Consider the following 57,083-nt stretch of genomic DNA (forward strand, 5'->3'; position numbering starts at 1 on the left):
AAGCTGACCCACATGGGCGGCGCTGCAGGCCGAATCCAGGGCGCCGACTACTCGCTGGTGGACTACAACCGTTCGGGTGTTCCGCTGGTTGAGATCGTCACCAAGCCAATCGAGGGGGCCGGGAGCCGTGCGCCTGAGCTGGCCAAGGCTTACGTCGCGGCTGTCCGCGAGATCGTGAAGAATCTCGGCGTTTCCGATGCCAAGATGGAGCGCGGCAACGTCCGTTGCGACGCCAACGTTTCCTTGCGCCCGCACGGCCGGGAGCGGTTCGGCATCCGTTCAGAGACCAAGAACGTGAACTCGCTGCGCGCCGTCGAACATGCCGTCCGCTACGAGATCCAGCGCCACGCCGCCGTTCTGGACTCCGGCGAGCCGGTCATCCAGGAGACGCGCCACTGGCACGAGGACACGCGTTCGACGACGTCGGGTCGCCCCAAGTCCGACGCCGACGATTACCGCTACTTCCCGGAGCCGGACCTGGTTCCCGTCGTCGCCTCCCGTGAGTGGGTGGAGGAACTCCGCGCGACCCTTCCAGAGCCGCCGGCAGAGCGCCGCAAGCGCCTCAAGGAAGCCTGGGGCTACTCGGACCTGGAATTCCGCGACGTCGTTAACGCCGGTGTCATGGATTCCATCGAGGAGACCATCGCAGCAGGTGCGTCCGCAGATGTCGCCCGTAAGTGGTGGATGGGCGAGATCGTCGGTCGCGCCAAGGTAGCTGACGTCGATCCTTCCGAGCTTGGTGTCACACCGCAGGTGATCGTTGAGCTGAACAAGCTCGTCGAAGACGGCAAGATCAACAACAAGATGGCCACACAGGTCCTGGACGGCGTCCTTGCCGGCGAAGGTACCCCTGCGGAAATCGTCGAGAAGCGCGGCCTCGCGGTCGTGTCCGACGACGGTCCGCTCCTGGAAGCCATCGACGCCGCACTGGCCGCACAGCCGGATGTCGCGGAGAAGATCCGTGGCGGCAAGGTCCAGGCCATTGGCGCGATTGTTGGCGGTGTCATGAAGGCTACCCGTGGCCAGGCAGATGCCGGCCGCGTCCGCGAACTGATCCTGGAGAAGCTCGGCGTAGAAGGCTAAGGACTCCGGGTCCAAGCCCAAGTAGCTCGCAGTTGTGGTTGTTTTGAGAGCTCGGAACAACCACAACTGCGAGCTACTTTTTTGTGGGACGGGCGCACAATGGATGCATGGGCACCATGACTCCAGGCCTTCGCAGGGCCCTTCTCGCCGGCGGGATCGCCGTCGCACTGACCGCGGGAGGGACCGCCGTCGTGTGGGCAGGCACCCAACCCGGCCCGTCGCCGTCGAGCGCCTCGGCGTCGCCCGGACCATCGGCATCCGCCAACGCCCAGTCCACGGAAGGCCGCGGGCATGCCATCCATGGCGAACATGTCGTGAGGCAGCAGGACGGGACCTACCGGACCGTTGTCACCCAGGCCGGAACCATCGACGCGATCAGTGGCTCCGAAGTAACCGTGAAGAGCGAAGACGGCTTCACGCAGCGGTACGCGATCACTGCGGAAACCAGCATCGCGAAGGTCCCCGCAAACGTGTCCGAGCTGAGGAACGGCAGGGGCAAGCCCACGCTGCCCTCGGCCGCCGCTGTTGACCTCGCCGCCGGAGACACGGTGCGCCTCAGCGGCACGAAAGACGGCGATACCGTGACCGCCATAAGGATTGTGGCCGGGGAACTGCCCGCCGGAGTTAAGGGCGGCCACGGGCACAGGGGCCACAGGCCCAAGTAAGCTACAGCGCCACAGTCCTGAAGCCCAGGTTGGCACTGGCCGAATCCGGTGTGTTGGAGCTCCGCGCGGCCAGGCGGTAACGGTTGCAGTAGGAATCGTGGCAGAGGTATGAGCCGCCCCGCATCACCCTGCCACGGCCGATGGTGGGACCTTGCGGGTCCTCGACCGTGCCTTGCGCGAGGCACGTCTTGTAATACTTGGGCAGGAACCAGTCGCTGCACCACTCCCAGACATTTCCGCTGGTCTGGTACAGGCCGTAGCCGTTGGGAGCGAAGGAACGGACGGGTGCCGTGGTGAGGTAGCCGTCGTCGAGGTCGTTGCGTACCGGGAAGTCACCTTGCCAGATGTTGCAATGGTGGGCTGCCGTGCCGGCGGCGTCGTTGAGCAGTTCATTGCCCCAGGGGTAGCGCTGCCCGGACAGCCCGCCACGGGCCGCATACTCCCATTCGGCCTCGGTGGGGAGCCTGCGGCCGGCCCATGCGCAGTATGCCAGGGCATCGTTGTGCGACACATGCGTCACTGGATGGTCTGCTGCGTCGCTCCAGTGGGAGAGCGGTCCCGCAGGGTGCGCCCAGTCCGCTCCCCGAACGTTCAACCACCACGGGACGTTGTTGACCCGGTTGAGGATGTCCTTGTGATCGGCTGTGACGGCCAGGTGGAACACCGCCGACGTCCCGAAGACCTCCGACTCGGTGCGGTGACCGGTGGCGTCGATGAACTCCGCGAATTCCTGGTTGGTCACGGTGGTGGCACTGATCCGGAAGGGGGAAACCCTTACTTGGTGCACTGGCGACTCGCCGTCGGCGTCGTAGCCTTCATCGAAGGGGTCGCCCATGGTGAAGACTCCACCCGGAACCTGGACGTCGTTGGGCTGGGCCGCGCGGACTGAACGGTCCGCCGACGGCGTCCCGCCCAAGGAAACCTCGACGGCGGTGGTCGCGTCCGCGCGCCGTTCCACCTCGGCCAGGGGGAGGGGCAGCCGTGGCAGCGAATGCTCCTCGGCGCCTGCGCCTGGACTACAGCATCCAGCCATAGCAACCCTCCTTCCGATGATGTCCAGTGCCCAATTCTACCGTGCAGATCACCGGCTGAAATGATGAAAGCTGATTTCTGCGAGCAGTTTCGATCATGATCTTGCAAAAAGAGATGGCCGTCACTTATGGTTTGTTAAACGGTTAACGAGCGTGGCCTGAATCACATTGGGTTTTCGCTCAACACTTGAGGAGACAGCATGAACTCGACGACGGAACAGGCTCCGGCATTGCCAGAAGCTCGCCGAGTCCCGGCACCGGCGGGTGGGAAATCCCCGGGATCCGGTCCTGGGAAGCGGAAGAGGAACAAGGTCCCGCAGCAAAGTTTCCGGTCCCGTCTGCGCCGCGATAAGCAGATGCTGCTCATGATGGTGCCGGGTGTGGCCTTCCTGCTGCTCTTCTTCTACATTCCCATCCTGGGCAACGTCATCGCGTTCCAGGATTACCAGCCCTACCTGGGCATCGGGGACAGCCTGTGGGTTGGCTGGCAGAACTTCGTGGACCTGTTCGGCAACCCGGACTTCATCCACGCGTTCTGGAACACCCTCTACCTGGCCGCGTGGCAGTTGGTCTTCCTGTTCCCGGTGCCTTTGGTCCTGGCGCTGATTGTGGACTCACTGATCAGCACCCGGGTCCGCAGGATCTTCCAGAGCATCGCATACCTGCCGCACTTCCTGTCCTGGGTGCTGGTGATCGCGTTCTTCCAGCAGATGCTGGGTGGTGCGGGCTTCGTCAACAACCTGCTGCGGGACTGGGGCATGGATCCGATTCCGTTCATGACCAATCCGGAGACCTTCCCGGTGATGGTGGTGGTCCAGATGATCTGGAAGGACGCCGGCTGGGCAATGATCATCTTCCTGGCAGCCCTCGCCAGCATTGATGCCTCGCTCTATGAAGCTGCAGCAGCCGACGGGGCCGGGCGTTGGCGCAGGATGTGGCACATCACCCTTCCCGGGCTGCGCCCCGTGATCGTCCTGCTCCTGATCCTGCGCATCGGCGACATCCTCTCCGTCGGCTTCGAACAGTTCATCCTGCAGCGGGACGCCGTGGGCGCCGGGGCCGCGGAAGTGCTGGACACCTTCACCTACTACACAGGCGTAGTGGGAGGCGGCTGGAGTTCCGGCGCAGCAGCCGGTCTCGCGAAGGGCGTGGTCAGCGCCCTGTTGATCTACGGCGCGAACAAACTTGCCCACCGCTTCGGCGAAGACGGAATTTTTGCGAAACAAGCGCGCTAAAAGCCCGCGCTGCTGCCGCACAAGGAGAACCCCATGGCAACAACACTTTTCACCAAGAAACCCCGGGAACTGAGCTACAACCCCAAACGCCCGGTGTGGAAGGAAAAGCCTTCCGCGCTGTACCAAACGGTCAAAGCAGTGGTCTTGATCGTGTTCAGCTTGTCCATCCTGACGCCCATCCTCCTGGTGGTCTCAACCTCACTGGCGGACACCGAACAACTCGTGAAGGCCGGAGGCTTCGTCCTGTGGCCTGAACGCCCCACACTGGAGGCCTACGCCACCATCTTCAAAGGCCCCATGGTCCTGCAGTCACTCGGCGTGAGCATGTTGGTCACCGCAGTAGGCACCATCCTGGCGCTGTTCGTGACCATCACCATGGCCTACGCCACCAGCCGCTCGGTCCTCTTCGGCCGGCCGGTCATCCTGGCAGTCTTGTTCACGCTCCTGTTCGCACCCGGCCTCATCCCGTCCTTCCTCATGATCCGCCAGCTCGGCCTGCTGGACTCCCTGTGGTCGCTGATCCTTCCCGGCATCTTCGGGGCCTTCAACTTCGTGGTGATGCGCTCGTTCTTCATGAACATCCCGGGTGAACTGATCGAAAGCGCCAGGATCGACGGCGCCAACGACTGGCAAATCCTGTGGCGCATCGTGATGCCGCTCTCCAAAGCCGTGATCGCCGTCGTCGGCCTCTTTTACGCGGTGGGCTTCTGGAACTCGTTCTTCAACGCCCTCCTCTACATCAACGACCACAGCAAATGGCCCATCCAGCTGTTGCTCCGCAACTTCGTGGTCCAGGGCAGCGGCGCGGCAGACCAGCTCGGAATCACCACCACTCCACCGCCCCAGTCCATTCAGATGGCCGTGGTCGTGGTGGCCCTGGTCCCCATCCTGATGGTCTACCCATTCCTCCAGAAGCACTTTGCCAAGGGCGTCATCACCGGCGCCGTCAAGGGCTAGCCGCACCCGCGGACCCCGAAAAGAACTGAAACCCCACACCCCATGAAGCAAGTAACCAGAAAGGGTTATGCCATGACGAGCACTACCTCACAGGCTGGATTCAGCCGCCGCGGTTTCCTTGGCCTCGCAGGCTTGGCCGTGACCGCCGCCGGCCTGTCCGCCTGCGGTGGTGGCGGAGCCGCAAGTAACGGAGGCGCCGCTGCCTCTGCTTCGGTCAAACTGCCCACGTACAAGGAATTCACCGGCGTTACCCCGGACATCGCGGGCAACGCCAAGGGCCTCCAGGCCGGCTACTTCAAGCTGCCCACCGCTGTGCAGTCCGTGAAGACGCCACCGCTCAAGGGCAAAGTCACGGGCCTGACCGAAACCTTCGACACCATGAGCCCGGGCCTGAAGGACAATCCTTTCTGGCAGCGGCTCAACGCCAAGCTCGGCGGAGACCTGGAACTGCAGATCGCCGAAGACATCGGAGACGGCTACCCTGCGAAGTTTGCTACCGTCCTGGCAAGCAACGACCTCCCGGACATGATGTGGGTTCCGCCGAACCAGGGCATTCCCAACGTCGGCCCCATGCTTGAAGCCAAGTTCCAGGACCTGACGCCGTACCTCTCCGGTGACGCCGTCCTTGAGTACCCCAACTTGGCCGCGCTGAAGCCCGATTCCTGGAAGACCGCCGTCGTGAACGGCAAGATCTGGGGAGCTCCCATCCCCAGCACGCCATTCGGCCAGGTGTACGTGGGCAACCACGATGTCTGGGCTCAGGTAGGGGGCTTTGAGGCCGGCAGCGCTGACGAATTCCTGGAGAAGGCCAAGGAACTGACCCGCCCGGGCGACCAGAAGTACGCACTGGAGCCGGCCTACATCAACGCCCTCCACATGGTCACCGAATGGTTTGGCGCCCCGAACAGTTGGGCGGTCAACAAGGACCGCACCCTCACGCACCTTTATGAGACAGATGAGTACATGGCCGGCGTGGAGTTCACCGCCAAGATGTTCGCAGCTGGCGTCTTCTACCCGGACTCCAAGGCCACTGACATCCGGTCCCGGGTGGCCAACGGCAGTGTGGCCGCGCAGGTAGTGGTGGGTCCGCACGATATCCGCAGCTACCGTGCCCTGAACAAGGATGCGCAGTTCGATGTGCTGATCCCGTTCAGCGCCGACGGCAAGGTCAGGCCCGTGTACGACATGGGCTACGGCACGGTGGGTTTCACCCCGTTCAAGAAGGCCGAGGAGGGCAAGATCCGCGAACTGCTGGCCCTGATCAACTACCTGTCGGCACCCTTCGGCACTGTGGAGTACATGCAGAAGAACTTCGGCGAACTCGGCCAGGACTACACCGTGGACGCCTCGGGCAACCCGGCACGAACCGAGACGGGTACCACCAATGCGCCCGGCCTGGTATCGGCGCTGAACATCATGTCCAGTCCGGAGAACGTCATCTTCAACCCCGGTTTCGACGACGACACCCGCTACGTCAGCCAGCAGGAGGAGAAACTCCTCGAGTTCGCCTGGCGCAATCCCACCAACGGTTCCTACTCGGACACCAACGCCAAGGTGGGTGCCAAGATCACCAAGCAGTTGCGGGACAAGGTGGTGGATATCATCACCGGCCGCGCCAAGATCGACGAGCTCAAGGATGCGGTCAAGCGCTGGAAGAGCGAAGGCGGCGACAAGATGCGCGATGAGTACCAGGCCGCGTTGGACCCCAACGTGCCGGTATTCAGGAGCTAGCCTCAAACCAATACCGAACCGACGCGCAAACAAAGAACACCAGCAGGGGGAATCATGGCAAAAGCGAGCAGCACCGGAGTACGTCCCACCATCCGAATGGTGGCCGAACTGGCCGGCGTCTCCACCGCCACTGTTTCCTACGTGTTGTCGGGGCGGCGGGGCGATGGCGGACCGGGCGTTTCGGATCCGACGGCGGAGAAGGTGAAGGCAGCTGCGGAGCGGCTTGGCTACCGCCCCAACCAGGCGGCGCGTGCCATCAGGACGGGACGCACCAACACAGTGATCCTCTCGCTAACCATGCTGTCCGATCCGTGGTCCCTGTCCGTCATCGAGGCTGTGCAAAGGGCGGCGGTCCCGCTGGGGATCACACCGATGATCCTCGGCGACGCCGACTGGGTGAAAGTGCTCGGCACACACAACGCAGATGCCGTGTTCGTCGATGCCGTCCGGCCTGAGCAGCGGGACGCGCTGCGTAAGTTGGCCGAACATGGAACCACGCTGGTGGTCTTTGATGAGGAGGTGGAAGCGGAGGGCTTCGATGTCATCCGTTCCATCGCCGGGCCGGGCTGCCGCATGGCCGTGGAGCACCTGCTCCACGGCCACCGGCAGGTCGCTTGCCTGACGCCGGCAACAGCTGCAGGCACCTCCGGTGGGACTCGTTACCGGGCTTACTCCGACGCCTTGGCCAACGCCGGCATTCCGGAGCGGGACGATTACGTGGGGCTGTTCGACGGCACCAGCGCCGGGGCCTACGCGGCTGCCACCCGGCTGCTCAGCATGCAGGACCGGCCCACCGCCATATATGCCACCACGGATTACGCCGCGGTCAGTGCCATCAACGCCGCTCAACGGCTGGGGCTTGCTGTTGGCACCGACGTGGACATCATCGGTGTGGGCAACACCGTGGAAGGTGAGCGGATGTCACCTTCCCTCAGCACCGTGGGTCCCGTGGACTTCTTCGACAAGCTCTCCCGGTTGCTCCTGCGGCGGGCAACCGCCCAGTCCACCCCGGACTCGGCAACCGGCCCCACCGTCCTCGACTTCCCGTGGCACTTGTTCGTGCGCGAATCGGCGCCCCACCGCAGCGCCGCAACCAGACTTTACTAAGAATCAGCAGAAGGAAATTGCACATCATGGAAAAGGATTTGAAGGTCGGCATCGTGGGATTCGGCCTGCGGTCGGGTTTGTGGAGACACGCCCACAAGCCGGGCCAGGGCTCGGAGGTCGCGATCGTCTGTGACCTGAGTGAACGCGGCCGGGCCGACGCCGCCGAACGTATCCCATCGGCCCGGATTACGGACAATATCGAGGAACTGCTCGCCAGCGGCCTCGACGCCGTACTGGTCCTGACCCCCGACAACCAGCACGCCGCCGTCGCGGTCCAGACGCTCAAGGCGGGGATCCCCACCTTCTGCGAAAAGCCGCTCGACATCACGGTGGAAGCTGCAGATCTGATCCTGAAGACCGCCTACGAAACCGGCACGCGCTTGTACGTGGGCCACAACATGCGTCACATGCCGGTGGTGGTGCAGATGCGCCAACTCATCGAGGAAGGCCGGATCGGTGAGGTCAAGGCGGTCTGGTGCCGCCACTTCGTGGGCCACGGCGGTGACTACTACTTCAAGGACTGGCACGCGCAGCGCGCCAATGTCACCTCCCTGCTCCTCCAAAAAGGTGCGCACGACATCGACGTGATCCACTGGCTCGCCGGTGGTTACACCAAGCGGGTTGCCGCCGTCGGCGATCTTGCGGTCTACGGTGACGTCGCCAACCGCGCTGATAACACGGGCAAGCGCATGGGGGACTGGTTCTCGCTGGACAATTGGCCGCCAACCGAGCAGAAGGACCTGGCCGAGGTAATCGACGTTGAGGACATCTCCATGATGAACATGGTCCTGGACAACGGTGTACTGGCCTCCTATCAGCAGTGCCACTTCACGCCGGACTACTGGCGGAATTACACCGTCATCGGCACCAGGGGCCGGATCGAGAACCTGGGCGACGGCCCCGGGGAGACCATCAATGTGTGGACCAGCCGGACGTCGGGATATGCCGCGCCGGACGAGGTCATCACCATCCAGGACGGCGAAGGCGGCCACGGCGGTGCCGACCCGCGCCTGATCGAGGAATTCCTCCGCTTCGCGTCGGAGGGCGGCCCAACGCAGACCAGTCCCATAGCTGCACGGCAGGCAGTGGTGGCAGGCATCCTCGCGGCTGAATCGCTGCGCGGCGACGGCTCAGCGCGAGAGGTCCCGGAGCTTCCGGCCGAGCTGGTGGCCTACTTCGACGCCGGCCAGCCCGCCTTGGTTCGCGACTGACCTAGTGGGGTGAGGAAAGCCCGGTCATGACGGTGTGAAGTGACTCGCACACCGTCATGACCGATTTTCGTTTCAGCGTTTCCGGGCGGGCCAGGATGTCGATCTTGCGCACGGAGTTCACTCCTGACAGCGGACGCAGCACCACGCCCGCGTCCAGCACCCTGCGCGCCGTGAAGCGCGGGAGGAGGCCGATCGCGCCGCCCGCCGAGACGAGTGCGGCAACCGTTGAGTAGTCGTTGATCCGGTGCAGCACTTCCGCCGGTCGCCCGCTCACAGCCACGACGGCGGCCAGGACGTCCGCGGGGGAGTAGCCGTCACGGCTGGTCACCCAGGGTTCATCCACGACGTCGGACGGCTCCAGTTCGCGGCGGGCTGCGAGCGGGTGATCCGCCGGCAAGGCGATGTCCAGCGGCTCGTCGGCCAGCGGAATCACCGCAACCTTGTCTTCCGGCCATTGTGGGCTATTGTCCATGCGGTGCGCCAGCACCAGGTCGTACCGAGCCGCCAACCCCGGGAAATCCTCCTGGGCCACATCCTCGTCGGACAGGCGCAGGCGAGGCGACCTCCCGCCGTCGGACGCCAGCAACGCTGCCAGCGGCGCGAACAGCGCCTGCCCGGCACTGTGGAAGGCGCTCACGCTGACCGGCGCGTCGGGAGCATCGTGATACGCGCCGATCGCTGCCCGAGCATCTGCCATGGCATTCACGACGGCGGCGCCCGCCTCGGCCAGCACGCGGCCCGCGTCGGTCAGCACCAAGGAACGGCCCTCCTTGCGCGTCAGGGGCACATCCACGGACTTCTGCAGCAGGGCGAGCTGTTGCGAAACGGCCGACGGCGTCACCATCAAGGTCTCGGCGACCGCCTTGACGCTGCCCAGGTCACCGAGTTCCCGGAGCATCTGCAGCTGATGAATTTCCATTAGCAAATCCTAAATCGTTGATTGAGAAGAATCTAGTTGTGCTAAATCGTTGCCGGGGCTTCAATGGACTCAGCAGCAGTGAAGCAGCCCCAGCAGTGAGGAATCCCATGAAGGCTCTCTACAAATCCGGACCGCACGCAGGGTTCGAACTCGTTGACCGTCCCGAGCCCGAAGCCGGCGCCAGCGACGTCAAGATCCGTGTGATGACCACAGGCATTTGCGGTACCGATCTCCACATCCAGAGCTGGGACGCCTGGGCGCAAAGCATCATCGAAACGCCTTTGATCGCAGGCCACGAGTTCTACGGTGAAGTGGTGGAAATCGGCGAGGACGTCCGAGACGTCAAAGTGGGGGACCGCGTCTCCGGCGAGGGCCACGTGGTGTGCGGGATCTGCCGCAACTGCCGGGCCGGACGCCGCCAGATGTGCATCCACACTGTCTCTGTTGGCGTGCAGCGCGATGGCGCGTTCGCCGAATACGTCGTGATCCCGGAGACGAACGTCTGGGTCCACCACGATGAATCGGTCACCCCTGAGCTCGGCGCCATCTTCGACCCCTTTGGCAACGCCGTCCACACCGCCCTGAGCTTCCCGCTGGTCGGCGAAGACGTTCTCATCACAGGAGCTGGCCCCATCGGGCTGATGGCCATCGCTGTGGCCCGACACGCCGGTGCACGCAAAATCGCCATCACCGACGTCTCCGCGCCCCGGCTGGAACTCGCCCGCCGGATGGGCGTGGACCTCGCCGTCGACGTTTCCAAGATGCGCGTCCGCGAGGCACAGCAGGAACTCGGGATGCGCGAAGGCTTTGATATCGGTCTTGAAATGTCGGGACACCCCACGGCACTGCCTGAGATGATCGACAACATGAACCACGGTGGACGCATCGCCATGCTCGGCCTTCCCAGCCAGTCCATCGACATCGATTGGGGCAAGGTAGTCACCCACATGCTCACGCTCAAGGGCATCTACGGCCGCGAGATGTTCGAGACCTGGTACGCCATGAGCGCCATGCTGTCCTCCAACCCCGTGCTCCACCGCAGCATTTCCGCCGTCGTGACCGACAAGCTGTCCGCAGCTGACTGGGAAAAGGGCTTCGAGATTGCCCGCAACGGCACCGGCGGCAAAGTGGTCCTGGACTGGACCGAACTGTAACTGGACACCCGAAAACTTTAGGAGCACCCATGTACTCAGCCATCAAAGACCAACTGCAGGGCGAACTGGACGAGATCCGCACCGCCGGCCTCTTCAAGACCGAACGCCACATCGATTCCCCGCAGGCAAGCCACATCGCCGCAGGACAACTCGGCCAGCCGGCCAACAAGGTCCTGAACTTCTGCGCCAACAACTACCTTGGCCTGGCCGACCACCCGGACATCATCGCCGCCGCCAAGTCCGCCATGGACGAGCGCGGCTTCGGCATGGCCTCTGTGCGCTTCATCTGCGGCACGCAGGATCTCCACCTGGAGCTCGAAGCCCGCGTCTCGAAGTTCCTCGGCACGGAGGACACCATCCTGTTCTCCAGCTGCTTCGACGCCAACGGCGGTGTCTTCGAGTCCCTGTTCGGCCCCGAGGACGCCATCATCTCGGACTCGCTGAACCATGCGTCCATCATCGACGGCATCCGCCTGAGCAAGGCCAAGCGGTTCCGCTACGCCAACCAGGACATGGCAGACCTTGAAGCCAAGCTCGTTGAAGCCCAGGGTTCACGCCGCAAGATCATCGTCACCGATGGCGTGTTCTCCATGGACGGCTACCTTGCACCGCTTGAGGCCATCTGCGACCTCGCCGAGAAGCACGACGCCTTGGTCATGGTGGACGACTCCCACGCCGTTGGTTTCATGGGGCCCACCGGTGCCGGCACGCCCGAGCACGCCGGTGTCTCCGAGCGTGTCGACATCTACACGGGAACCTTCGGCAAGGCCCTCGGCGGGGCTTCGGGCGGATACGTTTCCGGCCGCGGCGAAATCGTCGCCATGCTGCGCCAAAAAGCCCGCCCGTACCTGTTCTCCAACTCCCTCGCCCCGGCCATCGTTGCGGCCACCATCAAGGCGATCGAGCTGGTTCAGGAGTCGGGCGAACTCCGCACGCGTCTCTTCGAGAACGCTGCGCTGTTCCGCCGCCGCATGAGCGAGGAAGGCTTTGAACTCCTCGATGGCGAACACGCCATCATCCCTGTCATGTTCGGCGACGCCGTGGTGGCCGCCAAGGTGGCCGACGAAATGCTCAACAACGGCGTCTTCGTAACCGCGTTCAGCTTCCCCGTAGTGCCGAAGGGCGTGGCCCGGATCCGCGTGCAGCTTTCCGCCGCGCACAGCGCTGACGACGTCGAAGCGTGCGTTCAGGCGTTCGTCAAGAGTCGCGCCGCCGTCGCCTGACGCTCTCTCACTTCCCGCGGGTTTCCGGCCGATGCTCTCTCACTTCCCGCGGGTTTCCGGCCGATGCTCTCTCACTTTCTTCACGAAAGCGAGAGCATCGGCCTATAGGTACCGAACGTACCTTTCCGGGGAGTCCAGGAATGATCGCCAGTTGGTGATCAGATCCAGTTCGGCCCATTGCCTGGGACGTAGGCCCCACTCTCCGACTTCAAGTATTTGGGCGCCCGGAAGTGCGGCAAGAAGTGGCGAGTGAGTGGACATGATGACTTGGGACTTGCCTCCAACCAGCAACTCCTTGAGGACAGACAGCAGGCTGAGGCAGCCGTTGAAGGACAAGGCCGATTCCGGCTCATCCAAGACCCATAGCCCGGGTCCACGGAACCGGTCGACGGCGAGTTCAAGGAACGATTCGCCATGTGACATGTCGTGGAAGGGCAGGTCGCCGTACCTGCTGGGGTTCTTCTCCAAATAGGTGAAGAAGCCATGCATCGTCTCGGCGCGGAGGAAGTAGCCTCGCCGGCTGCTGCCCGCGTTGCGGATCAGTTGCAGATGGCTGCCCAATTCGGATTCAGTGGACCTTGTGGTGTGCCGGGCCCCTGTTGATCCGCCCTCAGGAGACAAACCGTAGGCCAAGGCGATGGCTTCAACCACTGTGGACTTACCCGGAGCCGTTTTCGCCCACGAGGATGGTTGCAGGCGTCAGATCCAGGCCGTGTTCCAGGAGTTGCGTGACGGGGGGAAGGTTGGCCGGCCATTGGGTACGGTCCAGCGCGTTGGTGGGACCTTCTGCCACTCGTCGGATCGGATGGTTGAGGTGCATGCCGTCATTGTTGCAGCCCCGGCCGACGTTGACCCTGCCCGGACCAGCACACCTCGCGACGGTGGGATGTGAGAGAGGGAGTGGGTTTAAGGGATGGGATGTGAGAGAGGGAGTGGGTTTAAGGGGTGGGATGTGAGAGAGGGTGTGGGTTTGGGGGGCGGGGTGGAAGCCTGTCCACGTTCGGCCGGCTTCTGACAGGATGGAGCCATGGCTTCGAATTATGACGTGGTAATCGTTGGCGGCGGTATCGGCGGATTGTCGTTAGCGGCGGCACTGGCGGGCAAGTGCAGCGTCGCGCTCGTTGAGGCCGAGCAGTCCCTGGCTTTCCATACTTCCTCCCGCTCGGCGCGGCAGTTGATCCCCAGCTACGGTCCGGACGTGGTCCAGGAACTGACTGTTCGGACACTGGAAATGCTGGCGGAAAGGGACGCCGACGCAGCTGAGCCAATCCTGACCCCCCGCGGCTTCATGCTGGTGGGGGACGAAGAGACCGTGCATGCCGAGGCCAGCGGCACCATGCATCCCATTACCCATGACGAAGCCATGCGTCTCTGCCCGGCCCTCAACCCAGGATCCTTTACGTCAGCAGGGCTGGATAACGGCTCCTTCGGCTGCAACGCCCCTTTGCTCCTCGAGGAACACCGGCAGACTGCGGAAGCTGCGGGAGTGGACATCATCACCGGCGCCAAGGTGCACTCGGCCCAGCGGCTGGGGAGTGGCTGGCAGGTGGGCGCCGGCACGGAAGGTTTCCAGTCCGGCGTCGTGGTTAATGCGGCCGGTGCGTGGGCCGATGAGCTGGCCGTTATCAGCGGCGTTGAAAAGCTGGGCCTGCAACCGTACCGTCGGACAGCGGCAATCGTGAACGTGGAGAACCCGCTGACGCCGGAAACACCCATGGTATGTGCCGCTGACTATTCGTTTTACTTCCGCCCCGAGGGCAACCAGGTTTTGATCTCGCCGTCGGAAACTGTTCCGAGTGGAGCGGAGGATGCCAAGCCCTACCCGGGGGATGTAGAGAAGCTGATCCGCAACCTCAATGAGGTGACAACCATGGGCATCCGTTCTGTTGACCGCGCCTGGACTGGATTGAGAACCGAAGCTGCTGACGGCATCCCCGTGGTGGGCTTCGACGCCGAAGCGCCGGGCTTCTTTTGGCTGGCCGGTCAAGGTGGCTATGGATTCCAGACGTCATCAGCCATCGCGGAACTGGCCGCGTCGCTGATCCTCGGCCACGTCACGGCGGACAGTCCGGAATCCCGGACAGCGGAGCAGCTCGCAGCCGTGCGCTGGTCCATCCGGCGCTGAACAATAGGGTCATGAGCGCAACCAATCCAACCACCACCCTCATCACCAATATCGGCGAGCTGATGACCCAGGACCTGGAACACCGGGTCCTCAAGGACGCGGCGATCGTGGTCGAAGGAGAGCGCATCGCATGGATGGGGTCCAGTAAGGACGCCCCCGCGGCTGACGAAAAGATCGACGCCGAAGGCCGCGCCGTCCTGCCCGGTTGGGTTGATTCGCACTCGCACCTGGTGTTTGCCGGTGACCGCACCGCGGAGTTCGAAGCCCGCATGGCCGGCGAAAGTTACAGTGCCGGCGGCATCGCAGTCACCACGGGAGCGACGCGCAGCGTCAGCGATGCCGAGCTCACCCGCCTGGTGCGGGACCGAGTGGCCGAGGCAGTCTCCCAGGGCACCACCTACCTGGAGAGCAAGACCGGCTATGGGCTGGACGTTGAGAACGAAGCGCGCAGTGCCCGCATCGCTGCGGCCGAAGTGGATGAGGTCACCTACCTCGGCGCGCACTTGGTACCCGCCGGTTCGGACCCCGAGGAATACACGGACCTGGTGTGCGGGGACATGCTCGACGCCGTCCTGCCGCACGTCCGCTGGGCCGATGTCTTCTGCGAACGCGGCGCATTCACCGAGGACCAGTCCCGCCGCGTCCTCACCGCGGCCCGCAGCGCCGGCCTCGGGCTGCGTGTGCACGGCAACCAGCTGGGTGTTGGACCGGGCGTGGCACTGGCCGTGGAGTTCGCCGCTGCGAGTGTGGACCACGTGAACTACCTTTCGGACAAGGACATCGCGGCGCTCGCGGAAACCTGGGCCGGTTGGGATCCTGCCACAGGCCAGGGAGCACGGGGCACGGTTGCCACCTGCCTTCCGGCTTGCGATCTCTCCACCCGCCAGCCTTTGGCGCCTGGGCGTGAATTGATCGACGCCGGCGTGCAGATCGCGCTGGCGGCCAACTGCAACCCTGGAACGTCGTACACCACGTCCATGGCTTTCTGCGTCACCACAGCGGTTCTCCAGATGCACTTGAGCGTCCACGAGGCCGTCCGCGCGGCGACGTACGGCGGCGCCTTGGCGTTGGGCCGGGAGTCCGGGAACGACGTCGACGGCGATCGCGCGGTGGGTTCGCTCGTCGTCGGCCATCGGGCTGACCTGCACATGTTGAAGGCCCCGTCGGCAACGCATCTGGCATACCGTCCCGGGATCCCGCTGACGCACTCGGTGTGGCGGGCGGGCATACGGGCGGTCTAGGGCGACGCGGCACGAACAACAGAGAAGGGCGGTGTTCCGGTGGGAACACCGCCCTTCTTTACTGAGGTGTGGAGTCTTTACTGAGGTGTGGAGTCTTTACTGGGGCGTGGAGCGACTATGCGCAGCTGAACTTCGCGTCTGCCCAATCACCCCAGTCGTCGCCGGCATCATCGCCGTTCTTGTCGGCGATCAGCTCGACGTTCCGGACTCCGGTGATGTCCACGTTCAGGGGCAGTGCTGCTGAGTCGGCGCTGAGGACGGGGGTGCGGAGAAGTTCCCGCCCGTCGCCCTTCACGATGAACACCACTGATCCGTGCAGGCCCTTGTTCAGCTTGGCGTCGTCCACTCCCACCACGGCGGTGAAGGCGTTGCACTTGGCTTCCGTGGAGATGCTGATCTTCGAGTCGGCGTGGACGCCGACGCCCTTGGGGTAGACGACGCCGTCGAGCCGCAGTGCGGGCCCGTCGCCGGCGTTCTGCTCACCGTTGGCCCGGTCCCGTTCCGCCGGTCCCCAGCCGTTGGTGCTGCCGATCCAGGGCAGGTCGGAGGCAAAAACGGTGCCTTGCAGGACGGGTGCCGGCGGTTCCTGGGACGTGGAGGAGCAGGTGAACTTGGCGTCGGCCCAGTCCGCGTGGTCGTTGCCATTGGAGTCGCCGGCATCGTTGGCTGTCAGCTCCACGTACTGGGCGCCGGTGACGTCCACGGTGAGCGGCAGGGGAGCGCTGGACGCGCCCAACACCGGGGTGGTGACCTTGGTGGTCCCATCAGCCACTACGGAGAACTTCACGCTGCCCCGCGTCGGCTGGGCGTCATCGATGCCTACCGTTGCGGTAAAGGCAGTGCAGTAGCCGCCGAGGTAGTAGCGGACAGTGCCGTTGGCGTGGGCTCCGAGTCCCTTCGCGTAGACGGTGCCGTTCAGGGTGAGCGGCGTCCCGTCGCCGGCTCCGGTCCCGCCGTTGGACTGGTCCTTCTCCACCGGCCCCCAGCCGTTGGTGGCGCTGACCCAGGGGTGGTCGCTGGCGAACACTGTGGCCTGCGGCGGTTTGGGCAGTGTCCGGACCGTGGTGGTGGTGCTGATGGTCCGCCCGCCTGCAGGTTCTGTTGTGGTGGTGTAGCTGGCCTTGGCAGTGATGGGGTAGTCGCCGTCAGCCGATGCCGGGGCGGTGATTTTCCATGTGGTGGTGAGGTTGCCGCCAGCAGGGAGGGTTGCGGCAGTCGCAGGCGTCGAAGGGGTTGCCGTCCAGCCCTCAGGCAGCTCAAGCGCCACGGACAGTTCGGCGACAGCAGCCGGTTCGTCAGAGACAAACGTGGTGACGAAGTCCTGGGCTTTGCCCTGCTGGACTACATCGCCTTGAAGTTCGGCCGAAAGCTGTGCGCAGGCCGGGACGGCGTCCGAAGCGCCGAGGTCCTCCACCAGGAAGTTGTCCAGCGTGAAGTCCGAACCGTTGGAGCTGCCCGTGCGCTGCAGCCCTACGAAGTAGTCCCCGCAGAAGCCGGTATCCAGGATCTGTTCGAACCGGGTGGTGGAGGTTTTCGCGTCGATTGGTTGGCTGCCCGTGACTGCGGGCCCTGCCTGCGAGTCGTAGCCGGACACCCAGGCGTACTGCCCTGCCTTGGAATTCTGGTAGTCGAAGGACACCTTGTACTTGTGGCCGGCCTGGAACGGAATGCTCGCCTCGGTGGTGCGGTACACCATGCCCGGTCCGCCATTGGGAGCGCGGTTCTCGTCGTGGGCGATCAATGACCAGGTGCCGTCCAGTACTTCGTCGATCACATTGGTGTGCCAGCCCTTCTGCGTGAAGGGTTCATTGCGTTCGGTGATGTGGGTGCGCGGGTCCGTGGAGCCGCCGGCGTCGCCCTTCACAAAGAGTCCCCAACCCTGGTCCACGTTTTCGAAATCTTCGCTGAGCACGCCGGTGGTGGCCACCTTGGTGGTCTTCACCGCCCGGAAGTCATCGACGCGCACTGTGGCGTCGCCGTCGGCGGCTTTGACGGAAACAGTGGCCTTCGTGTTGTTCCGCGGCACATCCACCAGCACCCGTACACGCTGGAACGAGGTACCGTGCTTCTCGTCGCCAGCGACGAAGTTTTCGGCATTGGATGAGTCGATGGTGACGCTTTCGGATGTGCCGTTGATGTCGACGGAGAGCGTGGTGGGACGGGCCTTGCCGGGCTGGATTTCAATCCATGCGCTGACGGATTGGGTTCCGGCATCCAGCTTGACTTCCTGGCTGATGGACGACGGCGTTGCCCCCAGCTCCGCGAAGCGGCGGCCTTTGTCGTCGCGCACCTGGGTGACGTTGCCCGTGGGGTTCCAGGGGGAGAGGTCGGCGCCGTTGAAGCCGGGATCGTTGAAGGCGGTGCCTTCGCCGAACTCGGCCTTCTTGGGAAGATCGGCCTTGTTGTTCCTGGGAGCAAGGACGTACGGCTGTTTGGAGTCGGCGGTGACGGTGACCTGTCCGTTGACCACGGGGACATCCGCCACCTTCACGCGTCCGTTGTCAGTCAGTTTGAACAGTTCAAGCGAGGTGGACTTGGCGAACTCCTTGGTGAGCGTCCAGGTGCTGGCACCCCCGGCCGGGTTGTAGTGGTAGAGCTTGTCGGTCTTGCCATTCTCCTTGGAGGACCACGGGAGGAGGTAGGTGCCACCTTGGAGGACGGATGCCCCGCCCACGGTGATGTTGCGTTCATCGGCGGTGTTTCCGGTGACGGCCACACCATCAGCGAGGTCGATCCGCTCGGCCGTCCACTTGGTGATGGGGTGGTGCTGCAGGAACTTCGCCGGGAGGTTGGCTGTCCAGACGTTCTCACTGAAGGCGTTGAAGTCGTTCTGACCGGTCCAGCCTTCGAACTCCACAATGTGGCTCACGCCGAGCTTGGGGTCCGGGTTCCACACGTCTGATTGGGTGTTGTTGATGAAGCGCAGGATCTGCGAGTTGACGCCCTTGTTGGTGGAGCCACCGTATTTTTCATCGTTGGCCCAGTGCGACCACGTGTTGTTCCGGGACAGGTGGTCAGCCCACTCGGAGCCAACCCGGAAGCCGTTCTTGACCAGTTCCTGCTGGAGGCGCTCGGCCAGCCATCCGAATTCGTAGTAGACGTCCACGTATACGAAGTCCAGGTTCTTGTCCGTAGCCTCGCGCAGTTCCTTGATGCGCTGAGCGAGCTTGCCGGAGTTGATGTCCTGGCGTTGGTTCATGTAGTAGGACTGGTCCAGCCAGTTCCACCCCAGGCCCTTGTCGGCCCGCAGGAGGTCTTCGCTGAAGGACTTGGCCTCCGGGTAGATCTCAGTGGCGTTGATGTGGACGCCGAAGCTGGCATTCCAGTCCTTGCCTTCCTTGACCAGCGTGTTGAGGTCTTCCAGGCCGCCTGCGCGGGTGTTGAAGTTGTTGCCGTAGTCCGTGTTGGCGGAGTCGTGGCCTTCGCTGGTGTAGCCCTTGAGCATGGCCACCTGGCCCAGCCCGTCCGTTGCCAAGGAGATGCGCTTGACGTCATCCAGGGTCCGCAGGAAGGGGTGGGTTGCCTGGGAGGCAAAGTTGAACGGGATGTGGGTGATCACGTTATCGGGGGTTTGTTCACCCTTGTGGGGGCTGACCTGGATGGTCCTCATGGCGATGGCGGCGTCCTGCCAGTCCACACCGCCGTCGGCGTTGGCGTCAGGGGTGATGGCGACGCGTGTCCAGGGTAGTTCTTCGGTGGTGGCAGAGCCTTCAGCACGGTAGAGCCATTGGCCGCTGGCGAGACCCATGGAGACGCCACCTGCACCGTCACTGACCGCCTGCCGCCAGAAGCGGCCCCGGTCCTTGGCTCCGGGCCCGGAGGAAGTGTCGTAAAGGGCGTTGGACTCGACGGCGGCGCCCAGGGCAGCGGTGTTGGCCAGTGCGTAGGCCGAACTCTTGGCGGCGGCGTCCAAGGGAGTCGACGCGGTGATCGGCGTGAATTCGTCTCCCGTCACGCCGCGATCCACGGATAGGTTGGCCGTGGACACCTGTGCCCCGGGCTGGTTGGAGCCCACGGTGACCAGGTTCAGCCGGGGGAGTTGCAGGGTCTTCACGAGGTGGTCCGCGGAGTCCTTGATCTCCGTGACGTTGAAGGAGACCACGTTTTTCTTCACCGAGAGCCGCGCCTTGATCACGGTGTTGCCAAAGTCGGGCACGGTGAGGACGTAATCCCTTGCGTCCTTTCCGGAGGCGGTGGACGTTCCGGTGACCGCGTATTCCAGTCCGTTCAGGGTGATGGTGTTCAACCGCACTGCGGTGCCATCGAGGCGGGCCTTGGTGGCGGTGTCGGTGTAGCCAAGGACTTGGGGGAAGGTGGTGGCAACATCCACGCGGAGGTCGCCGGAGGTGAGGGTGGCAGTATCTGCGGCGCTGACGATGTCTGCCGGTTGGGTAGCCGGGGCTGCAGTTGCGGGCTGAAGGGACAGCAGTCCCAGCGAGGAGGAGGCGACGACACAGGCCAAACTCAATGAGGCGAGGCGTCTGGGGGATGACAAGCCGGGCATAATGCTCCTTCTTGATTTTTCCGAGCTAGTTACAGTCATGTTCTTGCGGACTCGTCTAAGACTGCTCTATGGGACAGAAGTTGACAAGAGTTAACAGGCAGTTAACTTAACTGCACATCTCGGCACACGCTTTCCGCCCTATGGCCGCTGTAATTGTCGCGGGTCCTTAATGACGCTGAATGATCCTTGTTAGATCGAAAATGATCGTTTAGTGTTTCTATAGATCAGAAAACGTCATTAAGATGAGCGGGAGCGGAACACACGATGAGCGAGAACACACTGGGCGCCTTCATGGAGGAAGAGCTGGTTTCCCAGCCCGACGTCTGGCAGCGGGCCGTCGAGCAGGCACGTACGGAGCGTTTGCTTCCCGCGGACGGCAAGCGCATCGCCGTCATTGGCTGTGGCACCTCCTGGTTCATGGCCCAGAGCTACGCCGCCGCACGTGAATCCGCCGGGAAGGGCGTGACGGATGCGTTCGCCGCTTCCGAGGCTTTCCTGAACAGCAACAGCGCCGACCGCCAGTACGACGCCGTTGTGGCCATTACGCGTTCGGGCACCACCACTGAGGTGCTGGAGATTCTGGCTGAGTTGAAGGGCATCGTCCCCACCGTCGCGATCATTGGCGACACCACCTCGCCGATCATTGAACTGGCAGATGCGGTGGTCGGCCTCCAGTACGCCGATGAGCGTTCGGTGGTGCAGACCCGTTTCGCCACCACGGCATTGGTGTACATGCTCACGAGCCTTGGTATCGATGTGCAGCAGGCCATCGCGGATGCACGCGATGCCGTCACCGCTCCCGTTTCCCAGGAACTCCTGGACGCTGAGCAGTTCACTTTCCTGGGCACCGGTTGGACTGTTGGCCTGGCCCACGAAGCCGGGTTGAAAATGCGCGAAGCGGTCCAGGGCTGGACGGAGTCCTACCCCGCCATGGAGTACCGCCACGGCCCCATTTCCATCGCTGCCCCGGGCCGTGTCACATGGTTGTTCGGGACCCAGCCCGAGGGTTTGGACAACGACATGGCCGTCACCGGCGCCCTCTACATTCACACGGACAAGCACCCGCTGGCTGAACTGGCACGCGTCCACAAGGTAACGCTGGAACGTGCTCGTGTCCGTGGACTGAATCCGGACCTGCCTCGCAACCTGACGCGCTCCGTCATTCTCGACGCTTCCGCCTAGGCACCCGTCATGGTTCTCGGAGCCGCAGAATCGCCGGTCCTCTCCTTTGATGTTGGCGGGACCGATATCAAGGCCGGTTTGGTTGACGCCCGGGGGGCCGTTTTGGGCATGCGCCGCGTTCCCACGCCGCTGGACCCTGCCCGACCCGGCGAAGCCGTCCTGGACCGGCTCGCTGAGCTTGCCGCCGAGCTGGCTGCCGAATTCCCGGGAGTTCCGGCCAGGGCTGCCGGCATCATCGTTCCCGGCATCGTGGACTCGGTGGCCGGGGTGGGCGTGTACTCCGCCAACCTCGGATGGCGTGACTTTCCCTTCACGGCCGAAGCCGAGAAGCGGCTCGGCATTCCTGTGGCGTTCGATCATGATGTGCGTTCCGCCGCAGCGGTGGAACACAGCTTTGGTGGGTCCAAGGAGTTCAACGATGTTGTGGTGATGGTGGTGGGCACCGGCATCGCGGCAGCCGTTTTCTCGGGCGGCAAGGCTGTGACCGCGGGAGGTTTCGCCGGCGAACTCGGCCATGCCCAGGTCCCGGATCCCGATGCCGCCCCGGGCACCACAGGTTCCACCATCCTGGAAGCCGTGGGTTCCGCCGGTGCCATCGCCAAGCGCTACCACCGGGCTTCCGGAAACAGGGTAAATGGTGCTCGCGACGTGTTGCTCAAGGCAAGCGAGGGTGACCAAGCAGCGGCCCGGGTCTGGGCCGACGCAGTGGATGCCCTCGCCTTCACCATCTGCCAATGCGTCAACATCATTGGCACTGAAGCTGTGGTGATCGGCGGCGGCCTTGCCGAAGCCGGGGATGAACTCCTTGATCCTCTCCGCACCCGTGTTAACCAGATCCTGGATTTCCAACGGCGACCCCACCTGATCCGCGCCCAGCTGGGACAGGACGCAGGCCTCCTGGGAGCTGCCCTCAATGCACGTGGCCTGTTGGGAGCCGGACAATGAAGCGAGCCAACGTGAACCGCATCATCACAGTGACGGCCAACCCGGCCATCGACATGACCTACACCGTGCAGGGGATCACCGAAGGGGCCAGCCATCGTGTGCCGACCCCGTTGAGCCGCGCCGGCGGCAAAGGGATCAACGTAGCCCGCGTCACCCACCAGCTCGGATACCCCGTCCTCGCCATCGCGCCCACGGGCGGAGCCGCCGGACAGACCTTGGCCGCCGAACTCTGGACCAGCGGCGTGCCACACACCCTGGTGGGAGTTGCTGCCGAAACCCGTCGCAGCATCGCGCTCGTGGACACGGTGGCAGGCGAAACATCCATCTTCAACGAAGAAGGCCAAGCGCTCCTTCCGGATGATTGGCGTTCCCTCCGGATCGCGGTAGTGGAGGCCGTGAGCGGCAACCGCAACCTGCCCGCCTCCGTCCTGGTCGGTTCCGGCAGCCTCCCGCCTGGCGCCCCCGCGGATTTCTACCCGGAGCTGGTGCGCCTGGCCCACGACGCCGGCATCCCGTGCATCATCGACACCTCCGGTCCCGGAATCATCGCCGCAGCCAAGGCAGGCGCAGACATCCTCAAGCCAAACCACCACGAACTTGCAGAGGCCACGGGCGAGTCCAGCTTCGAAGCGGCAGCTCTCTCGCTGATAGGCATGGGTGCCCGCGCCGTGCTGGTGAGCGCCGGCGCCGACGGCATGCTCGCCTTTGACCATGCCGCTCCGGGCGGCTACTGGAGCGCGCGCCTACCGGAATCGCTCAGTGGCAACCCCACAGGGGCGGGCGACGCCGGTGTGGCAGCTGCCGCCGTCGCGCTCGCCGAAGGCATCACAGAGCCCCGCGAGATTCTTCGCCGGGCTACCGCCTGGTCCGCCGCCGCCGTGCTCATGCCCGCAGCGGGCGAGATCTCGCCCCGGTACCAGGAGCTGCAGGACCAACTGATCGTTACATGGAAGGAGACCCGGTGACCCTGGTCAACACGCGGGAACTGATGGACAAGGCCGCGGCCGCAGGAACGGGCCAAGGCGCGTTCAACATCATCCACATCGAAACAGCCGAAGGGCTGGTGGCAGGAGCCGAGGCCGCCGGTGTTCCGCTGATCCTGCAGATCTCCGAGAACTGCGCCAAGTACCATGGCGGCCTGGAACCCATCGCGTCTGCAGCCCTGGCGATCGCCCGTTCCGCCTCCGTGCCCGTGGCCCTCCATCTGGACCATGCCGAGTCCGAAGACCTCGCGCTCGCCGCCGTAGACCTCGGTTTCGGTTCCGTCATGTACGACGGCGCGCACCTGCCTTACGAGTGGAACGTTGAAGTAACCGAACGGGTGGCTGCGTATGCGCACGAACGAGGGGTCTACGTGGAGGCCGAACTGGGCAAGGTGGGTGGCAAGGACGGGGCCCACGCGCCCGGTGTCCGGACCGACCCCGCCGAGGCGCAGGCATTCGTTGAGGCCACCGGCGTGGACGCACTCGCCGTGGCCGTGGGGTCGTCCCATGCCATGACGGAGCGCAGTGCCGCACTGGACCTTCACTTGATCACGCGGCTGAAGTCCGCGGTGGGAAAACCGTTGGTTCTCCATGGCTCTTCCGGTGTCACAGATGAGATGCTCGTAGCCGCTATCGGCGCAGGTATGACTAAGATCAACGTATCCACACATTTGAACGGGTTCTTTACCCGCGCCGTCCGTGAGTACCTCGATGCCAACCCTGCAGTGGTGGATTCCCGGAAGTACATCAAGGCCGGCCGGGATGCCCTGGTGTTGGAGTCCGCACGTATGCTGACGCTGTTCGCCAAAGCGAAATAGCTCCGAACCCGCGAAAGGCTTGTCATGACCCGCACCGATCGGCTGACCGCCATCCTCGATCTCCTGGCCGAGTCCGGCCATGTGGAAGTCGAGGACATCGTGACGCGTCTAGGCGTGTCACCTGCCACGGCCCGTCGGGATCTCGACAGCCTTGCCAAGCAGCGGTTGCTCAGCCGTACCCGGGGTGGTGCCACCACCGGGTCGGTGGCCTATGACCTCCCCGGCCGCTACAACCGGGACGACCACGCTGAGGCCAAGCAGGAGATCGCACTGGCAGCGTCGTCGTTGATCCGGCCGGGGGCCGTCATCGGCCTGAGCGGTGGAACCACCAACACAGCGCTGGCGCAACTCCTGTCCACCCGTGAGGACCTCAACGCGCCGTCCAACCGGCCCACCCTCACCGTGGTAACCAACGCCATCAACATCGCCTCGCAGTTGGCGGTTCGTCCCAACATCAAAATCATGGTCACCGGGGGCATCCTCAACCCGCGCTCGTACGAACTCGTGGGTCCGTACACGGACGTCATTATGCAGAAGGTCGCTTTGGACATCGCGTTCATCGGCGTCAACGGCGTTGACCCGGACCTTGGACCCACCATTACGGACGAAGGCGAAGCCATGGTCAACACTGTGATGGCACGCCGGGCCACGGAATCCTACGTGGTGGCCGACTCCTCCAAGGTGGGTCGCCGCTCCTTCGCCGCCATGGCTGGCTACGACTTCCGGCACCTGATCACGGATTCCGGGATCAGCGCGGAGGACAAAGCTGCGTTCGAAGCCAAGGGCACGGAAGTCATCGTCGCCCCTGCCGGCTAGAAGCGCATCCTGGGTGCGTGCAGCACGGAGTCGTCCACATCCCTGGGCACCCACTGGCTGAACGGTAAATCCAAACTGTACTGATCGCCGTCGTTCTTGATCAGCGTGCGCAACTCGGCGTTGTCCGGGTTGTTGAGCGACTCGAAGTATTCCACCGTCCAGTGGAACCACCGCATGCAGAAAAGCCGCATGGTCAATCCGTGCGTCACCAAGAGCGTGTTGGGAGCATAAGTGGGCTTCTGCCAGTGCCGGTAAAGAGTCTCCATGAACGAGGACACGCGGTCGTACACGTCCGAACCCGACTCGCCCTCGCGGAACCGGTAGAAGAAATGGCCGTAGAGGTTGCGCAGTTCCTTTTGGTCCTCGATGTCCCCGGAGATCTGGAAATTGGCCCAGTCCTGCTCACGCAGCCTCGGCTCCTCGATGACGCGCTCGACCAACGGTCCGAGGTTCATGGCCTCCAGCGTCTGGTAGGCCCGCAAATAGGGCGAGACGTAAACGCAGACCTGCTCTCCATCGAGCTTTCGTCGAAGGTCCTCACCGGCGATCCGTGCTTGCTCCAGCCCGGCTTCGGTCAACGGGATCCGATAATCCGGCACGCGGTTGTAGATGGACGTGTCGGCATTCGCGGCGGACTGGCCGTGCCGGATCATGAAGATTCTCTCTGGGGCACCCATCCCACCAAGCATAGGGTGGCCATTCCCGGCAAAGAGGCAGGAACTGCGGGCAAGATAGGTACATGTTCCTTGCTTCCCGCCGCCGGCTGCGCGCCGAAGTACTTATTGTGCTGGGCCTCTCCCTGGGCCAGTCGGCCGTTTACTCCGTGGTGCAACTGCTCGACAAGATGACGCGGGCGCCGTTGGCAGACGCAACGTCTACCCTGAACAGGTCCCAGAGCACCCGGGAGTACTTCGACCTCACGTACCAGCTGTTGGACATCGTGTTCGCCCTGGTGCCAGTTGCCTTGGTGTTTTATTTCCTGTCCACGCATGTCCAGGCAAACCGGAACGGCGACAGCGGTTCAGCATTCGCCCGGCTCGGCTTCAACTTTGCCCGGCCCGGCAAGGACCTGCTCCAGGGCCTGGGCCTGGCGGCGCTCATCGGCATACCGTCCCTTGGCCTCTATGCGGCGGGCAGGGCGCTCGGGATCACCACTGCGATTGTCCCCAGCGGCCTGGACGCCTACTGGTGGACCGTGCCGGTGCTGATTCTCTCCGCCATGCGCCACGCGATCGTGGAAGAAGTGATCGTGGTGGGGTATCTCATGGACCGGTTCGGGAAGTTCGGATGGAGCATGCCCGTGGCCATTGTGGTCAGTGCGGTCCTGCGGGGGAGCTACCACCTGTACCAAGGGTTCGGGCCGTTCATTGGCAATGTGGTGATGGGCTTGGTGTTCGCCTGGATCTACACCAAGACGAAACGCGTGATGCCGCTGGTGATTGCCCACGCGTTGCTGGACATTGTGGCGTTCGTCGGATTCAGCCTGTTCGGCAAGGCGATGGGCCTGGGATAACGGCGGAAGGACTGCCGTTAAAAGTATCCGGCCGCCATCGGTGGGTGACGTCATTGGCACCCGCTGATGGCGGCCGAAGCTTTACCCGGGCACGGTTGTCCAGGGCCGGGACGAGCCCGGATCAAAGGAGTGGTCAGATGGTGACAGCTCCGGAGGCGGTTTCGAACGTGACTGCCAGGATGCCCGGGGTGCCGTGCGGAGCCATCCACTGGACCGCAACGTCCTCGAGCGGCTTCTCCACCGGTTCGCCCAACCATTCGGTCACGCGTTCAGCGGAGCCCGCGATGGTGAGGCTGGACATCTTGACGTCGCTCTCGTAGACCTTGGACGGGTGCAGTGAGGGGTCACCTTCCCATTTGAGAAGGTACGGCACCTGGGGATCGGCGATCAGGCCGAGAATGCCAATCTGCTGCCACACCAACTCACGGCCGTCAGGGAATTTGCGGTTGCCGGGGACCGCGGCGCGGCCGAGGCGATCCTCAAACGGAGCGAGGTCGTCAACTGCCACGCACCAGCCCATCCAACCGCCGCCGGCGGCCGAGCGTGCCCGGACGGCCTGGCCAAAGGGTGCTTTGTCGGAAGCGGGGTGGTCCAGGACCTCCACGACTTCCAGGTATTTGTTATCCGCAAGGGGAATGATCATGTTCCGGGTACCGAAGCGCGGGTGCACTCCGCCCCGGACAGCGTCCACTCCCAATGCCGCGGAAATTCGTTCGGTAGTGGCCAAAAGGCCATCTCGTTCACAGGCGTAAGAGACGTGATCCATGCGCATGGCTTCATCTTGGCACTTTGTGATCGGGGTCTCAGCTAAGTCAAGCCTAACTAAGGTGGGATGTTGCGCGACGCGTCATGGAGGGACGCGAAAAGACCGAAAGATTCCGACGACGTCACAAAGCTGTCTTAGCGTCCGGACACTTCCTAGACTGGCCGCAGCTCACGTCTCACTAAAACCCGCCGATCATATGCGCCACGAACAGGAGAACTCCATGTCCCAAGGATGGTCTTTCGAAACCCGCCAGATCCACGCAGGCCAGGAACCGGACGCTGCCACGGGAGCGCGGTCACTGCCGATCTACCAAACCACGTCCTTTGTGTTCCCGAGCGCGGAGAGCGCCGCCAACCGGTTCGCACTCGCTGAGCTCGCGCCGATCTACACGCGGATCGGCAACCCGACGCAGGATGCAGTGGAGCAGCGCGTGGCCAGCCTCGAAGGTGGTCTGGGCGCCCTCCTGCTCAGTTCGGGACAGGCTGCGGAGACGTTCGCCATCCTGAACATCGCGGAGGCCGGGGACCACATCGTGGCCAGCCCCAGCCTCTACGGCGGAACGTACAACCTGCTGGCGCACACCCTCAAGAAGTTCGGGATCGCCGTCACCTTCGTGGAGGACCCGGACAACCTGGACCAGTGGCGTGACGCCGTCCAGCCCAACACCAAGCTGTTCTTCGGCGAGGTCGTCTCCAACCCGCGCCAGGACGTGCTGGACATTGAGGGCATCGCCCGCGTCGCACACGAGTCCGGAGTTCCCCTCATTGTCGACAACACACTGTCCACTCCGTATCTGATTCGTCCCATCGAGTGGGGTGCCGACATTGTGGTCCACTCCGCCACCAAGTACCTCGGCGGCCACGGTTCGGCGATCGCGGGCGTGATTGTGGATTCCGGCAACTTCGATTTCGGCAAGGACCCGGAGCGGTTCCCCGGCTTCAACACCCCGGACCCCAGCTACAACGGGCTCGTTTACGCCCGCGACCTGGGCAAGGACGGCGCGCTCGGTGCCAACCTTTCCTACATCCTGAAGGCCCGCGTCCAGTTGCTCCGGGACCTTGGCTCGGCGGTGTCTCCGTTCAATGCCTTCCTCATCGCCCAGGGCCTGGAGACCTTGAGCCTGCGCGTGGAACGTCACGTTGCCAACGCCACCAAGGTGGCGGAGTGGCTTGAAGCCCACCACGACGTCGAATCGGTCGCCTATGCGGGCCTGCCGTCGAGCCCCTGGTACGACCGTGGCCGGAAGTATGGTCCCAACGGCACCGGCGCCATCGTTGCGTTCAACATCAAGGGCGGAGTGGAGGCCGGCAAGCGCTTCGTTGACGGACTGGAGTTGCACTCCCATGTTGCCAACATCGGCGATGTCCGCTCCCTGGTCATCCACCCGGCGTCCACTACGCACAGCCAGCTCACGGTCGAGCAGCAGATCGCCGCAGGGGTGAATCCTGGCCTGGTGCGTTTGTCCGTGGGCATCGAGCACGTCGATGACATCATCGCTGACCTCGAAGCAGGGTTCCGGGCGGCCAAGGGCGCCTGACACCACGTTTCGGGCCTGGCCTGACAGCTTCCGTGGGCTGCCGTCCGCGCCGACGAATATTCGCCGGGCGGCAGTCCAAGGTGCATGTTGGTGAACGAAGTAGCCCCAAATCGTCACACTGTTGTCATATTCTTCGCCAGAACCGCCCTGTTTTTCCTAGACTCTTCGTATTAGGTCATGAGTGCCAGCACACAGCCCCGGCTTGCTGGCCGGCAACCCTCCTCCGCGGCGGGGTGCCCCGGGTGAAGACCTGGCCTGTTCGCACGCAAGGCGACAGGCAAGCGCGAGGATAGGTGTCAAAGGAATGACCATTACTGCCACAGCCATTTCCACTTCGGAAGAACACGACGGAACGGTCAAGTACGCCGGCATAGGGCCGCTGGAACTTGAAGCAGGGGGCTTCCTGCCGAATGTCGTGCTGGGTTATGAAACGTGGGGCCGACTGAACGCGGATGCTTCCAATGCAGTGCTGATCCAGCATGCGCTGACCGGCAGCACGCATGTTGCCCGTGGAGCCACAGACGAAGAAGGCTGGTGGGAGCAGCTCGTTGGACCGGGTGCCACTATCGACACAGACCGGTTCTTCGTAGTCTCCATCAACATCGTGGGCGGCTGCTACGGAAGCACCGGCCCGTCCTCCGAGGCGCCGGACGGCAAGCCCTGGGGTTCCCGGTTCCCGCTGATCACCCTGCGCGACAGCACTGAGGCTGAAGCGCGGCTCGCCGATGCCTTGGGCATCGACGCCTGGCACGCTGTGCTGGGCGGTTCCATGGGCGGAGCCAGGGCCCTTGAGTGGGCTGTGACGTTCCCCGAACGGGTGAAGCGCTGCGCCGTCATTTCCGTGGGCGCCTACAGCACTGCCGAGCAGATTGCTTTCGCCCAGGCCCAGACCCTGGCCATCCGGCAGGATCCGCACTTCAACAACGGTGATTACTACGGTGGCACTGCCCCCGAGCACGGGCTGGCTTTGGCCCGACGGATCGCCCATATCACCTACCGCTCGGCGCTGGAATTGGACTTCCGTTTCGGCAGGGAAGCCCAGCACCAGGAGACACCGCTCGCCGCTGCCGTTCTGGGGGAGCGCGGCCGATACCAAGTGGAAAGCTACCTGGACCACCAGGGAACCAAGCTGGTGCGACGCTTCGACGCCAACAGCTACATCGCCATCACCGAGGCCCTGATGTCGCACGACGTCACCCGTGGCCGTGGCTCGCTCCATGAGTCACTGTCCCGGGCCACAGCGGAATTCTTCGTGGCGGCCGTGGACAGCGACAGGCTCTACTTCCCGGCCCAGTCGCGGGAGCTGGCTGCTGCGCTGCCGGGGGACGTCCCGGTCCACGTCATTGAGGCCCCGATTGGACACGACGGCTTCCTCACGGAAATCGGGCAGCTCTCGGCACAGCTTCGACAGGCTTTTTTCGCCTAGGCCTCAGCCGTTCATGATCTCGCCGCGCTGCTTCATGTAATCCTCCATGGCGATCTCGCCGTTGCTGAATTTGGCATCAAGCTCGGCCAGTCGCTTTGCCCGATACCCTTGCGGCTCGTTGCTGGGGAACGGCGCGGGGGAGGAGGGGGCCGACGGCGGTCCGGCCTGGGGCGTCACATCCGCAGGTCGGATGACGGTTGGCTCGGATGGGTACCCGGGGTGGTTTTGCCCAGGATAGTTCGGATCAGGGTAGCCCTGGGGCGGGTAGGCCGGGCCAGGCAAATTCTGCTGCGGGTATCCATGGCCGCGGAAGTTCCCATCCTGGAGCCGACGCGCCTTGGACCGGTTGTACATGCGGATCCCCAAGGGAATCAGCCACGAGCAGACGATGATCCAGAAGATCAGATTGTTCACAGTGCAGGCCTCCTAGGTCTTCTCCCAGCTTAGCCCTGCATCTGGAATCAACCCCGGCACCTGAAATCAACCCTGGCACCTGAAATCAACCCCGGCATCTGAAATCAACCCTGCGCCGTCACACCAGCTTGGTATCCATGTCCAGGAATCGTCCGTAGCGGTCCCCCTCGGCCTCCACGGCAAGCTGCTCTTCCGGCGTTGCCGGACGGTTCATGCGGACATCGAGTTCGCACACGCCACCGGAGAATCCATGGCGCCACCAACCAGCCAGCCTGCCGTCCAGCAGGACCACGTGCATGGGTCCGTTGTCCTCTGGGAAGTAGGGCGCTGTTCCGCCAAGGTAGTGCCGGGACTGGGAATAGCCCATGACGTATTCGTCATAGCACTGGATGAGGTCCACCCGGGGGAGCTCTGAACCTTCGGCCGGCTCAGCTGCCTTGCCCAGTTCCTCCAGTTCCTCCAGCTCCCCAGCAGCCAGTTGGAAGTCCAGGCCATCAAGATGTGCGGACTCCAAAGCTCCGGGTGACAGTTCACCGGCCACGTGGATGCCGAGTTTCACATCCTTCATGGTGAGGCCGGACCACGCTGCGCAGTCCTTGACCGTGGCGGGACCGCGGCTGCTGAAATAGCGGAGCGCCAACTGACCCAGCGCGTGTTCGCGGTCCCCGCCGGTGAGGGGCCCCGCAGTGTAATGGGGAACGCGCTCCTCGAACAATGCATACGTTTGTTTCAAAGCCCCACCGGCCGAACGGACGGGGGAGCCACTCACAATGATCCGGCTGATTTCCGCGTGCATAAGGTGGTAGATGAAGCCAAGTCCCTTGCTGGGAAAACCGGCCTGGCCCAAAACCTCGGCCAGTTCCTCGCGCGTTTTATGGGCGCCGCCGGCCACGGCCTCGGCAAGCAGGCCACCACTGCGTGCGGCTGCTTCCGCGTCGATGCCGGTCTGGCGGTACATGCCTTTGTTTCCCTGGTGGAGTCGTTCCCCGGACAACCCCATCAGCCAGCCAAGATCGTCCTGGTGCACAAAGTGCCAGGTGGGCCTGAGGATATGGGTGCGCAGGATGGTTCCGTCGGCTACGGCTTGCTCAACTTCTGCGGACGTGCTGTCCACGGTCCTTTGTGCCAGGGTCCAACGCGCATAGGGAAACTCCTGTGATTGGACCGCCAGAAGATTCCGGACCACGTCCCCCGCGCTGCCGGCCAAGGGAGCCCGTAATTGCTGCCGCCTCAGGCGGAGTCGTCGAACAGCCTCCGCCTGAAGTGAACCGTTATCCGCCATGGTGGCCCACCCAACACATGGACATCACCCTAGCGGCGCGGCAGCAAGGTGCCGCTGGGCCCGAAGACTGGTCCCGGCGTCGGGCGTTTTGGCGTGATGCCGTCGCCGGAGGACTGGTGCCTCAGGCGGCGGATGACCCACGGGACAAAGTACTCGCGTGCCCAGACCAAGTCGGAGGACCGGGCTTCGCGCCACGTCCGCGGAGGAAGGGCCTTGGGCATCAGGGGCTCCAAAGTGTGGTGGACGTTCAAAGCGTCCAGGACCATCATGGCAATGGTGTGATGGCCCAGGGGCGAGAAGTGCAGCCGGTCGGCATCCCACATCTGCGAGTCCGCCAACTGCCGCAGGGACCACATGTCCGCAATGATGGCGTCGTGACGCGCAGCTACGGTCCTGAGGTTCTCGTTGTAAATGGCCACTTTGCCCCGGATCCGGCCCAGCACCGAAGCTGCTGTGTCCGGACCGTTGAAGAGCACCACGGTGGCGCCGCCCGAACTTAGGTCTCCCACCGCGACGTCGAGTTTCTCCGCCAGCAGGTCGGGATCGCCGCCCGGGCGGATGAGGTCGTTGCCGCCGGCAGAAATGGACACGAGGTCAGGTTGCAGCTCCAGGCACGGGCCCACCTGCTCATCGACGATCTGCTGCAGCAATCGGCCGCGAATGGCAAGGTTGGCGTAGGCGAAATCATCGTGCCCACGGCCCAGCTCCTCAGCGACACGGTCCGCCCAGCCACGGTAACCGCCGGGATTGGCAGGTTCGGGATCGCCGATGCCTTCCGTGAACGAATCACCCAACGCCACGTAACGGCTCCACGGGTGCTTTTGGGCGGGTTCGCCCGGTTTCACTAAATGATTGTTCTCACTCACGCTCATATCCTGCCCCCAGAGGGTCGACCTACGCCACCGTAGGTTGTTACTTACGGGTAACTGCAAGAATGGAGGCATGACTGAAGCCCCCGCTTTTCCAGCACCTGTTGTCCTCTGGTCCCACGACGAAGCCGAACGCGCCGGCAAGCCCCTCCTGGTCCTGCTGCACGGCTACGGATCCAACGAGGACGATCTCTTCAGCCTGGCCGGCCTGCTGCCTGACGGCTTCGTGGTGGCAGCGCTCCGCGCCCCGATGCCCATGGGCCCGGGCTTTACGTGGTTCCCGCTCACCGCGTCCATCGACTACTCCATCGACGCCGTGAAGCTTGCCGCCGAGTACGCCCTGGAATGGCTGGACACGGTAAAGGCCAACCATTCCTCGGTTACGCTTCTTGGCTTCTCCATGGGCATGGCCATGGCCACCACCATGCTCCGGTACCGTCCCGCGGACTTCGCTGCCGTCGTCGGGCTTTCAGGCTTTGTGATCGACGCCGGCACTGACGCCGCCTTCCGGGATGACGAACTGGACGGTTCCGTGCCGATGTTCTGGGGCAGGGACCAGCAGGATCCCGTGATCACTCCCGACAAGATCGACTACACCATGGGCTGGGTGCGCAAGCACGTGGACCTCACCAAGGTGCTTTACACAGGGATGTGGCACGGCATCAACCAGCAGGAGATCGGGCACGTGGGCGAGTTCCTCACCCACAAAGTACTGACTGACTAGGCTGCGGTGATCCGGACCGTCTGCCCGTTGACGGTCACGGTATCGCCGGCGTGGAGTTGGCGGCCGCGGCGCTCGTCGATCTCGTCATTGACCTTGACCAAGCCGTTCTTGATGAGCTCCGTGGCTTCAACGCCGTCCTCCACGAGGTTGGCAAGCTTCAGCAGCTGGCCCAGGCGGATCATGTCGTCGCGGATGGGGATCTCTTCGATTTCGGGGTTGCTCATACAGCAATGATGCCTGAAGTAGTGTGGTGACGGTGCCGCAGCCTTCTCCCCGTTCCGCCCTTCCGCTTGCCGTTGGCCTCCCCATTGCAGTAGCAACGGGCTTGGTCATCCCGCTTCAAGGAAGGATCAACGGGGCCCTCGGTGCCAAACTCGACGACGGCATCGCGGCCGCTGTGGTGAGCTTCACCACAGGCCTGGTGCTGATCAGTGCGATTTCGTTGGCAACGCCCAAGGGCAGGGCCGGACTCCAGCGGATCATCCCCGCAGTCCGGAACCGCAGCTTTCCCCGCTTCTATGTCCTGGCCGGTGCCATCGGTGCGTTGTTCGTCTTCGCGCAATCCTTCACCGTTGCCCTGCTGGGGGTCGCGCTGTTCACTGTGGCCGCGGTGACGGGACAGACGTTGAGCGGCTTGCTCGTTGACCGCATGGGCATCGGACCCGGTGGCCGCCGTGCCATCACGGGGGTCAGGGTCCTCGGCAGCGTCCTGACCGTGACCGCCGTCGCCTGGGCCGTTTCGCCACGGTTCGGCGGAGACGCCGACATCGCCTCGCTGGTGCTGCCCGTCCTCCTGCCGCTTGCCGCAGGCTTCCTCATGAGCTTCCAACAAGCCATGAACGGAACCGCCACCGTTCATTATGGGACGCCGGTGGCGGCCACGCTGGTCAACTTCATTGCCGGTTCCACCATCCTGTGGATTGCGTGGCTGATCAAGCTCGCCGTTGCGGGACCGGGCAATCCGCTTCCGGCCGAGTGGTGGTACTACCTCGGTGGCCCCATGGGCTGCCTCTTCATCGGCCTGGCAGCATTGCTGGTCCGCAGCCTCGGCGTCCTGATTACCGGCCTGGGCATGATTGCCGGCCAACTGGTTGGCTCGCTGGTGCTCGACGTCGTGATCCCCAGCCCCGGCACGGTGGTCGCCTTGCCCACGGTGCTGGGGACCATCCTCACCCTGGCCGCGATCATCGTGGCCACCTTGCCGTGGCCCAGGGGGGCATTCGCACGGAGGGGTGCGGCGAAAGGCCGGTAGGGTAGGAGGCAGTAAATTTCCCTCACAACCCCGCCGGACAACATCGTCCGGAAATCGGGGCAAACCACCGCGGACCGCACCCAGCGGCCCTGTAGAACAAATGGAGTACCCATGGCAGCAAAATCCGTCCTTGACCAGGTCATTTCCCTCTCCAAGCGGAGGGGCTTTGTCTTCCAGGCCGGTGAAATCTATGGTGGCTCCCGTTCCGCATGGGACTACGGTCCCCTCGGTGCGGAGCTGAAGGAAAACATCAAGCGCCAGTGGTGGCAGAGCATGGTCCGCGGCCGTGAAGATGTGGTGGGCCTGGATTCCTCGGTCATCCTTCCCCGCCAGGTATGGGAAGCGTCCGGCCACGTGGAGGTCTTTTCCGATCCCCTGGTTGAGTGCCTCTCCTGCCACAAGCGCTACCGTGCCGACCACCTCGAGGAAGAGTACGAGGAAAAGAAGGGCCGCCCGGCAGAAAACGGCCTGAAGGACATCGCCTGTGCCAACTGCGGCACGCGTGGTCAGTGGACCGAACCGCAGGAATTCTCCGGCCTCCTGAAGACCTTCCTTGGCCCTGTAGCCAGCGACGAAGGCATGCACTACCTGCGCCCCGAAACGGCACAGGGCATCTTTGTGAACTTCAACAACGTGCTCACCACGTCCCGGAAGAAGCCGCCGTTCGGCATCGGCCAGATCGGCAAGTCCTTCCGCAATGAGATCACCCCGGGCAACTTCATCTTCCGCACCCGCGAGTTCGAACAGATGGAGATGGAATTCTTCGTCGAGCCGGGCACGGACGAGGACTGGCACCAGTACTGGATGAAGGAACGCATGTCCTGGTACACGGACCTTGGGATCCGTGAAGACAACCTGCGTTTCTTCGAGCACCCCCTGGAGAAGCTCAGCCACTACTCCAAGGGCACCACGGACATCGAATACCGCTTCGGTTTCCAGGGCTCCGAGTGGGGCGAGCTCGAGGGCATCGCCAACCGCACGGACTTCGATCTTTCCACGCACGCCAAAGCGTCCGGCACGGACCTGAGCTACTTCAACCAGGCCACCAACGAGCGCTACACGCCGTACGTGATCGAACCTGCCGCAGGCCTTACCCGATCCTTCATGGCGTTCTTGATTGACGCCTACACCGAGGATGAGGCCCCCAACGCCAAGGGCGGCGTCGATGTCCGCACCGTGCTGAAGCTGGATCCGCGCCTGGCCCCGGTCAAGGCAGCGGTGCTGCCACTGAGCCGTAACGAGGACCTGTCCCCGAAGGCGAAGGCACTGGGCGCGCAGCTGCGCAAGAACTGGAACATCGACTTCGACGACGCCGGCGCCATCGGCCGCCGCTACCGTCGCCAGGACGAGATCGGTACCCCGTTCTGCATCACCGTGGACTTCGACACCCTCGAAGACCAGGCCGTAACCATCCGTGAGCGCGACACCATGAGCCAGGAACGCGTTTCCCTGGACAAGGTTGAGGGCTACCTGGCAGCACGCCTGATCGGCGCCTGATCGTGGCTTTGGAATACCGTGAGTGGAAGGAAGGCGACGACCTCGCCCTCCTGGAGATCTGGGGTGGCCCGGAGACTCTTCCCGCTGAGCAGTTCCGTGCCGCCTTGGCGCCGTCGAGCAACCAGCCGTGGCGACGATGCATCGTGGCCGAGGACGTAGTCGACGGAGTGCGGATTCCCGTTGCCGCAGGCGTGGTCCACGAGGCTTCCCTGCACCCGGAACGCCTGTGGGCCTACATCGAGGTTGCCAAGGATCATCGCCGCAGCGGCGTAGGTGCCACCCTCCTGACGATGCTTCGCCGCGAAGCCGGGAACTCGCCGTCGGGCGTTTCCAAGCTCCGCAGCAAAGTTGAGCCGGAGACTGCCGGTGCGGCCTTTGCCGCGGCCGCGGGACTTGCCCCCATCCAGCGTTCGCAGTTGGTGGTGGTGGAACCCGAGCCGCTGACGTTGCCGCGTTTTGGGGACGGTTCCGAGGAAGCAGCCTCAGAGCGGGTGGAGGACCTGGCCACAGGCTCCGTTGAGCTCAGCGACGTTGTTGGTAAGTACTACTCCCACGTCCACCACTGGGACAGCCCGGGGGAGCTCAGCATAGCTACCGTGCAGCGCCTGTTCCTGCACGACCTCACCGGTGCGCACGGCGCTATCGTGCTGCGCGCGCCCAAAGCCAGCGCTTTTGGCGAGGGTGTTCCGGCGAGCCGAAAAGGCAAGATCCAGGCGTTCGCCATCAGCTACGCCCAAGGCAATTCCGATGAGCCGTCGGATGTCTTCCTGGGCCACGATCCCGAGCTGTCCGCCGCGGACGCTGCCTTTGCCGTACGGGACCTGTTGGCACTGATCGCCTACCAGCACCCCGTGCTGTTGGAAGTCGATGATTCCATGACGGCCTTGCGCGCAGTCCTTGAGCCCTTGCTGGAATCCGGCAAAGCACACGTTCGGGGCGCTGACACGTTGATAGTGAGTGACTGACCACTGTCCCCGCAGGTCAAGATCCTGCCTTCCGCACACTGGTGCGGACGGCAGGATCTCTGCGTTAAGGACCGCTGCCGCTCTGCGAACCTCCTGGTAAATAAAAATGATTGACGGTGCCCGGAGGCAGGAGTAGGCCTATCGGAGTAAACCCCCACGCTGCCACCGCTGGAGGGAGGCCACGTGAGGAACAGATCGGTCTCTCGTCTGTATCGGTGGTAAATCACATGAACCAAATAGCCCTCGACGGGCTGCGGGAACAATTGCGCGGACAACTCATCACTCCTGAAGACCCTGACTATGACGCGGCCCGCGCTGTCTTCAATGCCATGGTGGACAAACGGCCCGCAGGCATCGTCCGCGTCGGGCAGGTCTCCGATGTCATTGCCGGCGTGAACTTCGCCCGCGAGAATGCCATGCCCCTGGCAATCCGGGGCGGTGGTCACAGTGCGCCTGGTTTCGGTACCTGGGACGATGCCTTGGTGCTGGACTTCGTTCGTCGCACGGGCGTAAGGGTTGACCCTGAAAAGCGCACGGCCCGGGCTGAGGCGGGCACCACGTGGGCCGACTTCAACCACGCGACCCACGCTTTCGGACTCGCAACCACCGGAGGGATCGTAGGTTCCACTGGTGTCGCGGGACTGACTTTGGGCGGCGGGATCGGTTACTTGACCAGGAAGTACGGCCTCTCCTGCGACAATCTGGTCTCAGCGGATGTCGTGACGGCAGACGGCAATTTCCTCATCGCCAGCGAAGAACGCAATGAAGACCTGTTCTGGGCGATCCGCGGAGGCGGCGGCAACTTCGGCGTGGTGACGTCCCTGGAGTTCCAACTTCACCCCGTGGACATGGTCTACGCAGGGATCATCATCTATGGCGCAGAGAACATTCCGGCAGTGGCCCGCTTCTACCGGGACTACATTGCCTCCGCGCCCGAAGAATTCGGGGCTTTCCTCGGCTTCCATCAAGGGCCGCCCGTACCTTTCCTTCCCGAGGAATGGCACGGCAAATCAGTCTGCGTGGTGGTGGGAATGTGGACTGGCGATCCGGCCGAAGGCGAGGCACGCTGGCAGCCGTTCCTGGACGCTGCTCCGGTAGCGGGTTCCATGGTGGGCCCCATGCCCTATCCGGCCTTGAATGTGGCGTTCGACGGACTCAACCAGAAAGGCATGCAGGGGTACTGGAAGGCCAACTTCCTGCGTGACCTCAATGACGGTGCCATTGCGGCGCATGCCGAATACGGCGCTACCGTCACCAGCGTCAACACCTCGGTGCATGTCTATCCCATTGACGGAGCCGTGTCCCGGGTAGGGGTCCAAGACACCGCTTTTGCCCATCGCGACATGAAGTTCTCGCCGGTCATCGCCACGCAGTGGGTGGACCCGGCGGATAACGAAGCGAACATCGCGTGGGCCCGCGGGTACGCAGCGGCCCTTGCTCCGCATTCGGAAGCAGGTGGATATATCAACTTCATGGACTCTGAGGACCAGAATCGTGTGGCGGACAACTACGGACCCAATTGGGAGAGGCTGGTGGCCATCAAAGCCAAGTACGATCCCGGAAACCTCTTCCGCGTCAACCAGAACATCGCGCCCGACTGAGTCGGGAGACCTCTGCCTTCCCGCGTAGGGTTATCGCATGAGGTTTTGCTGCTGATGGGCCACGGTCACTCCCACGGTCATTCTGAAGGTTCCGAGCCAACACCGCAGGCACTGGCTTCGCGCAAGAGGGCCAATTGGCTGCTGGCGGCGGTCCTGGTCCCGCTGGGCGTGCTCACCATAGTGGCCATGCTGGTCATGTGGCCCTCGGGCAGCCGGGAGGGAATCTCATTCTCGAGTCCCTACCAGGCCGCCCCCGGGGTCACCTTCGATACTGGGCGGATCCAGAGCGTGGTGGTGGAAAGCTGCACTCAAACCGGACAATCCAACACCGGACAGGCGGACCCAGGCCAGAATAGCCAGGGCGCCGGATCCCAGTGCACGTTCGCCTTCACAGAACCCGACAAGGGCGGGGACGTGGTCAAGGTGGTCATCAACCCTGACGTCGCCATGTCCCATGGTGTGGACGTCGGGGACTCCATCCGGTATCTGAACCTCTCCGCTGTCCAGGGCGCCAACGCCGGCAGCGGCGCGCCGGCATACGTTTTCGTTGACTTTGTCCGCAGCATTCCCATCGCCCTCCTGGCTGTGCTGTACGCGGCGGTGGTCATCGCGGTGGCCCGCTGGCGTGGTTTCAGGGCGCTCCTTGGCCTGGTGGGTGCCTACTTTGTCCTGGTCAGTTTCATCCTGCCCGGCTTGGTGGAGGGAAAACCGCCGCTGCTGCTGGCGTTGGTGGGGTCTACCGTGATCATGATCGGGGTCCTCTACTTCGCGCACGGATTCTCGGCGCGAACCTCCACGGCCTTGCTGGGCACTATATTTGGGCTCGGTATCACGGCGTTGCTGGCAGCGTGGGCTACTGACGCAGCCAACCTTGCAGGCGTAGGCAACCACGATGCGTCCACCCTGGTGAACATGTCACCCCAGATCTCGATCTCCGGGATCATCCTCTGCGGACTCATTATTTCCGGCCTGGGCGTTCTCAACGACGTCACCATCACCCAGTCCTCTGCTGTGTGGGAACTCTACGAGCTCGCGCCCACCACGAGCGCCAGGAAGCTGTTCTCCTCGGCAATGCGGATCGGCCGGGACCACATCGCCTCCACCGTGTACACCATCGCCTTCGCCTACGCCGGCGCCGCCCTGCCGATCCTCATCATCGTGATGCTCTATGACCGCCCGCTCGATGAAGCGCTGACCAGCGCCGAGTTGTCCGAGGAAGTCATCCGTACCCTGGTGGGCTCCATCGGACTCGTCCTTGCCATTCCGGTGACGACTCTCATTGCCGTCCTGGTGGTCAAGGCGACGGGCATGAAGCGCCTGGCCGCATCGGGTGGACCGTCCGTCAGTGCCGACGAGCTCAACGACACGGGCGCGCTGGCAGCTGCGGCCGCCGTCGTGGGTTCCGATCCGCATGACAAGCACGACGCCGATACCCGCCTTGACGCGCCCGGCAAACCGGTGCGGCCAGGCAGCCGGCGCGCCCAACGGGAAGCGGAGCGGCGGGGGACAGCCGGGACTGACTGAACACCGGGTTTCGGCCCGATGCCAGCGGATTTGCCCGGATTTGCAACAATGGATGGGTGACTGTTGTAGCAACGCCCCCCGCACCAAAGCTTGAGCTCCCGCCGTTGAAGCTCGGTGGGATCACCGTGGACACCCCGGTGATCCTTGCCCCCATGGCCGGCATCACCAACTCAGCCTTCCGCAGGCTCTGCCGTGAATACGGCGGTGGTATGTACGTGGCGGAGATGGTGACGTCGCGTGCCTTGGTGGAGCGGACACCCGAATCGTTGCGCATCATCTCGCACGATGAGGACGAGAAGGTCCGCTCCGTCCAGCTCTACGGCGTGGATCCGGTGACTGTGGGCGCCGCAGTGCGGATGCTCGTCGAAGAGGACCGGGCTGATCACATCGACCTCAACTTCGGCTGCCCCGTGCCCAAAGTCACCCGGCGCGGTGGTGGTTCAGCGCTACCGTGGAAGATCGACCTTTTTACGTCCATCGTCAATACAGCGGTCAAAGAGGCCTCCAAGGGCGGCATCCCGCTAACCATCAAGATGCGTAAGGGCATCGACGAGGACCACCTGACGTACCTCGACGCCGGACGCATCGCCCGCGACGCAGGCGTGGCCGCCGTCGCCCTCCACGGACGCACGGCCGCGCAGTTCTATTCCGGCCAGGCCGACTGGTCCGCCATTGCCCGCCTCCGTGAAGCCTTGCCCGATATCCCGGTGCTGGGCAACGGCGATATTTGGTCTGCAGAGGACGCAGTCCGTATGGTGCGCGAAACAGGCGTGGACGGCGTGGTGGTGGGCCGTGGCTGCCAGGGCCGGCCCTGGCTTTTTGGTGATCTCCAGGCAGCCTTCGAAGGCAGCGACCAGCGGCACCGCCCGGGATTGCGTGAAGTGGCTGAGGGCGTCTATCGTCACGCCGAGCTGATGGTGGAGACCTTCGGCAACGACGAATACAAGGCATTGCGCGAAATCCGTAAGCACATGGCCTGGTACTTCAAGGGCTACGTGGTGGGTGGAGAGCTTCGGGCCAAGCTGGCCACGGTGCCCACCCTCGAGGTGCTGCGCGAATACCTTGATGAACTGGACATGGACTCGCCATACCCGGGAGTCGATTCCGAAGGTCCCCGCGGCCGCGCCGGCTCGCCCAAGAAGCCCGCATTGCCCAAGGATTGGCTGGTGAGCCGTCAGCTGAACGCTGAACAGAGCGCGGAAATCTCCGCAGCGGAGTTGGACGTTTCGGGCGGCTAGCCGCACACGTGTAAGACTGACTCAAGAAGCTCCACACCCCGGCGCTTGAAGGAGGCAGATACCCATGGGAACCGAAGCGATACTTGGCCAGAACGGGACGGCTCACGATTTTGTGCTGGCCATCCCCGGTTACGTCGAGGCTGATTCCGCGCGGTGGGTCGAAGAGCCCCGCAAGAGCAACTATCGCTCGGATTTTGAACGGGACCGGGCCAGGGTCCTGCATTCCTCAGCGTTGCGCAGGCTGGGTGCCAAAACGCAGGTAGTAGCCCCGGACACCGACGACTTTGTCCGCACCCGGCTCACCCACAGCCTTGAGGTGGCCCAAGTGGGGCGCGAGCTCGGCCGTTCACTGGGCTGCGACCCCGACGTCGTTGACACCGCGTGCCTGAGCCACGACCTCGGCCACCCACCCTTCGGCCACAACGGTGAGTCCGCGCTGAACGAAGTCGCGCACACCATCGGCGGCTTCGAAGGAAATGCCCAGACCCTGCGGTTGCTGACCCGGCTGGAACCCAAGGTGCTCGCCGAGGACGGCCGGCCCGCGGGGCTCAACCTGACCCGCGCCAGCCTTGACGCCGCGTCCAAATACCCGTGGTCCGCCGTCGACGCCCCCGTGATCCATGGCCACCGCACCAGCAAGTTTGGTGCGTACGAAGACGATCTTCCGGTGTTTGAGTGGCTGCGTGAAGGCGCTCCCGGTAACAGGTCCTGCATTGAGGCTCAGGTGATGGACCTTGCCGACGATATTTCCTACTCCGTCCACGACGTAGAGGACGCGATCGTCGCCGGCCATTTCCAGCTGAAGTGGATGGAGAACCCGGACCACCGCGCCCGCGTGGTGGGGTACACCAAACAGTGGTACCTGCCGCACAACGACCCCGCTGAGATTGACGCTGCCCTGGCCAGGCTCGAAGCCACCAAGGTCTGGGTCCGTGAGGCCGACGGCAGCCGGAAGTCGATGGCGGCGCTGAAGGATATGACCAGCCAGTTGATCGGCAGGTTCTGCCAGAGCGCGATGGAAACCACCAGGGATCACTTCGGGCCGGCGAACCTGACCCGTTACGACGCCGAGCTCATGGTTCCGGAGGACACAGTCACTGAGATCGCCGTCCTCAAGGGCCTGGCCACCACGTTCGTCATCTCCACCGATCACCGCCAACCGGTCTACGAACGCCAGCGCGAGGTACTGCACGCGTTGGTGGGTGTCTTGAACGCCTCCGGCGACCGCCACCTCGAGCCGATGTTCGCGGCGGACTGGAGGGACGCCGTCGACGACGGTGCACGGCTGCGTGTCGTGATCGACCAGGTTGCATCGCTGACCGATGTCTCCGCGCTGGCCATGTACGAGCGCCTGGTGGGCAGCCTGCCGTCGCTGTGGTAACCCACTAGGATGGTCACGTGGCTGGCTTGATAAAACGTGAAGATATCGATGAAGTACGCCAGCGCACGGATATCAAGGAAGTCGTTGACGGCTACGTCACGCTCAAGGGTGCCGGGCTGGGAAGCTTTAAGGGCCTGTGCCCCTTCCACGACGAACGCTCACCCTCGTTCACCGTCCGCCCGCAGGTGGGCAGGTACCACTGCTTCGGCTGTGGCGAGGACGGCGACGCCATCTCCTTCGTCCAGAAGATGGACCACAGCTCCTTCCATGAGGCCGTCGAGAAGCTGGCCGCCAGGATCGGCTACGAGCTTCGGTACGAGGACGGTGGAACCGGTCCCAGCCGCGAGGAAGTGGGCAAGCGCCAGCGCCTGCTCGATGCCCACAAGATCGCCGATGAGTTCTTCCGCGCCCAACTGCTGACACCGGGAGCTGCCGAGGGGCGGAACTTCCTGGACGGACGTGGCTTTGATCGCGCCGCTGCCGAGCATTTCGGCGTCGGCTATGCCCCCCAAGGCTGGGACGCGCTCCTGAAGCACCTCCGCGGACGTGGCTTCACGGACGCGGAGCTGAAGCTCACAGGCATGTTCTCGGAAGGCAACCGCGGCATCTACGACCGCTTCCGGGGGAGGCTCATCTGGCCCATCCGCGACATCGCCGGGGACACCATCGGATTCGGCGCCCGTAAGCTCTACGAGGACGACCAAGGCCCCAAGTACCTGAACACCCCGGAAACCACGCTCTACAAAAAGTCACAGGTTCTCTACGGGATCGACATCGCCAAGCGGAACATCGCCAAGGAACGGCAGCTGGTGGTGGTGGAGGGGTACACGGACGTAATGGCCTGCCACCTGGCAGGAGTCACGACGGCGGTAGCCACCTGCGGTACTGCCTTCGGTACCGAGCACATCAAGATCGCCCGGCGACTGCTCTCCGACGACGGCACCGGGGGCGAGGTGGTCTTCACCTTCGACGGCGACGCCGCAGGCCAGAAGGCCGCGCTGAGGGCCTTCGAGGAAGACCAACGGTTCACCGCTCAGACCTACGTGGCGGTGGAGCCCTCCGGCGCGGATCCCTGTGACCTTCGCCAACTGAAGGGCGACTCTGCGGTGCGGGACCTCATCGGCAGCCGCAAGCCACTCTTCGAATTCGCCATCAAGGCCTCCCTTCGCCGCCACAACCTGGACACCGTGGAAGGACGCGTCGCAGCGCTGCGGGAGGCAGCACCCGTGGTGGCGCAGATCCGGGACTCCGGAATCCGCCCCGCCTACACCCGCGAACTCGCCGGCTGGCTCGGGATGCCCATCGAGGAAGTCAGCCGCTACGTCGGGGCGGCCGCCAAACGTGCCGCGGCCGGTGGCGCAACCGAACAACCCACGACGGCGGCAGCACCGCCGTCGAACGGTCCCCTTTTTCATCGTCCCGACCCGCGCGACCCCGTGGCCGGAATGGAGCGGCAGGCGCTCGAAGTGGTGCTTCAGGATCCCGCAGTCCTGGGCGGCGGAGCCTGGGAACGCTTCGAAGCCTCCCACTTCGCCACGCCCGCCTACGCGGCCGTCCACGCGGCCATACGGGCCTCAGGACTCGTCCAGGCGGCGGATCCCGTGGCCTGGGTGGAACAGATTCGCCAGGAAGTGCCTGAGCCGCTGCGCTCCTTGGTGTCCGAGCTTGCCGTGACCCCGCTGCCCGCCAGCACTCCCGAGGCCATGCAGCGCTACTGCCGCGACATCCTGGCCCGTCTCTTTGAACTGCAGATCACCCGGATCAAGGCGGACAAGATGGGCCAGCTCCAGCGGCTGGACGCTGCCTCCAACCCTGACGAGTTCCAGAGGCTGAACCGGGAGCTCATGCAGCTGGAAATGGAGCGTCGGGCCTTGCGTTCGGACGGCTGAGAACCTCGATTTCGTTTTCCGGCGGGCCCCTGTTAAGCTAGTAACCGCTTCATTCCTCCGTAGCTCAATTGGCAGAGCATTCGACTGTTAATCGAAGGGTTACTGGTTCAAGTCCAGTCGGAGGAGCGCACAATACCCCCGTTCCGAGCAATCGGAACGGGGGTATTTTTATACCCCCAGGGGGTATGTGGCCTCGATTTCGCATTCCGGTAGAACCTTTGCTAAAGTCATAACCGCTTCATTCCTCCGTAGCTCAATTGGCAGAGCATTCGACTGTTAATCGAAGGGTTACTGGTTCAAGTCCAGTCGGAGGAGCACAAGAACCCCGCACCGGCTCAGCGTCGGTGCGGGGTTCGTTTTTTTCCTAGACGAAATCCATCTCCACTTGCAGGAAACGCGCAGCTTCGGCAACGGCCGCCAGGAATGAGTCCTGCTCGGTGGGCGGAGTCCTGGGTTCGCGGGGATGCCATTCATGGGGCGCCGAGTAGACGCGCGTAAAACCGCCACCCGGCGGAGCGTAGAAGATTCCGAATCGCTGAACCGGCCACTCAGGGGAGGTTTCCGGCGCCACCAACAGGGCGGCGTCCGTCTCGGGGTTGTACCACTGGGCGATGGGCCTGCGCCTGTCATCCGTGAAGAGTCCGGCGGCATAGAGTGCTGCGGATTGTGGGCTGGTCACTGAGCACAGCCTGTCCCACCACAGCGGCAGGATGCGGTCATCCCGACGCTGCCAGGGTGCCGGAAGCGGCTGCAGCTCTTGCCAATGTGGCACACCTCAACTTTATCGCCCGCGTGTGGGCCGCAAAAGGGGAAGTGCTACCGGGACAGGCCCAGCCTGGGGTAGAGCACCTCGAAGCCTTTGGTCAGGCCCGCGTTCAGGGCGATGCCGACATGTCCGCCATTGGGCACCTCGTAGTAGGTCACACTCATGCCCGCGGAACGTGCCGCTGCGGAGACGGCCTTGGCGGCTGCTACGTAGGTCACGTCGTCGGAACCCACCGTGAAAACAGCCGTAGTGTCCGGAAACTGCTTCCCCTTCATGATGTTGATGGGCTTCTGGGCGTCGTAAGCGGCTTGGTTGCCGCCGAAGATCGCCGCGAGGTTACCCGCTGGATCTTCCGCGCCGGGGAATTCTTCGCCCGAGATGTCCACCACGTTGCCCCACATTGTGGGGTGCTTGACCGCAAAGGAGATGGCGCACTGTCCTCCGTTGGAGTATCCGGCTATTGTCCAGTGCTCGCGGTCAGGGAGGATGTTCAGGTTGGCTTTGGCCCAGTCCACCACATCCTGGTTGATGTACTTTTCCACGTTGCCGTATTTGGGGGTGTCCAGGCAGAGGTTGTCATTCTCGTCAGGGCCGATCTGGTCCGCGACAATCGCGATGGGGGCTAAACCGTTGTTTTTGGCCGCGAATTCATCCAACGCCGCCGAGACGTATTGCGGGTCGGGAAGGCCGGGCTGTCCCATCATGAGGACGAACAACGGCAACCGGGGCGGATTGTCCACCAGGGCAGCCGGAGGCAGATAGATGCCAGCTGGGCGGGCGTTGAAACCTGAGGCCGTGGCCGGAATGACCTGGGTGCCCACCTCACCCTTGGCTGGCATGTTTGCCGGTGGTTTCCAGCTCTGCCACAGGGGGCCCGCGGGAATGGAAGCCTCGGGGTCCGGTTTGCTGAGTTGGATGGCCCCTTCCGTGGAGATCCCGAAGGCCGACCCCAAGGTCTTGTTCAGTCCGAACTCGGCATTGATGCCCAGCCCGGCAACCACGATGAACACGGGAATGGAGACAGCAGCCACTACTTTCCGCCATCGCGGGCTGTGGCGGAAGCTGACCAAAGCCAAGCCCACCGCCGCGAAGCAGGTGATCGCCCAGAACCACACGCGGGGGGTGAGCCCCACGTGGAAGACGTCCATGACGTCTTCCACGATCCACACTGTCAACCAACCCAGCAGGGCCGAGACCACTATCGCCGTGATTCCTGTCAGCGCCCAGCGGGCTGAGGGCCTGAGGAACAGCACCAGGAAGAACCCGACGCCGATAATCGCCGCGGCCGTCATGACCACCGGGCCGCTGATCTCGATCTTCAGGATGTCGTTCATGGCTGGGACGCCCGCTCCGGTGTCATGCTGCCGGCTCCTTGGCTACCATCTGCCGCAGTAGGCCCGCGCTCTGGGCGGGCGAGAGCCCCGGCAGATAGGCGGAGCCCACAGCAATACCGATGGATGGCAGTGCCAAAGGGTCCTGGTAGTACATGTACAACGTCCGGTGTTCCGGTTGGAACCGTGACTTAAAAGCTGCCAGGGACTTGAAGCCGTACATGGGTTCCAGCGCATTTCCCAGCAGCGCCAGAACACGGTCCAGCGTGCTGCGGTCACCCTCGGCAGCGTCCGCCCCTGCATTGGCCAGGGGAGAACCGGACAGCGAAATGTGGGGGACTCCTTCCTTGAAGTGGGTCACGGCAGAGGCGATGAGGAATTCCATGACGCCCTTGAAGCCCGTGGTGCGACGCCGCATGAAATCCAAGGTCCACCCGGAGATGACACCGTTGCCGAATACGGGCAGCCAGCTGGTCACCCCATGGACCAAGCCGTCGTCGTCCACGGCTACGCAGCAAAGCACTTCGGGGTCCTTCAGTTCGTTCAAGCCGCCCAAGGTGAAACCCATCTCGGGGAGCGCCTTGTCAGCCACCCACTCTTCGGAGATCTCGGCGAGTTGCGCCCTGATTCCGGGAGGCATATCCGGGTAGTGGTACCAGTGGTCCTTGATGGACAGCTTGTCGGCACGGTTCAGGGCCGTACGGACGTTCTGCCATTCCTTGCCTTTGAAGGTCATGGCCTGGACATTGAGGAGGGTCTCTTCCGCCACTTCCAGCTTTCGGAAGCCTTGGGGGAGCAGCGCCCCATCAAGCTCGGCAGTGGCCGAGTAGAAACAAGGGGTCAATCCCAGGCCGGCGCAGTGGGCAAGGAAGCCTGTGGCTGCGGCGGCATGGTGTTCAGTGGCGCCGAAGGGCCCCGCCACCGTGAGGGCCACTCCGTTGTGGACCTGGTAGGCAACGCCAGCCTTGCGGTCGGGCGTGAACCAGTACTGGTTGTTGTCCCAGAGGGCCATCCACGACAACGTTCCGCCGCCATCGTGGAGCAGTTCCCGGGCGTGGCCCAGATCCGCTGCCGGATCGCTGGCCAGCATCCGGAATCGACGGAAGTTGTTCAGGACCAGCACCAGGATGCACAGCCAAATGACGTCCCCGCCCAGTCCATAGAGAACGGTGCTCAGCAGTCCTTGCGGGAGCGCCACGACGAAAGGTACGGGGAAGGGCACCAGGATGTGCGTCAGCTGCCCGGCGAGGTCCAGCAAAGTGGACCTGCCCGGATTGCCTTCCAGGAACCAAAAGACCACGTACAAGACAACAGCCGCGACGGCCAGGATGAGGGATGTCCGTCCCAGGGTGCGGTAGCCCGCGTCGCTCGACTCCACCCTGAACTTATGCCGGTTGGCCAGCAGCAAGGCCACGATGATGACGGGCGCCAGCACTGCAGGGACCGCGTACAAGAGCAGGTATCCGAAGTCGTCAGCGCCCAACGCGACATCAGGATCAGTGATGTATTGCAGGATGGAAAGTACGGTCACCGCTGCCAAATACACCTGGATGACAAGCGTGAGGCGATATGCCAGGCGGCGGCCACGCCGCAGCCCTTCGGCGCACACCAGCAGAAGGAGTACGGGAATCAGCGTCAGAATCGCCGCACCGAAACTCTGCACACCAACAATGCCCTGCAACGTGACGCAGTTCCTGTCGTTGCCGCAGGCTTCCTGGACTTCGTCCGCATCCGGGCTGGCCTGGAGCATGACCTCGGAAACGACCGAGAGCGGCCCGACTTCCCACGTCCCCGTGAGCTGCGTGAGCAAGGGGCCGACGGCGAAGACCCCCACCACGGTGCCTACGAGGAACCTTGTCTCCCGAAGGCTGGATGAGTGGAGCGAGCCCGCCCGGCGGCGCCGGATCAGCGACTGGAATGCCCAGCCCGCCAGCATGCCGATCACGGCCCCGGCAAGTGCCTGCAGAGTTTGAGCTACTCCCACGAACAGGGCGAACATCAGCGTGGCGGCCAGCAACCACGTCCTCAGGCGCCGTCGCCACAGGGACTCAAGTGCCGCCGTCGCGCATCCCAAGGCAGCGGCTGCGCCGCCATAGGCTCCCACCACGTACTCGCCGCCCAGGAAGCTCAGCCATTGGTCGCTGTTGTCCGTCCCATAGGCCACCAGCGCAACGAGCACCAATGCACTGAGCGCGGCGCCCACCACGAAAGCGGCGAGGGCGAGCCACGGGCCCAGGACGCGCTCGGCGATTCCGACACCCACCAGGATCACGGCCGTGCAGGCGAGGTAGTCCAGCAGGGAGGTGGCAAAGAATGATGACGTGAAGATGGACCACCAGGGCCCGGGCTCCACCGCCAGGCCCAGGCCCACCTGGTCAAGGAGGCCTTCGCTGGGGCCGCCGAGCAGGCTCCCTGTAGTGACACCAAGGAGCCACAAAAGAGCCACCAGGGCCAGCGTCAACGGCAGCCTCCGAACGGTTGCCAAGCCGCGCACAGTGCCCCGAAATCCCATAGCCGTGCTCATGTGATGTCCCCTTCACCGGTCAAGCACCGGTTACCCCGGCTGGCCACCATTCTGCCTTGCAGGAGGCCGTAAGGGGAGGGTTCCAAAACTAACGACGGCGGCTGCCCGCCGCCGGGGGCTGCTTAGTCCCGTTTCCAGGGGCCCGGATTCACTCGGTACAGCACCGCAGCCCCAATAACTGCACCCAAAATCGCGCCAAACAGGGCGCTCCCGGCCGCCCGGCCGAGAAGGGCGCCTGCGACGGCGCCGAGCAACGCGCCGAGGAAGAGGCCGCGGCCGTTGCGGTGCGGTTTCTTGGTCATGGTCACAGCCTACGGGCTTTCCCTGTGGGCCGGCGGCGCTGGCGGCTGGGTGGGGCTAGTGGATGGACGGCACGGTCCGGGGCCGGACAACCAACCACAGTGCGGCGATCGCGCCAGTGATGCAGACTGCCATCACCGAGCCCATGGGGACAGCGGAGCTGACACCCAGCCAACCGACCACCGGCGGCACGATCCCGGCCATCATGAACTGGGACGCACCCAGCAGCGATGCTGCCGTACCGGCTTGGGCGCCGTGGTTCGCAAGGGACAACACCTGAACGCAGGGGAACATGAAGCCGGTGGCGCAGATGTAGAACCACAACGGAATGAGGATGCCCCACAACCCCACGTGCAAAAGGTCCAGGATGACGATGAGGGCGGCCATCAGCAGCATGAAGACTGTTGCGCCGGCCACGATCCATTGCGGGGCCACGCGGCGGATCAGGCGCGAGCTGATCTGCACGCCTGCAACGATGCCCAAGGAGTTGATGCCGAAGAGGATGCCGTATTCCTGCGGGGAAAAGCCGTAGATGTTCTGGAACAGGAAAGTTGAGGCCGAAAGGTAGGCGAAAAGGCCACCGAAATTTAGGCTTCCCACCATGACCATGCCCACGAAGATCCGGTCGCTCAGGACAGTTTTGTAGCGTTGGCCCACTGTGACCGTGGACTTGCCCCGCTGTTCGGCGGGGAGTGTCTCCCGGATGAAGAAAATGGACGCGAGGATGACCAGCAGGCCGTACCCTGCGAGGAAATAGAAGATGCCCGGCCAGGGGAAGGCCAGCAGCAGCTGCGAGCCGATCACCGGAGCCAGGATGGGGGCAAGGCCGTTGACCAGCGACATCCGGGAAAACATGCGGACCATGGAGTAGCCGTGGAAGAGGTCACGGACCATGGCCATGGCCACTACGCCTCCACCGGCCGCGCCGATGCCCATGAGCACACGGAACAATGAGAGCATCCCGATGTCCGTGGCAAGGGCGGCTCCCAGCGACGAGCCGATGTGGACGGCTGTGGCCAGGATCAAAGGCAGGCGGCGGCCCACCTTGTCGCTGAACGGCCCCACCACCAATTGGCCGAGGCCGAAGCCGACAGTAGTACCGGTGAGTGTGAGCTGGATTGCCGCAGCCGAAACATCGAAACTTTCCTCCAAGGCAGGAAACGCCGGGAGATAGAGATCGATGGTGAAAGGTCCCAGGGCCGTCAAGGCGCCCAGCAGGAGAATGTAGACAAGTTTTTCGCGTCGGCTCAGAGAATCGCCCGGAGCAATGGGAGAGGTCACGATCATCTATCCTATGGCCCAGATCATATTTATTGGGCGTATGACAGGCGCGCCGCAGTGCGGCCCCGAAAGTTCAGCAGGAACCTGAATGATAGCTTTGAGGACAGGTGTCCGCGGTGATCGTTTTCCGCCGCGTTCGCCCAACACGATGCCCAGAGGAAGCAGTTAGGCGGAACCCATGAGTGGACGTCACACCGGCCGGACCAGTCAAGGACCAGCCATTCGTACTTTGCCGAAGACCCTCAAGCTCGTTGCGCGCTTGGCTCCACGCCAAATCAACGACGAAATCGCCTTGGCCAAGGTGGAACTCAAGCGCAAAGCCACCCAGGTGGGAATCGCCGGCGCCTTCTTCGGCGTAGCACTGGTCTTCCTCGCACTCCTCGTGATTGCGCTGGTCGTGGCAGCGATCCTCGGTCTGGCCACCATCATGCCCGGTTGGCTCGCAGCCCTCATCGTTGCGGCGTTCTTCCTGCTGATTGTTGCCATCGCCTCGCTGATAGGCATCGCCAAGTTCAAGAAGGCCATGCCCTTGGTCCCCGAGGACACCATTCGTGGCATCAAGCACGATCTCGGCATAGCGAAGGAAGGCTCCGCCTTCGACGAGTCGATCCTGGATCCGAATTCGCCGGCCGCCAAGGCTGCCAAGGCTGAGAAGGAAGCCGCCGCGGAGAAGGCCAAGGCGGAGAAGGCCGCAAAGGAAGCGGCCAAGGAAGCCGACGCCGTCAAGGCCCCCACGGAAGCTGAACTTCGCTCGCGCCTGAAGAAGCGCCGCCAACACCTGACCGGGGTCCGTGACGAGCTTGGGGAGCAGTTGGACGTCAAGAAGCAGGGCCAGGCCCTGCTGGAAAGCGCCAATGGCAAGTTTCAGGAGGGCAAGGAATTCGCTGCCTCCAAGCTTGCAGACCTCGGAGATTCCGTACCCGACAGCCTTTCCGAACGGCTTGCCGCCCGCTGGAAGGACCTCGCAGCGTTTGCCACGGCCGCCGTGGTCTTCGTGGTTGCCCTGAGGAAGCTGCTGAAGAAGTAGCAGCCATCTGCGGTACCAAACACAGAAGACGAGGAAGGGGGACAACATGAAATTGATCGGTGCTGGGTCGCACCCCGACCGGCCACAGGTTGATCACGACCTCATCTTCACCGTCCCCAACATCCTCACGGTCCTCCGTTTCATGGGTGTCCCGTTATTCGTTTGGCTCGTCCTTTCTGAACAGGAGTATGGCTTCGCGGTCCTGGTCCTTGTCATCATGGGGAGCACTGACTGGATTGACGGCTACATCGCCAGGCGCTTCGACCAAACGTCCAAGCTGGGCCGGATCTTGGATCCCATGGCAGACCGGGCCGCGCTCCTGGCTGTGGCTGTCACCTTGGCGATTGCCGGCGTCGTGCAGTGGTGGTACTTGGCCGCGCTCTTGGTGCCGGACGCCACCTTGGCCATTGCCTCGCTGATCTACTTCCGCAGCCACCCGGACCTTCCCGTGAGCATTATCGGAAAAATCCGGACAGCGTTGCTGCTGATCGGCACCCCCTTATTGGTGCTTTCCAAGCTGCCAATCCCGTTGACCGAGGTCTATTTCGTGGCCGCCTGGACCTTCCTGGGATTGGGCCTGGTCGGCCATTGGATTGCCGCCTACAACTACTTCTGGGCCATTCTGCGCAAGGGTAAAGAACTGAAATCCGACGACGGCGGACGCGGCTGATGGTTTGGCTGGCGGTCTTCCTCGCGGTACTAGGTGCCTTCTTCCTTGCCATTGGCGCCCAACGGCAGGGCAGCGCAGTCAAAGCCGACACCGGCGGCCTCGCGCTGAGCTCCAACGGGTTCTTGCGGCTCCTGCGTAATCCGCGCTGGATGCTCGGCCTCTTGTTCCTGGCCCTCGGAATGGTGATGAACGCCATTGCCTTGGTGTCTGCGCCCCTCACCGTCGTGCAGCCGATTGGTGCCATAGCGCTGGTCATCACCACAGTGGTCAACGCCAAGGACCAGGGACTGACCATCAACAGGGCAACCGTGGTGGCCATCAGCGCCTGCGTCACCGGTTCGGCGTTGTTCGTGTTGCTGGCAGTCAACGTCACGCAGGAGAACCATCACGTCAACGCCGAGGACGAGCTGACCATTGTCCTCCTGCTGGCCCTGGCCGTGGGCATCTTCGGCACGCTGGCCGTCATGTTCAAACACCGGATGAGTGCCTTTGTCTACATTCTGGGTGCGGGCGTTCTGTTCGGTTTCGTGGCAGTACTGACGCGCATCATCGGCAAGCACCTGCTCGATCCGAACGGCCTGTTCCTGCTCAACGTCCAGTGGTACACGCTCATCGCCATCGTGGCCGCAGGAGGGCTGGGTTCCTGGTTCGTCCAGAGCGCCTACTCCGGCGGCCCGCCCGACCTGGTGATCGCCGGACTGACCGTCATCGACCCCATGGTGGGCATCGCCATCGGCATTGTGATCCTTGGTGAGCTGCGTCCCGATGTCCACGCCGTGATGGCGATCGCCATGGCCGCGGCGGCAACGCTTGCTATCGTGGGGGTTATTGCCCTGAGCCGGCACCACCCGGAAGTCACCAAACGCAAGAAGGACGCGAAGGCGGCTGCCAACCGGAAGGCCTAGGGCACATCATTACCTTGCGCCACCGCTGATGCGGTCGGCAACCCGGCGACACCGCAGCATTGCCACAAGCAACGCTGTCCGCACCGTGACCATCAGGAGTTCTCCACGTGACCATTCCCGACACCACCAAGCCGCTCACTATTTTGATTGCCGCGGATACCTACCCGCCGCACGTGAACGGTGCCGCCCAGTTCGGCTACCGCCTGGCAAAGGGGATGACGGCACGTGGGCACAACGTACACGTGTTGGCCTGCCGGCCGGATTCGGGCAAGAGCTACACCGAATTCCGTGACGAAGCCACCGTCCACCGGCTCCGCTCCCATGGCGTTTTCACCCACGAGTACTTCCGTATTTGCTTCCCGTGGGAAATCAAAAAGGAAATCAGCCTCTTGTTCGACAAGGTCAAGCCCGACGTCGTGCACATCCAGAGCCACTACATGATCGGCGAGCACGTTCTTTACGAGGCCGTGAAGCGCGGCATCCGGATTGTTGCCACGAACCACTTCATGCCGGAGAACCTGAACCCCTTCCTTCCGTTCCCGCAATGGTTCAAGGACATTGTGGGCCGGATCTCGTGGAAAGACATGGGCAAGGTCATGGGCCAGGCGGACGTGGTCACCACACCTACGCCACTGGCGGCAAAGGCCATGCACCAGCACGCCTTCCTGCGTAAAGTCCTGCCGCTGTCCAATGGCATTGACTCTTCAGCCTATGAGCTGCAGCCGGGGGAGACCATCGAGCCCCATGCCAACCCCACCGTCCTGTTCGTGGGCCGACTGGCCGAAGAGAAGCACATCAATATCCTCATCGACGCCGTAGCCAAGACGCCCCGCGCGCTGAACGTGAACCTGGAAATCGTGGGTGGCGGCGAAGTCCGTCCTGCCCTTGAGGCACAGGTGGCCAAGCTCGGACTGGGGGATCGGGTGAAGTTCCTTGGCTTGGCGAGCGACGAAGATCTGCGCGAGGCCTACATCAAGGCCGATATTTTCTGCATGCCCGGCACGGCCGAGCTTCAGTCCCTGGTGACGTTGGAGGCCATGTCCGCTTCCACCCCCGTGTTGCTCGCCAACGCCATGGCCCTGCCTCATCTGGTCCGTGACGGTGAGAACGGTTACCTGTTCACGCCCAACGACAGCGACGAACTCGCGGCGAAGATCACCAAGCTGGTGGAGCTGCCAAAGGACGAGCTCCAGGCCATGGGAAAGCTGAGCCGCGAAATGGTTGAACCGCACAGCATCAACGGCACGCTCCAGACGTTCGAGGACCTCTACCGCGGAGCCTCCTACGAGGACAAAGTGGTGTGACCGAAGCACTCCTCTTTAGCTATTAGTATTGCTAGAGTGCTTTGCCCGGTTCAGCTGCCTCGCAGCGGCCGGACCGGGCATCACGGGGCTATAGCTCAGCTGGTTAGAGCGCGGGACTCATAATCCTAAGGTCCTCGGTTCAAGTCCGAGTAGCCCTACAATTTCACGCAAAAGAGCCGTGGCCGACGATAACTTCGTCGGCCACGGCTCTTTTGCGTTCCCCCTCGAGTGCGGTATGTTACTGATCAGTAACTTACTACCCGCCGGTAACCTGGCCGCCTGTCGCCCTGCGCGCAGCGCAGCCCTTCCCGGTCCCGACGTGGTCGCAGGTGACCACCCTTGAAGGAGCGAACATGTCCAACGCCGCATTCGACGCCACCGACCTTCCATATGCCGACGGCGACTTCTACGCCTTTGAGCAGATGCTGACGGGCAAGGAACAAGACCGCTTGGCAGAGGTCCGTGAGTTCCTGGCTCGCGAGGTCAAGCCGATCGCCGTGGATTGCTGGAACCGCGGCGAATTCCCCATGGACCTCATCCCCAAGCTCGGCGAACTCGACCTGGTCAGCCCGGTACGCCGGCAGGGATACTCCAACTTGTTTGCCGGCATGCTCCACGCAGAGGTAACCCGGGCGGATGCGTCCATCGCAACCTTCATGGGCGTTCACGACGGCCTCTTCACGGGTTCCATCGAGGCACTCGCTTCCCAGGAGCAGAAGGACGCCTGGCTGCCGGACATCTACTCCCTGAAGAAGATCGGCGCCTTCGGCCTGACCGAACCGCTCGGCGGCTCCGACGTAGCCGGCGGCACCCGCACCACGGCCCAGCGCGACGGCGACACGTGGATCCTCAACGGCGCCAAGCGCTGGATCGGCAATGCCACTTTCTCCGACTGGGTAGTCATCTACGCCAAGGATGTGGCCGATAACCAGGTCAAGGCATTCCTGGTGGACACCACTCTGCCGGGCTACTCCGCCAGCAAGATCGAGAACAAGATCTCCCTCCGCACGGTGCAGAACGCGGACATCGTTCTGGACAACGTGGTGGTACCGGACTTCTTCAAGCTGGCCAACGGCAACAGCTTCCGCGATACCAACAAGGTCCTCAAGGTCACGCGCCTGGCCGTCGCCTGGCAAGCGGTAGGCCTGCAGATGGCAGCCTTCGATGTCGCCCGCAGCTACGCCGTGGAACGCCAGCAGTTTGGCCGCCCGCTGGCGGCGTTCCAGCTCGTGCAAAATCAACTGGTGCAGATCCTCGGCAACACCGTGGCTTCCATGGGCATGATGGTGCGGCTGGCCCAACTCGAAGATGCCGGCGTGGCGAAGGACGAGCAGTCGGCCCTGGCGAAGGCGTTCACCACCGCACGTATGCGCGAAAGTGTAGCCCTGGGCCGGAGCATCCTGGGTGGCAATGGCATTGTGACTGACTACGGAATGGCGAAGATTTTCTCGGACGCAGAGGCAATCTACTCCTACGAAGGCACGCACGAGATCAACACCCTGGTGACCGGGCGTGCGATCACTGGAGTTTCGGCCATCGTTTAGAGATCCCGCCGTCCTGCAATACTGTCGGCCGCTCGGCGACTCAGCCGAGCGGCAGAAGGATGGACGGCCTCATGTCTGCTACGAAGCTCAATGGGTTGACGTATTCGTCGCCGCGACGGACGCCCCAGTGCAGACAGATGCCGCTCCAGCAATGGCCTGGCTCCATCATGCCGACCATCTGTCCTTTCCGCACCGTGTCGCCGGGCTTGAGGTCGCTGGTCACGGGTTCGAAACTGCTCCGGACGTCTCCGCCGTGGTCGATGGTCAGAACCGGGCGATCAACCACGACGCCGGCAAAGGTCACCACGCCGTCCGACGGTGCGGTGACTGGGCCGCCGTCGGGCGCTGGCCCCAAGTCCACGCCGCGGTGCCCGCTCAGCCACGGTTTGTCAGGCGGATCGAACGTCCGCAGGACGGCCGGCTTGGGGGAGAGAGGCCACTGCCACCGTGCCTCGGGCGTGGGTGAAGAGCTGACGGTTCCGCCCAGCACAACACCCAGCACAACAATGGTAAGAATCGTGGACGCTGCGAGCTTCAAAAGGACCATGACCCCAGCCTGCCTTGGTGGCAAAGCCAGGAGGATCCCCAGCCCCCTGTATGTGGACAACCGGTGGTCTCACGCG

48 protein-coding genes, 3 tRNA genes, 1 pseudogene and 1 riboswitch (1 of these 53 only partly in view) are annotated in these 57,083 nt (G+C 63.6%); of the genes and pseudogenes, 36 read left to right on the plus strand and 16 right to left on the minus strand.

What is annotated here, in order from left to right:
• Positions 1-1,083: the 3' portion of an Asp-tRNA(Asn)/Glu-tRNA(Gln) amidotransferase subunit GatB gene (gatB, locus tag ACR30Z_RS19610; RefSeq protein WP_089594286.1), read on the plus strand. Its footprint begins 426 nt before the window's first position; 1,083 of the gene's 1,509 nt are visible here — the last part of the coding sequence; the start codon falls outside the window, past its left edge; it ends in the stop codon at positions 1,081-1,083.
• Between the two features lie 107 nt (positions 1,084-1,190).
• On the plus strand, positions 1,191-1,748 hold the full coding sequence (locus ACR30Z_RS19615; protein WP_434374347.1) for a DUF5666 domain-containing protein: 558 nt from the start codon (positions 1,191-1,193) through the stop codon (positions 1,746-1,748).
• Position 1,749: 1 nt separating this feature from the next.
• On the opposite strand, the gene ACR30Z_RS19620 is transcribed toward ACR30Z_RS19615, so the two are convergent.
• Positions 1,750-2,781 (minus strand): formylglycine-generating enzyme family protein, encoded by a 1,032-nt coding sequence (locus ACR30Z_RS19620; protein ID WP_434374348.1) that lies wholly within the window; start codon positions 2,779-2,781, stop codon positions 1,750-1,752.
• Positions 2,782-2,979: 198 nt separating this feature from the next.
• Between ACR30Z_RS19620 and ACR30Z_RS19625 the strand changes: the two genes are divergently transcribed.
• The 5 genes from ACR30Z_RS19625 to ACR30Z_RS19645 all read left to right on the plus strand — a co-directional run bounded on the left by ACR30Z_RS19625 (position 2,980) and on the right by ACR30Z_RS19645 (position 9,020).
• On the plus strand, positions 2,980-4,014 hold the full coding sequence (locus ACR30Z_RS19625) for an ABC transporter permease (RefSeq protein ID WP_144652075.1): 1,035 nt from the start codon (positions 2,980-2,982) through the stop codon (positions 4,012-4,014).
• 33 nt (positions 4,015-4,047) lie between these two features.
• A complete protein-coding gene (locus ACR30Z_RS19630; RefSeq protein WP_090819386.1) occupies positions 4,048-4,971 on the plus strand; it encodes a carbohydrate ABC transporter permease in 924 nt (307 codons plus the stop codon).
• A 72-nt stretch (positions 4,972-5,043) separates the two neighbouring features.
• Positions 5,044-6,702 (plus strand): sugar ABC transporter substrate-binding protein, encoded by a 1,659-nt coding sequence (locus ACR30Z_RS19635; RefSeq protein WP_144652076.1) that lies wholly within the window; start codon positions 5,044-5,046, stop codon positions 6,700-6,702.
• 54 nt (positions 6,703-6,756) lie between these two features.
• Positions 6,757-7,809 carry a LacI family DNA-binding transcriptional regulator gene (locus ACR30Z_RS19640; RefSeq protein WP_144652077.1) on the plus strand — a complete coding sequence of 351 codons (1,053 nt, stop codon included), beginning with the start codon at positions 6,757-6,759 and terminating at the stop codon, positions 7,807-7,809.
• 26 nt (positions 7,810-7,835) lie between these two features.
• On the plus strand, positions 7,836-9,020 hold the full coding sequence (locus tag ACR30Z_RS19645) for a Gfo/Idh/MocA family protein (protein ID WP_434374349.1): 1,185 nt from the start codon (positions 7,836-7,838) through the stop codon (positions 9,018-9,020).
• A 1-nt stretch (position 9,021) separates the two neighbouring features.
• Here ACR30Z_RS19645 and ACR30Z_RS19650 read toward each other — a convergent pair whose 3' ends face one another.
• Complete coding sequence (locus ACR30Z_RS19650) at positions 9,022-9,939, minus strand: LysR family transcriptional regulator (RefSeq protein ID WP_144652079.1); 918 nt, start codon at positions 9,937-9,939, stop codon at positions 9,022-9,024.
• Between the two features lie 107 nt (positions 9,940-10,046).
• On the opposite strand from ACR30Z_RS19650, the gene tdh reads away from it, so the two are divergent.
• Positions 10,047-11,093, plus strand: a complete 1,047-nt coding sequence (gene tdh, locus ACR30Z_RS19655; RefSeq protein ID WP_434374350.1) for an L-threonine 3-dehydrogenase — start codon at positions 10,047-10,049, stop codon at positions 11,091-11,093.
• 29 nt (positions 11,094-11,122) lie between these two features.
• Entirely contained in the window at positions 11,123-12,316 is a 1,194-nt protein-coding gene (locus ACR30Z_RS19660) for a glycine C-acetyltransferase (protein WP_144652081.1), read from the plus strand.
• Positions 12,317-12,418: 102 nt separating this feature from the next.
• Here ACR30Z_RS19660 and ACR30Z_RS19665 read toward each other — a convergent pair.
• Positions 12,419-13,136, minus strand: a pseudogene (locus tag ACR30Z_RS19665) (AAA family ATPase).
• A gap of 207 nt (positions 13,137-13,343) precedes the next feature.
• Between ACR30Z_RS19665 and ACR30Z_RS19670 the strand changes: the two are divergent.
• Together ACR30Z_RS19670 and hutI are read left to right on the plus strand one after the other, a co-directional pair.
• On the plus strand, positions 13,344-14,441 hold the full coding sequence (locus ACR30Z_RS19670) for an NAD(P)/FAD-dependent oxidoreductase (RefSeq protein WP_434374351.1): 1,098 nt from the start codon (positions 13,344-13,346) through the stop codon (positions 14,439-14,441).
• An 11-nt stretch (positions 14,442-14,452) separates the two neighbouring features.
• A complete protein-coding gene (gene hutI / locus ACR30Z_RS19675) occupies positions 14,453-15,682 on the plus strand; it encodes an imidazolonepropionase (protein ID WP_434374352.1) in 1,230 nt (409 codons plus the stop codon).
• A gap of 115 nt (positions 15,683-15,797) precedes the next feature.
• Here the strand turns inward: hutI and ACR30Z_RS19680 are convergent, their stop codons facing one another.
• Positions 15,798-20,186, minus strand: coding sequence for an endo-alpha-N-acetylgalactosaminidase family protein (locus ACR30Z_RS19680; protein WP_434374353.1), 4,389 nt, complete (start codon positions 20,184-20,186; stop codon positions 15,798-15,800).
• Positions 20,187-20,450: 264 nt separating this feature from the next.
• On the opposite strand from ACR30Z_RS19680, the gene ACR30Z_RS19685 reads away from it, so the two are divergent.
• The 5 genes from ACR30Z_RS19685 to ACR30Z_RS19705 are packed head-to-tail and all read left to right on the plus strand — an operon-like array spanning position 20,451 to position 24,930.
• On the plus strand, positions 20,451-21,368 hold the full coding sequence (locus ACR30Z_RS19685; RefSeq protein WP_434374354.1) for an SIS domain-containing protein: 918 nt from the start codon (positions 20,451-20,453) through the stop codon (positions 21,366-21,368).
• A gap of 9 nt (positions 21,369-21,377) precedes the next feature.
• Positions 21,378-22,313: an ROK family protein gene (locus ACR30Z_RS19690; protein WP_434374355.1), complete on the plus strand. Its 936-nt coding sequence runs from the start codon at positions 21,378-21,380 to the stop codon at positions 22,311-22,313.
• Entirely contained in the window at positions 22,310-23,278 is a 969-nt protein-coding gene (locus ACR30Z_RS19695; RefSeq protein WP_434374356.1) for a 1-phosphofructokinase family hexose kinase, read from the plus strand. The genes ACR30Z_RS19690 and ACR30Z_RS19695 overlap by 4 nt, the downstream gene beginning before the upstream one ends.
• Positions 23,260-24,114: a class II fructose-bisphosphate aldolase gene (locus ACR30Z_RS19700; RefSeq protein ID WP_434374357.1), complete on the plus strand. Its 855-nt coding sequence runs from the start codon at positions 23,260-23,262 to the stop codon at positions 24,112-24,114. Before ACR30Z_RS19695 ends, ACR30Z_RS19700 begins: the two co-directional genes overlap by 19 nt.
• Before the next feature lie 24 nt (positions 24,115-24,138).
• Positions 24,139-24,930: a DeoR/GlpR family DNA-binding transcription regulator gene (locus ACR30Z_RS19705; RefSeq protein WP_144652089.1), complete on the plus strand. Its 792-nt coding sequence runs from the start codon at positions 24,139-24,141 to the stop codon at positions 24,928-24,930.
• On the opposite strand, the gene ACR30Z_RS19710 is transcribed toward ACR30Z_RS19705, so the two are convergent.
• Complete coding sequence (locus ACR30Z_RS19710; RefSeq protein ID WP_244296805.1) at positions 24,927-25,607, minus strand: histidine phosphatase family protein; 681 nt, start codon at positions 25,605-25,607, stop codon at positions 24,927-24,929. The genes ACR30Z_RS19705 and ACR30Z_RS19710 overlap by 4 nt on opposite strands.
• Before the next feature lie 62 nt (positions 25,608-25,669).
• Between ACR30Z_RS19710 and ACR30Z_RS19715 the strand changes: the two genes are divergently transcribed.
• Complete coding sequence (locus ACR30Z_RS19715; RefSeq protein ID WP_434374358.1) at positions 25,670-26,443, plus strand: CPBP family intramembrane glutamic endopeptidase; 774 nt, start codon at positions 25,670-25,672, stop codon at positions 26,441-26,443.
• A 133-nt stretch (positions 26,444-26,576) separates the two neighbouring features.
• On the opposite strand, the gene ACR30Z_RS19720 is transcribed toward ACR30Z_RS19715, so the two are convergent.
• Entirely contained in the window at positions 26,577-27,215 is a 639-nt protein-coding gene (locus tag ACR30Z_RS19720; protein WP_144652092.1) for a VOC family protein, read from the minus strand.
• A gap of 190 nt (positions 27,216-27,405) precedes the next feature.
• Between ACR30Z_RS19720 and ACR30Z_RS19725 the strand changes: the two genes are divergently transcribed.
• Positions 27,406-28,746 carry a bifunctional o-acetylhomoserine/o-acetylserine sulfhydrylase gene (locus ACR30Z_RS19725; protein ID WP_434374359.1) on the plus strand — a complete coding sequence of 447 codons (1,341 nt, stop codon included), beginning with the start codon at positions 27,406-27,408 and terminating at the stop codon, positions 28,744-28,746.
• A 173-nt stretch (positions 28,747-28,919) separates the two neighbouring features.
• A riboswitch (SAM riboswitch) is annotated at positions 28,920-29,036 on the plus strand.
• Between the two features lie 14 nt (positions 29,037-29,050).
• Entirely contained in the window at positions 29,051-30,172 is a 1,122-nt protein-coding gene (metX, locus tag ACR30Z_RS19730; protein WP_434374360.1) for a homoserine O-acetyltransferase MetX, read from the plus strand.
• 3 nt (positions 30,173-30,175) lie between these two features.
• Here metX and ACR30Z_RS19735 read toward each other — a convergent pair whose 3' ends face one another.
• The 3 genes from ACR30Z_RS19735 to ACR30Z_RS19745 all read right to left on the minus strand — a co-directional run bounded on the left by ACR30Z_RS19735 (position 30,176) and on the right by ACR30Z_RS19745 (position 32,740).
• Positions 30,176-30,586, minus strand: coding sequence for a hypothetical protein (locus ACR30Z_RS19735; RefSeq protein ID WP_434374361.1), 411 nt, complete (start codon positions 30,584-30,586; stop codon positions 30,176-30,178).
• Positions 30,587-30,704: 118 nt separating this feature from the next.
• Entirely contained in the window at positions 30,705-31,868 is a 1,164-nt protein-coding gene (locus ACR30Z_RS19740; protein ID WP_434374362.1) for a winged helix DNA-binding domain-containing protein, read from the minus strand.
• 29 nt (positions 31,869-31,897) lie between these two features.
• On the minus strand, positions 31,898-32,740 hold the full coding sequence (locus ACR30Z_RS19745) for an SGNH/GDSL hydrolase family protein (protein ID WP_144652097.1): 843 nt from the start codon (positions 32,738-32,740) through the stop codon (positions 31,898-31,900).
• 70 nt (positions 32,741-32,810) lie between these two features.
• Between ACR30Z_RS19745 and ACR30Z_RS19750 the strand changes: the two genes are divergently transcribed.
• Entirely contained in the window at positions 32,811-33,461 is a 651-nt protein-coding gene (locus ACR30Z_RS19750; RefSeq protein ID WP_434374363.1) for an alpha/beta hydrolase, read from the plus strand.
• On the opposite strand, the gene ACR30Z_RS19755 is transcribed toward ACR30Z_RS19750, so the two are convergent.
• Entirely contained in the window at positions 33,458-33,685 is a 228-nt protein-coding gene (locus ACR30Z_RS19755) for an RNA-binding S4 domain-containing protein (protein ID WP_144652099.1), read from the minus strand. The genes ACR30Z_RS19750 and ACR30Z_RS19755 overlap by 4 nt on opposite strands.
• A gap of 23 nt (positions 33,686-33,708) precedes the next feature.
• Here ACR30Z_RS19755 and ACR30Z_RS19760 point away from each other — a divergent pair, with 23 nt between their 5' ends.
• From ACR30Z_RS19760 to ACR30Z_RS19805, 10 genes are all read left to right on the plus strand, one after another.
• Positions 33,709-34,713 (plus strand): DMT family transporter, encoded by a 1,005-nt coding sequence (locus ACR30Z_RS19760; RefSeq protein ID WP_434374364.1) that lies wholly within the window; start codon positions 33,709-33,711, stop codon positions 34,711-34,713.
• Positions 34,714-34,824: 111 nt separating this feature from the next.
• Entirely contained in the window at positions 34,825-36,210 is a 1,386-nt protein-coding gene (locus ACR30Z_RS19765; RefSeq protein WP_144652101.1) for a glycine--tRNA ligase, read from the plus strand.
• Between the two features lie 2 nt (positions 36,211-36,212).
• On the plus strand, positions 36,213-37,175 hold the full coding sequence (locus ACR30Z_RS19770) for a GNAT family N-acetyltransferase (RefSeq protein ID WP_434374365.1): 963 nt from the start codon (positions 36,213-36,215) through the stop codon (positions 37,173-37,175).
• 227 nt (positions 37,176-37,402) lie between these two features.
• On the plus strand, positions 37,403-38,776 hold the full coding sequence (locus ACR30Z_RS19775; protein ID WP_144652103.1) for an FAD-binding oxidoreductase: 1,374 nt from the start codon (positions 37,403-37,405) through the stop codon (positions 38,774-38,776).
• A 54-nt stretch (positions 38,777-38,830) separates the two neighbouring features.
• A complete protein-coding gene (locus ACR30Z_RS19780; protein ID WP_434374366.1) occupies positions 38,831-40,300 on the plus strand; it encodes a YibE/F family protein in 1,470 nt (489 codons plus the stop codon).
• 56 nt (positions 40,301-40,356) lie between these two features.
• Positions 40,357-41,538 (plus strand): tRNA dihydrouridine synthase DusB, encoded by a 1,182-nt coding sequence (gene dusB, locus ACR30Z_RS19785; RefSeq protein WP_144652105.1) that lies wholly within the window; start codon positions 40,357-40,359, stop codon positions 41,536-41,538.
• Between the two features lie 64 nt (positions 41,539-41,602).
• On the plus strand, positions 41,603-42,919 hold the full coding sequence (locus ACR30Z_RS19790) for a deoxyguanosinetriphosphate triphosphohydrolase (RefSeq protein WP_144652106.1): 1,317 nt from the start codon (positions 41,603-41,605) through the stop codon (positions 42,917-42,919).
• Positions 42,920-42,936: 17 nt separating this feature from the next.
• Positions 42,937-44,808 carry a DNA primase gene (dnaG, locus tag ACR30Z_RS19795; RefSeq protein WP_434374367.1) on the plus strand — a complete coding sequence of 624 codons (1,872 nt, stop codon included), beginning with the start codon at positions 42,937-42,939 and terminating at the stop codon, positions 44,806-44,808.
• A 53-nt stretch (positions 44,809-44,861) separates the two neighbouring features.
• Positions 44,862-44,934: transfer RNA gene (locus tag ACR30Z_RS19800), tRNA-Asn, on the plus strand.
• A gap of 116 nt (positions 44,935-45,050) precedes the next feature.
• Positions 45,051-45,123, plus strand: a tRNA-Asn gene (locus tag ACR30Z_RS19805).
• A gap of 49 nt (positions 45,124-45,172) precedes the next feature.
• Here the strand turns inward: ACR30Z_RS19805 and ACR30Z_RS19810 are convergent.
• From ACR30Z_RS19810 to ACR30Z_RS19830, 5 genes are all read right to left on the minus strand, one after another.
• Positions 45,173-45,580 carry a hypothetical protein gene (locus ACR30Z_RS19810; RefSeq protein WP_144652108.1) on the minus strand — a complete coding sequence of 136 codons (408 nt, stop codon included), beginning with the start codon at positions 45,578-45,580 and terminating at the stop codon, positions 45,173-45,175.
• A 44-nt stretch (positions 45,581-45,624) separates the two neighbouring features.
• On the minus strand, positions 45,625-46,908 hold the full coding sequence (locus tag ACR30Z_RS19815; RefSeq protein WP_434374368.1) for an alpha/beta hydrolase: 1,284 nt from the start codon (positions 46,906-46,908) through the stop codon (positions 45,625-45,627).
• A gap of 22 nt (positions 46,909-46,930) precedes the next feature.
• Positions 46,931-49,429, minus strand: coding sequence for a bifunctional lysylphosphatidylglycerol flippase/synthetase MprF (locus ACR30Z_RS19820; protein ID WP_434374369.1), 2,499 nt, complete (start codon positions 49,427-49,429; stop codon positions 46,931-46,933).
• A gap of 122 nt (positions 49,430-49,551) precedes the next feature.
• Complete coding sequence (locus ACR30Z_RS19825; RefSeq protein ID WP_144652111.1) at positions 49,552-49,731, minus strand: glycine zipper domain-containing protein; 180 nt, start codon at positions 49,729-49,731, stop codon at positions 49,552-49,554.
• Between the two features lie 55 nt (positions 49,732-49,786).
• Positions 49,787-51,016: a multidrug effflux MFS transporter gene (locus ACR30Z_RS19830; RefSeq protein ID WP_144652112.1), complete on the minus strand. Its 1,230-nt coding sequence runs from the start codon at positions 51,014-51,016 to the stop codon at positions 49,787-49,789.
• 172 nt (positions 51,017-51,188) lie between these two features.
• Between ACR30Z_RS19830 and ACR30Z_RS19835 the strand changes: the two genes are divergently transcribed.
• The 6 genes from ACR30Z_RS19835 (at position 51,189) to ACR30Z_RS19860 (ending at position 56,460) form a co-directional block, all read left to right on the plus strand.
• A complete protein-coding gene (locus tag ACR30Z_RS19835) occupies positions 51,189-52,037 on the plus strand; it encodes a phage holin family protein (RefSeq protein WP_144652113.1) in 849 nt (282 codons plus the stop codon).
• A 46-nt stretch (positions 52,038-52,083) separates the two neighbouring features.
• Complete coding sequence (locus ACR30Z_RS19840) at positions 52,084-52,707, plus strand: CDP-alcohol phosphatidyltransferase family protein (RefSeq protein WP_144652114.1); 624 nt, start codon at positions 52,084-52,086, stop codon at positions 52,705-52,707.
• Positions 52,707-53,612 carry a DMT family transporter gene (locus ACR30Z_RS19845; protein WP_144652115.1) on the plus strand — a complete coding sequence of 302 codons (906 nt, stop codon included), beginning with the start codon at positions 52,707-52,709 and terminating at the stop codon, positions 53,610-53,612. The genes ACR30Z_RS19840 and ACR30Z_RS19845 overlap by 1 nt, the downstream gene beginning before the upstream one ends.
• Positions 53,613-53,719: 107 nt before the next feature.
• Positions 53,720-54,916 carry a glycosyltransferase gene (locus tag ACR30Z_RS19850; RefSeq protein WP_144652116.1) on the plus strand — a complete coding sequence of 399 codons (1,197 nt, stop codon included), beginning with the start codon at positions 53,720-53,722 and terminating at the stop codon, positions 54,914-54,916.
• A gap of 84 nt (positions 54,917-55,000) precedes the next feature.
• Positions 55,001-55,074, plus strand: a tRNA-Ile gene (locus tag ACR30Z_RS19855).
• Positions 55,075-55,269: 195 nt separating this feature from the next.
• Positions 55,270-56,460 carry an acyl-CoA dehydrogenase family protein gene (locus tag ACR30Z_RS19860; protein WP_434374370.1) on the plus strand — a complete coding sequence of 397 codons (1,191 nt, stop codon included), beginning with the start codon at positions 55,270-55,272 and terminating at the stop codon, positions 56,458-56,460.
• 40 nt (positions 56,461-56,500) lie between these two features.
• Here the strand turns inward: ACR30Z_RS19860 and ACR30Z_RS19865 are convergent, their stop codons facing one another.
• The gene (locus ACR30Z_RS19865; protein ID WP_434374371.1) at positions 56,501-57,007 is read right to left on the minus strand and encodes a M23 family metallopeptidase; all 507 of its coding nucleotides are present in this window, start codon (positions 57,005-57,007) and stop codon (positions 56,501-56,503) included.
• Between the last annotated feature and the right edge of the window lie 76 nt (positions 57,008-57,083).

The sequence above is a fragment of the Paenarthrobacter sp. FR1 genome, from assembly GCF_051106045.1.
GTDB classification, from domain to species: Bacteria; Actinomycetota; Actinomycetes; order Actinomycetales; family Micrococcaceae; genus Arthrobacter; species Arthrobacter nitroguajacolicus_A.

What these genes read in the sequence shown, in the direction of transcription:
- ACR30Z_RS19830 (WP_144652112.1), bottom strand. Translation starts at nt 51,016, where the DNA reads ATGATCGTGACCTCTCCCATTGCTCCGGGCGATTCTCTGAGCCGACGC.
- ACR30Z_RS19615 (WP_434374347.1), top strand. Translation starts at nt 1,191, where the DNA reads ATGGGCACCATGACTCCAGGCCTTCGCAGGGCCCTTCTCGCCGGCGGG.
- ACR30Z_RS19660 (WP_144652081.1), top strand. Translation starts at nt 11,123, where the DNA reads ATGTACTCAGCCATCAAAGACCAACTGCAGGGCGAACTGGACGAGATC.
- ACR30Z_RS19720 (WP_144652092.1), bottom strand. Translation starts at nt 27,215, where the DNA reads ATGCGCATGGATCACGTCTCTTACGCCTGTGAACGAGATGGCCTTTTG.
- ACR30Z_RS19725 (WP_434374359.1), top strand. Translation starts at nt 27,406, where the DNA reads ATGCGCCACGAACAGGAGAACTCCATGTCCCAAGGATGGTCTTTCGAA.
- ACR30Z_RS19695 (WP_434374356.1), top strand. Translation starts at nt 22,310, where the DNA reads ATGAAGCGAGCCAACGTGAACCGCATCATCACAGTGACGGCCAACCCG.
- hutI (WP_434374352.1), top strand. Translation starts at nt 14,453, where the DNA reads ATGAGCGCAACCAATCCAACCACCACCCTCATCACCAATATCGGCGAG.
- ACR30Z_RS19865 (WP_434374371.1), bottom strand. Translation starts at nt 57,007, where the DNA reads ATGGTCCTTTTGAAGCTCGCAGCGTCCACGATTCTTACCATTGTTGTG.
- ACR30Z_RS19765 (WP_144652101.1), top strand. Translation starts at nt 34,825, where the DNA reads ATGGCAGCAAAATCCGTCCTTGACCAGGTCATTTCCCTCTCCAAGCGG.
- ACR30Z_RS19620 (WP_434374348.1), bottom strand. Translation starts at nt 2,781, where the DNA reads ATGGCTGGATGCTGTAGTCCAGGCGCAGGCGCCGAGGAGCATTCGCTG.
- ACR30Z_RS19815 (WP_434374368.1), bottom strand. Translation starts at nt 46,908, where the DNA reads ATGAACGACATCCTGAAGATCGAGATCAGCGGCCCGGTGGTCATGACG.
- ACR30Z_RS19790 (WP_144652106.1), top strand. Translation starts at nt 41,603, where the DNA reads ATGGGAACCGAAGCGATACTTGGCCAGAACGGGACGGCTCACGATTTT.
- ACR30Z_RS19845 (WP_144652115.1), top strand. Translation starts at nt 52,707, where the DNA reads ATGGTTTGGCTGGCGGTCTTCCTCGCGGTACTAGGTGCCTTCTTCCTT.
- ACR30Z_RS19710 (WP_244296805.1), bottom strand. Translation starts at nt 25,607, where the DNA reads ATGGGTGCCCCAGAGAGAATCTTCATGATCCGGCACGGCCAGTCCGCC.
- ACR30Z_RS19835 (WP_144652113.1), top strand. Translation starts at nt 51,189, where the DNA reads ATGAGTGGACGTCACACCGGCCGGACCAGTCAAGGACCAGCCATTCGT.
- ACR30Z_RS19685 (WP_434374354.1), top strand. Translation starts at nt 20,451, where the DNA reads ATGAGCGAGAACACACTGGGCGCCTTCATGGAGGAAGAGCTGGTTTCC.
- ACR30Z_RS19775 (WP_144652103.1), top strand. Translation starts at nt 37,403, where the DNA reads ATGAACCAAATAGCCCTCGACGGGCTGCGGGAACAATTGCGCGGACAA.
- ACR30Z_RS19635 (WP_144652076.1), top strand. Translation starts at nt 5,044, where the DNA reads ATGACGAGCACTACCTCACAGGCTGGATTCAGCCGCCGCGGTTTCCTT.
- ACR30Z_RS19860 (WP_434374370.1), top strand. Translation starts at nt 55,270, where the DNA reads ATGTCCAACGCCGCATTCGACGCCACCGACCTTCCATATGCCGACGGC.
- ACR30Z_RS19715 (WP_434374358.1), top strand. Translation starts at nt 25,670, where the DNA reads ATGTTCCTTGCTTCCCGCCGCCGGCTGCGCGCCGAAGTACTTATTGTG.
- ACR30Z_RS19640 (WP_144652077.1), top strand. Translation starts at nt 6,757, where the DNA reads ATGGCAAAAGCGAGCAGCACCGGAGTACGTCCCACCATCCGAATGGTG.
- ACR30Z_RS19700 (WP_434374357.1), top strand. Translation starts at nt 23,260, where the DNA reads ATGGAAGGAGACCCGGTGACCCTGGTCAACACGCGGGAACTGATGGAC.
- ACR30Z_RS19670 (WP_434374351.1), top strand. Translation starts at nt 13,344, where the DNA reads ATGGCTTCGAATTATGACGTGGTAATCGTTGGCGGCGGTATCGGCGGA.
- ACR30Z_RS19740 (WP_434374362.1), bottom strand. Translation starts at nt 31,868, where the DNA reads ATGGCGGATAACGGTTCACTTCAGGCGGAGGCTGTTCGACGACTCCGC.
- ACR30Z_RS19625 (WP_144652075.1), top strand. Translation starts at nt 2,980, where the DNA reads ATGAACTCGACGACGGAACAGGCTCCGGCATTGCCAGAAGCTCGCCGA.
- ACR30Z_RS19645 (WP_434374349.1), top strand. Translation starts at nt 7,836, where the DNA reads ATGGAAAAGGATTTGAAGGTCGGCATCGTGGGATTCGGCCTGCGGTCG.
- ACR30Z_RS19680 (WP_434374353.1), bottom strand. Translation starts at nt 20,186, where the DNA reads ATGCCCGGCTTGTCATCCCCCAGACGCCTCGCCTCATTGAGTTTGGCC.
- ACR30Z_RS19630 (WP_090819386.1), top strand. Translation starts at nt 4,048, where the DNA reads ATGGCAACAACACTTTTCACCAAGAAACCCCGGGAACTGAGCTACAAC.
- ACR30Z_RS19820 (WP_434374369.1), bottom strand. Translation starts at nt 49,429, where the DNA reads ATGAGCACGGCTATGGGATTTCGGGGCACTGTGCGCGGCTTGGCAACC.
- ACR30Z_RS19840 (WP_144652114.1), top strand. Translation starts at nt 52,084, where the DNA reads ATGAAATTGATCGGTGCTGGGTCGCACCCCGACCGGCCACAGGTTGAT.
- ACR30Z_RS19750 (WP_434374363.1), top strand. Translation starts at nt 32,811, where the DNA reads ATGACTGAAGCCCCCGCTTTTCCAGCACCTGTTGTCCTCTGGTCCCAC.
- ACR30Z_RS19755 (WP_144652099.1), bottom strand. Translation starts at nt 33,685, where the DNA reads ATGAGCAACCCCGAAATCGAAGAGATCCCCATCCGCGACGACATGATC.
- ACR30Z_RS19745 (WP_144652097.1), bottom strand. Translation starts at nt 32,740, where the DNA reads ATGAGCGTGAGTGAGAACAATCATTTAGTGAAACCGGGCGAACCCGCC.
- ACR30Z_RS19650 (WP_144652079.1), bottom strand. Translation starts at nt 9,939, where the DNA reads ATGGAAATTCATCAGCTGCAGATGCTCCGGGAACTCGGTGACCTGGGC.
- ACR30Z_RS19690 (WP_434374355.1), top strand. Translation starts at nt 21,378, where the DNA reads ATGGTTCTCGGAGCCGCAGAATCGCCGGTCCTCTCCTTTGATGTTGGC.
- ACR30Z_RS19780 (WP_434374366.1), top strand. Translation starts at nt 38,831, where the DNA reads ATGGGCCACGGTCACTCCCACGGTCATTCTGAAGGTTCCGAGCCAACA.
- ACR30Z_RS19825 (WP_144652111.1), bottom strand. Translation starts at nt 49,731, where the DNA reads ATGACCAAGAAACCGCACCGCAACGGCCGCGGCCTCTTCCTCGGCGCG.
- metX (WP_434374360.1), top strand. Translation starts at nt 29,051, where the DNA reads ATGACCATTACTGCCACAGCCATTTCCACTTCGGAAGAACACGACGGA.
- tdh (WP_434374350.1), top strand. Translation starts at nt 10,047, where the DNA reads ATGAAGGCTCTCTACAAATCCGGACCGCACGCAGGGTTCGAACTCGTT.
- ACR30Z_RS19705 (WP_144652089.1), top strand. Translation starts at nt 24,139, where the DNA reads ATGACCCGCACCGATCGGCTGACCGCCATCCTCGATCTCCTGGCCGAG.